The 45,077-nt window shown below is 41.6% G+C and carries 35 protein-coding genes and 2 pseudogenes (1 of these 37 only partly in view); 15 read left to right on the plus strand and 22 right to left on the minus strand.

Annotated features, from left to right (window positions below; genetic code table 11):
- The 6 genes and pseudogenes from A9Z07_RS00260 to A9Z07_RS00280 form a co-directional block, all read left to right on the plus strand.
- Positions 1-532, plus strand: the 3' portion of a protein-coding gene (locus tag A9Z07_RS00260; RefSeq protein WP_069576110.1) for a type VI secretion system Vgr family protein. The gene continues 2,321 nt to the left of window position 1, outside the view; only the last 532 of its 2,853 coding nucleotides appear in the window; its start codon lies beyond the left edge, outside the window; it ends in the stop codon at positions 530-532.
- A gap of 2 nt (positions 533-534) precedes the next feature.
- Entirely contained in the window at positions 535-2,220 is a 1,686-nt protein-coding gene (locus tag A9Z07_RS00265) for a polymorphic toxin type 15 domain-containing protein (RefSeq protein WP_069576112.1), read from the plus strand.
- Complete coding sequence (locus A9Z07_RS00270; RefSeq protein ID WP_069576114.1) at positions 2,217-2,903, plus strand: GAD-like domain-containing protein; 687 nt, start codon at positions 2,217-2,219, stop codon at positions 2,901-2,903. The genes A9Z07_RS00265 and A9Z07_RS00270 overlap by 4 nt, the downstream gene beginning before the upstream one ends.
- A gap of 73 nt (positions 2,904-2,976) precedes the next feature.
- Positions 2,977-3,753 (plus strand): hypothetical protein, encoded by a 777-nt coding sequence (locus tag A9Z07_RS00275; RefSeq protein ID WP_227516921.1) that lies wholly within the window; start codon positions 2,977-2,979, stop codon positions 3,751-3,753.
- Between the two features lie 219 nt (positions 3,754-3,972).
- Positions 3,973-4,116 (plus strand): annotated as a pseudogene (locus tag A9Z07_RS17975) (hypothetical protein); the annotation flags it as partial.
- A gap of 79 nt (positions 4,117-4,195) precedes the next feature.
- A pseudogene (locus tag A9Z07_RS00280) lies at positions 4,196-5,091 on the plus strand (PoNe immunity protein domain-containing protein).
- A gap of 90 nt (positions 5,092-5,181) precedes the next feature.
- Here A9Z07_RS00280 and A9Z07_RS00285 read toward each other — a convergent pair.
- Positions 5,182-6,555, minus strand: a complete 1,374-nt coding sequence (locus tag A9Z07_RS00285) for an NAD(P)/FAD-dependent oxidoreductase (RefSeq protein WP_069576115.1) — start codon at positions 6,553-6,555, stop codon at positions 5,182-5,184.
- A gap of 76 nt (positions 6,556-6,631) precedes the next feature.
- Positions 6,632-7,384 carry a hypothetical protein gene (locus tag A9Z07_RS00290; RefSeq protein WP_069576116.1) on the minus strand — a complete coding sequence of 251 codons (753 nt, stop codon included), beginning with the start codon at positions 7,382-7,384 and terminating at the stop codon, positions 6,632-6,634.
- Between the two features lie 81 nt (positions 7,385-7,465).
- Between A9Z07_RS00290 and A9Z07_RS00295 the strand changes: the two genes are divergently transcribed.
- Positions 7,466-8,062 carry a TetR/AcrR family transcriptional regulator gene (locus tag A9Z07_RS00295; protein ID WP_069576117.1) on the plus strand — a complete coding sequence of 199 codons (597 nt, stop codon included), beginning with the start codon at positions 7,466-7,468 and terminating at the stop codon, positions 8,060-8,062.
- Positions 8,063-8,349: 287 nt separating this feature from the next.
- On the plus strand, positions 8,350-8,757 hold the full coding sequence (locus tag A9Z07_RS00300; protein WP_069576121.1) for a hypothetical protein: 408 nt from the start codon (positions 8,350-8,352) through the stop codon (positions 8,755-8,757).
- A gap of 42 nt (positions 8,758-8,799) precedes the next feature.
- Here A9Z07_RS00300 and A9Z07_RS00305 read toward each other — a convergent pair whose 3' ends face one another.
- The 4 genes from A9Z07_RS00305 to A9Z07_RS00320 form a co-directional block, all read right to left on the minus strand.
- Positions 8,800-10,809: an esterase/lipase family protein gene (locus tag A9Z07_RS00305; RefSeq protein WP_069576123.1), complete on the minus strand. Its 2,010-nt coding sequence runs from the start codon at positions 10,807-10,809 to the stop codon at positions 8,800-8,802.
- 417 nt (positions 10,810-11,226) lie between these two features.
- A complete protein-coding gene (locus A9Z07_RS00310) occupies positions 11,227-12,102 on the minus strand; it encodes a phytanoyl-CoA dioxygenase family protein (protein ID WP_047428928.1) in 876 nt (291 codons plus the stop codon).
- A 205-nt stretch (positions 12,103-12,307) separates the two neighbouring features.
- Entirely contained in the window at positions 12,308-13,228 is a 921-nt protein-coding gene (locus A9Z07_RS00315) for an alpha/beta hydrolase (protein WP_047428926.1), read from the minus strand.
- A gap of 68 nt (positions 13,229-13,296) precedes the next feature.
- Complete coding sequence (locus tag A9Z07_RS00320; protein WP_171258929.1) at positions 13,297-14,832, minus strand: flavin-containing monooxygenase; 1,536 nt, start codon at positions 14,830-14,832, stop codon at positions 13,297-13,299.
- A 414-nt stretch (positions 14,833-15,246) separates the two neighbouring features.
- Between A9Z07_RS00320 and A9Z07_RS00325 the strand changes: the two genes are divergently transcribed.
- Positions 15,247-15,852 carry a TetR/AcrR family transcriptional regulator gene (locus tag A9Z07_RS00325; protein ID WP_004773542.1) on the plus strand — a complete coding sequence of 202 codons (606 nt, stop codon included), beginning with the start codon at positions 15,247-15,249 and terminating at the stop codon, positions 15,850-15,852.
- A 249-nt stretch (positions 15,853-16,101) separates the two neighbouring features.
- Positions 16,102-17,454: a transporter gene (locus tag A9Z07_RS00330; RefSeq protein ID WP_069576126.1), complete on the plus strand. Its 1,353-nt coding sequence runs from the start codon at positions 16,102-16,104 to the stop codon at positions 17,452-17,454.
- 130 nt (positions 17,455-17,584) lie between these two features.
- Here the strand turns inward: A9Z07_RS00330 and A9Z07_RS00335 are convergent, their stop codons facing one another.
- From A9Z07_RS00335 to A9Z07_RS00345, 3 genes are read right to left on the minus strand one after another with little or no spacing between them, the layout of a single operon-like run.
- Positions 17,585-19,036 carry an efflux transporter outer membrane subunit gene (locus tag A9Z07_RS00335; RefSeq protein ID WP_069576128.1) on the minus strand — a complete coding sequence of 484 codons (1,452 nt, stop codon included), beginning with the start codon at positions 19,034-19,036 and terminating at the stop codon, positions 17,585-17,587.
- A gap of 10 nt (positions 19,037-19,046) precedes the next feature.
- Complete coding sequence (adeG, locus tag A9Z07_RS00340) at positions 19,047-22,226, minus strand: multidrug efflux RND transporter permease subunit AdeG (RefSeq protein ID WP_004773538.1); 3,180 nt, start codon at positions 22,224-22,226, stop codon at positions 19,047-19,049.
- A 5-nt stretch (positions 22,227-22,231) separates the two neighbouring features.
- The gene (locus tag A9Z07_RS00345; protein WP_069576130.1) at positions 22,232-23,455 is read right to left on the minus strand and encodes an efflux RND transporter periplasmic adaptor subunit; all 1,224 of its coding nucleotides are present in this window, start codon (positions 23,453-23,455) and stop codon (positions 22,232-22,234) included.
- Positions 23,456-23,651: 196 nt separating this feature from the next.
- Here A9Z07_RS00345 and A9Z07_RS00350 point away from each other — a divergent pair, with 196 nt between their 5' ends.
- Both A9Z07_RS00350 and A9Z07_RS00355 read left to right on the plus strand, forming a co-directional pair.
- Entirely contained in the window at positions 23,652-24,683 is a 1,032-nt protein-coding gene (locus A9Z07_RS00350; protein WP_047428913.1) for a LysR family transcriptional regulator, read from the plus strand.
- A 133-nt stretch (positions 24,684-24,816) separates the two neighbouring features.
- On the plus strand, positions 24,817-27,075 hold the full coding sequence (locus A9Z07_RS00355; RefSeq protein ID WP_069576132.1) for a TonB-dependent siderophore receptor: 2,259 nt from the start codon (positions 24,817-24,819) through the stop codon (positions 27,073-27,075).
- A gap of 104 nt (positions 27,076-27,179) precedes the next feature.
- Here the strand turns inward: A9Z07_RS00355 and A9Z07_RS00360 are convergent, their stop codons facing one another.
- The 11 genes from A9Z07_RS00360 to A9Z07_RS00410 form a co-directional block, all read right to left on the minus strand.
- Positions 27,180-27,605 (minus strand): DUF4377 domain-containing protein, encoded by a 426-nt coding sequence (locus A9Z07_RS00360; RefSeq protein ID WP_069576134.1) that lies wholly within the window; start codon positions 27,603-27,605, stop codon positions 27,180-27,182.
- A gap of 310 nt (positions 27,606-27,915) precedes the next feature.
- Positions 27,916-29,142 carry an acetamidase/formamidase family protein gene (locus A9Z07_RS00365; RefSeq protein WP_069576136.1) on the minus strand — a complete coding sequence of 409 codons (1,227 nt, stop codon included), beginning with the start codon at positions 29,140-29,142 and terminating at the stop codon, positions 27,916-27,918.
- A gap of 145 nt (positions 29,143-29,287) precedes the next feature.
- Positions 29,288-29,986: a DUF1826 domain-containing protein gene (locus tag A9Z07_RS00370; RefSeq protein ID WP_069576138.1), complete on the minus strand. Its 699-nt coding sequence runs from the start codon at positions 29,984-29,986 to the stop codon at positions 29,288-29,290.
- Between the two features lie 209 nt (positions 29,987-30,195).
- Entirely contained in the window at positions 30,196-31,947 is a 1,752-nt protein-coding gene (locus tag A9Z07_RS00375; RefSeq protein ID WP_069576140.1) for a tannase/feruloyl esterase family alpha/beta hydrolase, read from the minus strand.
- A gap of 33 nt (positions 31,948-31,980) precedes the next feature.
- Positions 31,981-32,370: a PaaI family thioesterase gene (locus A9Z07_RS00380; protein ID WP_069576142.1), complete on the minus strand. Its 390-nt coding sequence runs from the start codon at positions 32,368-32,370 to the stop codon at positions 31,981-31,983.
- Positions 32,371-32,410: 40 nt separating this feature from the next.
- Positions 32,411-32,947 carry a DUF3237 domain-containing protein gene (locus A9Z07_RS00385; protein ID WP_069576144.1) on the minus strand — a complete coding sequence of 179 codons (537 nt, stop codon included), beginning with the start codon at positions 32,945-32,947 and terminating at the stop codon, positions 32,411-32,413.
- 57 nt (positions 32,948-33,004) lie between these two features.
- Positions 33,005-34,255 (minus strand): OprD family porin, encoded by a 1,251-nt coding sequence (locus tag A9Z07_RS00390; protein WP_069576145.1) that lies wholly within the window; start codon positions 34,253-34,255, stop codon positions 33,005-33,007.
- Positions 34,256-34,337: 82 nt separating this feature from the next.
- Positions 34,338-35,477, minus strand: coding sequence for an acyl-CoA dehydrogenase family protein (locus A9Z07_RS00395; RefSeq protein ID WP_069576147.1), 1,140 nt, complete (start codon positions 35,475-35,477; stop codon positions 34,338-34,340).
- A gap of 75 nt (positions 35,478-35,552) precedes the next feature.
- Complete coding sequence (locus tag A9Z07_RS00400) at positions 35,553-37,439, minus strand: feruloyl-CoA synthase (RefSeq protein ID WP_171258930.1); 1,887 nt, start codon at positions 37,437-37,439, stop codon at positions 35,553-35,555.
- Positions 37,440-37,520: 81 nt separating this feature from the next.
- Positions 37,521-38,972 carry an aldehyde dehydrogenase gene (locus A9Z07_RS00405; RefSeq protein ID WP_069576151.1) on the minus strand — a complete coding sequence of 484 codons (1,452 nt, stop codon included), beginning with the start codon at positions 38,970-38,972 and terminating at the stop codon, positions 37,521-37,523.
- A gap of 37 nt (positions 38,973-39,009) precedes the next feature.
- On the minus strand, positions 39,010-39,849 hold the full coding sequence (locus A9Z07_RS00410) for a p-hydroxycinnamoyl CoA hydratase/lyase (protein ID WP_171258931.1): 840 nt from the start codon (positions 39,847-39,849) through the stop codon (positions 39,010-39,012).
- A 248-nt stretch (positions 39,850-40,097) separates the two neighbouring features.
- Between A9Z07_RS00410 and mhpT the strand changes: the two genes are divergently transcribed.
- The 3 genes from mhpT (at position 40,098) to A9Z07_RS00425 (ending at position 42,671) form a co-directional block, all read left to right on the plus strand.
- On the plus strand, positions 40,098-41,330 hold the full coding sequence (gene mhpT, locus A9Z07_RS00415) for a 3-(3-hydroxy-phenyl)propionate transporter MhpT (protein ID WP_069576154.1): 1,233 nt from the start codon (positions 40,098-40,100) through the stop codon (positions 41,328-41,330).
- A 70-nt stretch (positions 41,331-41,400) separates the two neighbouring features.
- On the plus strand, positions 41,401-41,856 hold the full coding sequence (locus tag A9Z07_RS00420; RefSeq protein ID WP_069576156.1) for a MarR family winged helix-turn-helix transcriptional regulator: 456 nt from the start codon (positions 41,401-41,403) through the stop codon (positions 41,854-41,856).
- A 122-nt stretch (positions 41,857-41,978) separates the two neighbouring features.
- The gene (locus tag A9Z07_RS00425) at positions 41,979-42,671 is read left to right on the plus strand and encodes a GntR family transcriptional regulator (protein ID WP_086376837.1); all 693 of its coding nucleotides are present in this window, start codon (positions 41,979-41,981) and stop codon (positions 42,669-42,671) included.
- A 44-nt stretch (positions 42,672-42,715) separates the two neighbouring features.
- On the opposite strand, the gene A9Z07_RS00430 is transcribed toward A9Z07_RS00425, so the two are convergent.
- Together A9Z07_RS00430 and A9Z07_RS00435 are read right to left on the minus strand one after the other, a co-directional pair.
- A complete protein-coding gene (locus A9Z07_RS00430) occupies positions 42,716-43,660 on the minus strand; it encodes a PDR/VanB family oxidoreductase (RefSeq protein ID WP_069576160.1) in 945 nt (314 codons plus the stop codon).
- 12 nt (positions 43,661-43,672) lie between these two features.
- Entirely contained in the window at positions 43,673-44,749 is a 1,077-nt protein-coding gene (locus A9Z07_RS00435; protein WP_069576162.1) for an aromatic ring-hydroxylating oxygenase subunit alpha, read from the minus strand.
- Between the last annotated feature and the right edge of the window lie 328 nt (positions 44,750-45,077).

Raw genomic sequence — 45,077 nt, forward strand, 5'->3', positions numbered from 1 at the left:
GCAATCGGATGGGATAGACTTGCTTGCCAAGCAAGGCATTCAAATTATTTCAACCGAAGACCGCATTGAGATTACCAGCCCTAAAGAAATTGTATTTACCGCGCAAGGTTCGCAACTCAAGTTGAATGGCGCTGGGATTTTTCCTGTGACAGGGGGCAAATTTGAGGTGAAGGCGGGGCAGCATTTGTTTATGGGAGGAAGTACAGCAAAACAAAATTTACCAATTTTGCCAGCTCTCTCAATACCTAAAAATCTGCTTGAATTTAGAAAGGTATATGCAGATGGTACGCCTAGTCCTAACATCCCTTATACGATTCATTTGCCTGATGGAACTACGCAACAAGGTAAAACGGATTCAAATGGTATGGCATTTTACTCTGATCAAAAAAATGGACGTGCTGTTATTGAATATGGTGATGACAGAAACCCGTTGGAGTCAGCATTAGAAATGAAATTTGAGCAAGAGTTAGATAACTTATTTAAAACTGAAATTTTTGTACTTCCACTTGTAGACGATCAACCAGAAGAATAATTATGGATATGTTACAGACACTTAGTGGTTACCAAAATCAAATTCAGAGAAGCTTTGATCAATCTATCAGTGGTTTTCAGTCCAATTTTAATCAAACCGCACAATGGGTAGAGAAGGAGCTGAATGAACTTATCGCAGAATATGGTAAGTCATTGGATGGCGCTCAAAGCTGGGTTAAAAGTTTCATTTATGGTGAGTTCAATACAGATGAACGTCCTGTTTCTGTCATTGTAACTGAAATGCTCGCAGGTTTTGTTCCCGGGACGGTTCTTGTATTTAGCGCCCGAGATGCGATCGCTGTTATCATGAGGATGCTAAACGATCCAAAGAAACAAGATGAAGTGCAGGAATGGATGCTTTTAGCTGTTTATTTACTGCCATTTGTTTTAGTTGGTGCGACTGCCGCGACAGGTGCTGCAACAGGGGGGGCTGGAGGTGCATTTTTTGGAGGCGTTGGTGCAGCCCCAGGTGCTGGGGCAGGCGGAATTCTCGGTGGTGCTGTTGGAAGTGAAATTGGAAATGTTGTTAAGTGTGTAGGACTTTTTCTTATTAAAAGAACACCCCATTTAGCAACGATTATTTCTAAACTTAATGGCTTTATGAAGGGCAATGTAGTTCCAACCTTGAAGAAGATAAAGTACTCCGATTACGCTAGTGCTGTTACGAATATTATTACCTCGATACTTAATCAATTACTTGGTTTGGTCAAACGTGTTAAGTCATTGTTGAGTTACGGTGCAAAGATCAATTGGATGGGCTTAGGATGGGCCAAATCTATTTACTTAAGAATGGAGCGATTTGAAGCGGTTTTAATTTCAATGATCCAGAAATCAGCGATCAAAATTAAACAGGGCTTTAAAGAGTTTGACGAACATCTACAGGACTTATTAAAGCAATCGGTCAAGTATGAACCCGCTTATGCCACGGTTGGAACCAAGGTAAAGCCTGTTCCTACACCAACACAAACTGTTAGACCTTCATACCCTCAGACTGCTAAAGCGAATGTGGTACATACAGCAGGCGCATCTAATAAAAGTGCATCAGGCACCAAAACACCTGAAAATGTACATCAGCCAAAAGTTAAAGAGCCGATTACCAAGAAGATGCCTGAGACAAAGGTAAAGTGCTTTAATCCTGTTAATACATCTTCTGCAAGAAAAAATGCGGATAAGATGATTAAAGAAAACTACCCGAAGGACAGTAACAGTCTAGCGGTTGAAGAATACTTAAATAAAGAGACTGATTGGCAGTTGGCAAATCAGCAAAAAGGTCTCAATGAGATGAGTGTAGAAGACTATATTGAAGGACGGAAGGCTTTTAATACAGAGGGGCGTGGTGGTGGTGCACCTGCTGAGCAAGCTAGAAAAAAATATGGGGCTGACCTTGCTGAAAAATATGAGAAAGAATATCAGCAACAAAATATAGGTGCTCGAGAAGCAAAGAAACTTGCTAAAGAAAAGTCAGGGCGAATCATGAATGAAATGGCAGCTCTACATAACCCTGATCAGCTTGTAGGTGGAGCAAATAAAGTTGATACTAAAGCAATTGGTTTAAAGAATGTCAATTCCTCTATTGGTAGTCAGTGGAAAACTAGGGTTCAAGCATTAGATGAAGCGGCAGCAAAAGTTCCTGTTAGTGAAAGAAGTACGACAGGGATGAATGCAAAACTGGAAAGGTGTAAAAAATGAGTGCGTTTATAATGGATGAGAATTTTGAAATTTTTTATCATGATGAAGGTTTTGGACCGCCAGTTTGTGTAGAGCCTGTATCAGAAGAAACTCTGAAAAAGTATCAAGGTAAACTACCAAATCAATTGCTTGAGTATTGGAGAGCTTTTGGTTTTTCAGGTTGGGGGAATGGATTATTCTGGTTGGTTAACCCAGAAGACTACCAAGATGTTTTGGATGCATGGTTAGAAAATATTGATTTACCGCCTCATGAAGAATATTTTGTGATTGCTCGTACAGCTTTTGGGGATTTAAGTGTATGGGGAACAATTCATGGTCGATGCTTTACTATTTCGGCGACGACTTCACAAATTTTTCCAAAAATGGAAAAAATGGAACAAGGTGAGGAAGACTTACTTATCAAGATATTTTTTTCATCAAAAGATAAAGACTCATTAGATATAAATGATTACAAAAACAAACCGTTATTTGATCGGGCTGTTAAAAAATATGGTGAACTGAGCAAAAATGAAATGTTTGGTTTTGAACCTGCGTTAGTCCTGGGGGGGGCAGTTAAACTCGAGAATTTACGTAAATTGCCGATTATTACGCATCTACAATTCTTGGCATCATTGGATACTCCACACATGATGTTGGATATAGGTAAGTTCGTGGATGAGCACGGTTTAGGAAAAGATGAATAAAGCCCGAAAGGGCTTTTTTATGTCATTTTATATTTTTAATAAATGATATGTTTATATTTATTAGATCAAATATATGAAAAATCCTATTACGTTTACTTCTGGATGTGCTATTAGCGCCCATAGATTCTGTTTATCAGCAAATATTGATGAATTGGATACATGGGATTGCTTTAGTAAAAAAATCATTTATAAACATTTAGAACAGCAAAACTGGTCATGTTTGGATTTGGAAGGATGGAAAGTTATTTCAGTTGCTTACCAAAGTAGAGAGAGCGAACCTTCCATTATTTCGCTTGATCAAGAAGGGTATGTAGGGATATTTCAACAAAATAATAATGAGCATCAAGAAATTAGATTTAAATTAGAGGAAAAAATTTATGGGCAATTTAATAAATTGCGTACAGTAAGACAGGAGCTTTATGCTTGTGGTGATGGTGGACAGGTATATTTAAATGCTGGGGACAGTTGGAGCAATATAGGATTTAATCTAGAAGAACAGCCTCTTGAAGTAAAACAAGGAGAGATTTTCTCTCTAAATAGTGATTTTTCATTTGAGCGAAATTTATACGATATCAATGGCTTTGCTCATGATCATCTTTATGTTTGTGGAACAAAAGGGGACGATGGCTTCATTGCTTTTTTCAATGGTAGTAATTGGATAGAAGTCAACCGAATCATACCATCTGCTTTGTATAGTATTACGTTATGTCCAGATGGGAAAAATATTTTAATTACTGGGCAAGATGGTACAATTTTGGTAGGGAATATAGATGTTGGGTTTAAAAGTCTAAAAAATAGAAGTATAAATTCGACTTTTTATAATGCAGCTTTTTATCAAGAGGCTATATAGATAGCGTCAGAACAGGGACTATATGTATATGCAGATTCTGATTATTCTATCGTTCCTGAGTTAAGTGATATACAAGGGGTCATCTCTGTTGAGGAAAAAGATGGAGTTCTTTGGGTACTTAGCTATAAGCACTTAATTCGGTTTGATGGAAAAACATGGGTTAGAATCAGTCATCCTGACAATGATGAAATACAATATAGCCAATTAAAATGTAGAGTTGGAGACGTTTGTCCTAGATCAGGAGATTGGTGGAGTCCAGCAAATAAGATGGAAAAACGCTATTTTGATCAAGGTGAAACAATGCCTGAAATTCCAAATAACCCTTGGGGTGAAACCATTTGGTATTTAGATATAGAGCAATGACTGGATCATTTAAGAAAAAGCCATCCTTATTTGGATGGTTTTTTTACTTTTACCGAATGACATGCTGGAGCGTTAATAAATGTCCATACAAGTAAATGAGCAGACAATAGATTGGCATAAGTGGTTAAGTTTAGAAATAAAAGACCCAGCTTTATTTAGAGATAATTTGCTTGAACAAAAAATGTATAGCAAAAGATTTGATACGTTTGTGAATGGAATATATTCCGTAACGGATGGTTTTAGTAATTATAAAAATGAAAAAAATATGGTGGCTATATTGCGGCAGGTCATCAGCGTTTAAACGATGTCTTAAATTTAATGTCTTTACAGTATTCGGCAGGCGGAAGTCTTGAGTTTTTAAAAGAAATATATCCATATCTACTTCATTGGACAGAAGAGTACGCAGAAGCAAGCCATTTATATAATTTAAGTCCTGATGCTGATGGACGATTTGTTTGGCATATCAGTTTAGGGGCAGAAGACTATTGGTATATTGCTTTACGTCTTATTTGTTTTGGGCTGTTGACTGGTTTTGCGGATCAGATGGATCGGATTATGCCAATCATTGACTATGTAGAAGCAACACCTGAAGGACAGGAAAAAGATGGATTAATTGAACGTTTAGTTGCTCCTTTTGTTGCAGATCGTGGAACTCCACCAGATGAGGCTAGACGACATTTACCTTATCGTAAGCTGATCAAAGTGTTTAATGCTTCACCTGAAAAGCGTCCAGCTTTAATGCTGCAATACCTAGAAGACTGGTATGAGGCGAGCCGTCGAGAACCTTACCATGATCAACATCCTCAACCAGATATAAGATCTGGAGTTAGCTATTATGGCTATTGGTCATGGGAAGCAGCAGCGGTAACGTGGTTGCTGGATATAGATGATACGTCATATTATGAACATCAGTTCTATCCAAAAGATTTGGTTGATTTTGCTCGAACACAGTCAAAAGTAGTTTTAGGTGATTAACTCCAACAAATCTCTATTTCATTTTGATTGTCTTCGCTTTCATCAAATATAAGAAAGAGATTTGTTATAGAGCTTTTATTTAAAGATTTCTTATCTCACTGAATCTGTGGCAATAGAACGTGCTTTACGGTCCGTTAGACGATCATAAAAAGCAGCCGCTGAGAAAGCGGTTTTAAAAGCACACCACTGCAATGGCTCAGGGAGGGTTGAAGGTGTTTTATGATACAGGGCTGTTAAAATAGGACTCTCAACGCCTTTAATTTTCTCGGCAAGTAGCTGCCCCATAAAGGATTGAGTGGCAAGCCCATGTCCAGTGCAGCCAGCAACATAAATGATATTTTGATGCGTTCCTGTGGTGCCTACCACAGGCAGAAAATCATATGCCACGCTAACGTAACCACTCCAGCAATGCTTAATACCAAGACCTTGTAAGGTAGGATGACGTTCACGTAAGGTTTGTACCAATGCGGCATAGGCATCTTGATCTGGTATGTTCGGGGTCTTTGAACCATAAACATAATTTAACTTCTTCACCGTCAACACCATCGTATTGTGTGCTGTGAGACGATGGCTCTCCATCATGAGATGCGGTGTAATAATTCCTTCTCTATTCTGCCAACCTAAAGATGCCAATTGCTTTGGAGACAATTGTTGAGTTTCGATTGCTGATACGCGGATCGGCGCAACCTTATCACGTAGTAACCCCAATTGTGGTGTGAACGCATTTGTCGCCAATACCACGATTGGGGCAGTTGCACGACCCCGTGGAGTCTTGCAGGTTATTTCCGCGCCTTCACTGTAAGACAGCAAGGGCGTTTTTTCATAGAGCTTAACGCCTGCCTGAATTGCCGCACGACGTAAACCGCTGACATATTTACCAGGATTGAGCGTGCCGCCACGTTGCTCACTACCAAATAGAAATGCTGGTGGAATACCGCGAGCGCGCATTTCAGCTTGATCTACAAAACGAGTGATTGAACCCAGTTCACGACCAACCTCCATACTGCGACGTAGCCATTTTTCCTGAGAAGTATCAATCGCAGCACGTATGATGCCAGAAGGGTTGTAATCACATTGAATTTCCAACTCGGCTAGACGCTTTTCGACATAGCACACGGCTTCGTCATAAAAGTTCACAAATTTTCGTGCATGCTCAACGCCGACGCGTTTTGCGAACACTTCAAACTCAATTCCCATACTGCCGAGTAGATAACCCGCATTACGCCCACTGGCACCGAAGCCACCAAACTCCTGTTCAAGCACAATCACTTTTGCACCACGGGCGGTCAGCTCAAGGGCAGTTGAGAGCCCGGCAAATCCAGCCCCAACCACAATGACATCAGCGCTGTCGGAACCTTCCAGTTCGGGTTGAAGATCATCAGGTTGCTCTATCCAGCCTCCCAGAAGACGAAAGGGTAACGATTTAGGGTTGTAGTTCGCCATTTCTTCATTGATATGATTCATTTGCTATCCTTTTTTATCTTCACCGTACTCCTGTACGGTGTTTGATTTTAAAAATAATGATGCGGTGATGTATGGATTAGTGAGCTGGAACCAATGATGCTCTGGAAATTGCCTGAGAACGTGCCAGTGCGTCATAGGCGTAATACAACTGGATGACCGCATAAGCCCAGGTAATGAATGCCCAAGTCATAAAGATCATATGCGTATCATCGCCAGGGATCGGGAAGAAGTCATAGACGATTGCGACGGCGAGGCTGATGATTAAAGTGAATGTTGTCGCCACGGCATGTAGAGTTTCCCTAGCACGTGCCAAGCAAAGAATGAAGTAGCAGAGATAGATCGCAAGAATCACCCACATGACGACGTAAAAATACGGGCGTATCCCGTCAAAGAAATCGGCCAAGAAGATAACAAAAGTGCCCGCAAATGCAGCGGCGAACAGCAGCACTTCCTTCAACGCTGTAGGTTTATAATTATGGGTCAGTGCCATTAAGCCCAGTACGGCAATGACGGGCATACCAAAGCTGCGTGAGAATGAATCCAGAAACATTGTAATTAAATAATGAACATGCCCACCCGTCAGCATATACAACACAAAGTTTGTCGCAGAAAAAGCAACAATCCACCATTCTAGTCCAAGCAGATAATTGTTTTTCTTGATGAATTTCGCGCCATAAATCCAGCCCGAAAGCGCCAGCACAATACAGGCAACTAGCCCACAGATATTGATAATTTCCAGAATAGCGGCATGCAGCATTTCACTATCAGTTAAGATTTGTGCTGTTGTAGCGTCCATTTCGCTACCGACAGCAAGTCCCAGTATTTTCATAATATGACTTCCTTTAATTAATTGACTGTCATGTCAGTAAAATAATATGGTATGATTAATTAGTAAACATTTTTTTTATTTATGACGATGATGGAAAACAAGATAGGAAGACCGAGTAAAGCACATGAACGGTCCTATGAAATTCTTCAAGCTGCTGTTTCAGTCGTTGCGAGGGAAGGACTAGAAGGAATTACTTTTGCCAAAGTAGCGGAAGCATCAGGCATGCAACGCACGCTGGTACATCATTATTTTTCTTCACGTGCAGATTTAATCAATGCTTTTATTGAGCACTATATTGGAGAAATGGGGACAGCAATTATTCATCGGTTTAGTGGAAAACCATTGAGCGAAAGAATCGTCATGTTATTCACGCCCGAAGTTTATCGGAGTCAGGATGATTTGATTGTTTGGTTAGAACTGGTTGCGCAAAGTGCCAGAAATCCGTTGATCAAGCAGATGCTGCATGATCTTTGGACACAGCACTGGCTGCCTGATTTTGAAAATCAATTGGCACAAGAATATCCAAACGCAACTCAAGATGCGATTAGTTCGACTGCTTACGTACTGGCTTGTTTATTTGAAGCATATTGGGGATTCAGTGTTCAAGGCGTTACGGATACACAGAAACAAAAGCAAATGGAACAAACTGTGTTAATGCTGTTGAATCGTTTAATCTGATTTTTAGCAGAATAAATTGAAAAAGATCGCTTAGGAAATGTGACAGTGGATTAAACCAGTTCTACGGACGCTTGATTTAACCTATTCGTGTATAAATGTTGTTTAGAGAGCAAATCATCCTTCAGCTTGTTAAGAATGGATTAGCTTAAATTGAGCGTCTTTGTCCTTGATTGAAAGGATCAAAGAGAGATTTATTCAACTGTTATAAAGGCCCGTTCTTGTGAAAGAGGGTTACTTCTTCCACAACAATTAGTAAAATTAAAGAAAACTAATAATGCACGGTATCTATGAAGAAAAATTCAAAACTCGATCAAGATACATTATTTATTAAATTATTATTCAAATCTTCCTCTAAAGTGACAAAGGAAGAAATCGAGTACTATCGAAAATATCCTGATCAAATTGACCAAGTCACAGCGCCGATCAATATCCATAAAATCTTTTTATGGACTGGAGCATTATTAGGGATTCTGGTTGTAGCAATCGCCAAGTTTCTGAAATTTTCTGGTATGTTAGCATTCTTATCCGAAGGTGTACTTGAGTTCGTTATCGATATCATTTATGAAAGTGGTATTGCTTTGATTGGTGCAGCAGTGACTGCTTATATGCTCGGTGTGTTACTCAATAAACAACAAGAAAATGCACTGAAATGGCGAGAAGAAATTCGCAAAAGAATACAGGAAAGCGAGCAATAAAAAGAAAAAAAGCTAAAGTGCTGTCACTTTAGCTTTGGATGTTTAGTTTTTCACTTTGTCTAAACCATGCTCGGTTAAATGTTGGCTCAAGATACGGCGAAGTTCCAATACCGTTTCAGGCTTTATTTGAATAGAATGCCCGCCTTTAATGATTTTCTCTGAAATCGCACCTTCTAAATGGGCACTTTTATAAGGAACAATGCCATCGGTAATCTTATCCATATCATTACTTTTGGTGATATTGCCCATGATTGAATGAAAAACTAGACCTTCTTTAGGCTGTATACCCGAGGTGAGTTCCATAAATTCAGATTTATTACTCAGATCGCTAGGGCCATTTTGCAGTCTATTGTTGATGGTTCTGACAAAATCTTTCAGATCATCATCATAGCTCGTGAGTGTATCGGTTAATGTTTTTAAAAATACTGAAGGCAGTCCAATAATCTTTCGTGCAGTGACGGTAAACCAGCGGTCGGCGTAGCTAGTTCCTCGATGAGGCGCAGCGAGGAAAATGACGCGATCAAAGTTTGGAATTGGTTCCATCTTTAAGCGTTCACCTATGACAGGATGTTTTCTCATCCGTGCTTGCACGTGGTTACTCATCATCGGTAAGGCTTCTTTTGAAATATCCGCATGACTGACTAAAAGGCGGCTAATAATTCCTCCCATGCTATGACCAATCAAAACAGCATTTTGGGAAGCAGGGTCTTGGGGATTGAGAGAGGCAAATGTTTGTTTTAGTAAAGCAGAAATCTGAAAGCGGCTTTCCAGAATAGGCATATTGGTTGAGTAAAATACCTGCCAGACTTGATAATGCTCACGTAGCGTCTTATCGCCCATAATTTCATTGGTCACCGCAATCCACGCCTCTGGGCTACTAGCGAGTCCATGGATCAATACAATCACTTTTTTATTCGGATTATAAGGTTCAAGCATATATAGATGAGGCATGGTCAAACGTTGATTACGGTCGATCAAGGTTAAATAGGCAGCAGAGCCCAAGTTATTCTCCGCTAACCATAAACCATAGGGTGCAGAGAAGTTCGCAGCAAGGGAATATTCTTTATCTTCAATTTTGATCTTTTCGATATTGTAAGGATCATAGATTTTTATTTTGAAATCAGGCCGGTTGAGTATCTCGCTGAGAGTGGCTTGCTCATTCACTGGTTGGGCAATCAGCGTCGACGCAAGATAATGGGCTTGGTGGATATTGGGATTAACGCCATTTGGGTAAGCATAGTTCAGTGGATCAAGAATATAGGGATTTCCATTTTTGGAATCATTTTCTTTAGTGTGCAAAACCGCGACGAAATCTGCACCGAAACCATCACGACGGTTAATGGTTCTTAAACCAGAGAAGTTCATGTTGTAGCTTGAGGTAAATTTCTCAAGCTTTTTACCTTGTAGTTTGGGATAGGAATCAATATCAATCTTATAAGTACTTTCACCAATTTGAATACTGTCTGGAATCGTTGCTGATGAATTCTTGGCACTGTACACATTTACTAACTGATTAAGTGCCTGATTATAGAAGTCCCGAATTTGCACCTGACGGTTATCAAAAATACGATCTTGAGGCTGACGAGAGGTCTTAAATAGATAAGCATAGCTGTACCGGATACTTTTATCTAAAGCTTGCAGTTGTTGGTCTAAACATTCATTCACCTGTGGGGCAGGTTTAGCGCTGGTTTTAGGGTTTTTATTGATTTTGCAATCGTGTGAGTCTGCAAGTGCCAAAGCTCTAGAGAGATATAACTCGCTCGCGGCGGATAATAATTGCTCTGTCTGTACCTGAGGAATTTTTTCCAGATCGACAATACATGCATCTGGATTTTTCATGCACAGTTTCATGTCCATATCGGACATATAGAGCAGATTCAGGCTGGCGCCACTTAATTTATTTTGAGTGAGAATACTGTTACGTTCATTGGCAATGGTTGTATGCAGCGTCTGTTTTTTTAGGCTAACCACCTGACAGCCACTTGTTATTAGAACGCTAAATACAGTCAGAATACACAGCGGCTGATATAGAGGAAATGTAAGTCTTTTCATAAATTGACCCTTCGGCATTCTGTCCAGATTGGGGGAGTTTTGATACTGGTATTATTTTGAATGTTTGTGTAATGACGATTATTAAAGTGTGGAAACAGTGTGGAGATGAGAGAATTAATCAGCTTCGATTGAGTGTTTTAACCCTATTACCGAAACCACTGACTCGCGTTGACGTGAGGAAGGGTATATATAGAATTACATTGATGGTTATTTAAAATATGCAGAGCACAGTTGCATATAAACTCTTGCAGACCAGTGATTGATTTGATGGTCTAAATGAACTGATAAGGATGTGATGAAAATATTTAAAGCATCCAGAAATTTTTAAATATTAAGACAGTGATTGGCGATAAAATGCGTAAGAAAACGTCGACTTGATCGACGTTTTCTTACTTTCCAATTTCCAGATACTAAGGCTCAGATAATCCCAGTGGTTTTAAACTCCTGAACATTTAACATATCGATTGGACTCATCATCTTGCCTTCATGTTCGACAAATCCGACAAAAGTGGTGCTCATATTCCAGCCGAGCAATCCTCTTAGCTCATCTGGGAAGCTTTTAATTGTTTCGGTGGAGAGAGATAAATAATGGTTTTCTTCCTGTCTGAGAAAGCCTAGATCATAAGACATCGTGAGTCCGATACGAGGTGCATGACTGACATTGGCACCTCCACCATGATAGGTCGAACCAATCCAGATTAAAGCATCTCCAGCTTTCATTTCAGCCGCGACGGTTTCGTCTTCTTTAGGTACTCTTTGATCATCCCACAAATGGCTGGCAGGAATGACGCGAGTCGCGCCATTTTCTTCTGTAAAATCAGTCACAGCAAACATAATCTGGACTCTGGCTTCACGACCATAACCTGGGTGTTGCCACATCCATACCGTATCGTCACGATGTAAGGGTTGTGCTTTTTGACCTGGCCAGATCTGAATCGCTTGAGTCACACCTACCTGAATGTCTGGATAGAGTTCAATTCTATTTTCACCACTCCATGCCTGTAGTGGGGTTTGAAGAATCGATTTTGCGGTATCTAAAAATACTGGATTCATTGCCACCAAGGGCATTTGTGGCAAGCGTGCAAATAAACGGCTCATTCGGCGGGTCTTCGTACCTGCAAAATATTCATCTTCTCCGTCTGGGATCAACTCTAATTGCTGTGATAATGTTTGATAAATATCTTGGGTTATTTCATCATTTAAAAAATTTTCAATGATGACACCACCATCTCTTTTAATAATCGAAACGATTTCATCGATTTGTGTATCTTTGCTTAATTTGACGAGTGACATAAGATTTCCTTATCCATCCTGATTGATATGATTTCAAAGCATTTAAATGAACTGCTTTGTGATGCGATTGGTGTTCATACATAACGCTTCAGTTTTTAGACTTCATCGCGATAGCTGATTAAATTTTTGAGGCTGTCGCAGAATGCTATGCACTTATGTATGTATTTGAATTAAATGTTTTTCTACAATGAAAATTTATAAACTTTCATTTCTCTAGGGAGGGTGGAGCAAGTGTCTTTTTCAAGAAATTGATCTGATCAATTAGCACGGTTTCACCCCATGATTCGGTATAGAAATCAAAATGATCAATTGGATATTCCAGCAATTCAGCTGGGCCTTGAATCAGACGCGCTGTTTTTCGGGCTGGGTTCGGTGGTGCAATTTGGTCATTGGCACCTACTTGGATCAAGGTCGGGCATTTCACATTTTTTGCAAAAGCTACAGGCCGGTTGTATGAAACTTCCAGAGCTGCACGAGCACAGACTTCATTCCGCCAAGTCGGACCTGCCATAGAGGTATAGCTTTCTTCGGCACCGGGTGTGCTGATCATTGCAGCCGTACCGGGTTGTCCAACAATTGGAATGAGATGGGGAGGGCGTTGAGTGATGGCATGCATTAAATCTTTTATGCCATGACCGATTGCAGTCGATATCTGCTTTATTCCACCATATTGGAATACTTGTTTTAGAGCTGCTAAACCATCAGTTGCCGGATTCATGGAGACGACAGCCGATATTTTTGGATCTTGTGCAGCAACGACCACCACATGACCACCCGAATAAGACGTGCCCCACAGTGCAATACGACTTCCATCGACATGGGGTAAATTCCGTGCAGCTTCGATCGCGGCATGATAATCCTCTCGTTGTTGAATATAAGAGACATGCTGTCTTGGTAGTCCAGCAGACTCTCCAAATCCACGATAGTCAAATGCGAAAGTATCAAAACCTGCCTGACTGAAAGGCTCGGCAAAATCAAGTAAACCCGTATCTTTGGTACCACCGAAACCGTTACCCAAAATAATACAAGGTCGTCCTTGAGAAGACTTGTATTCATCTGATTTTGCAGGGATGTACCATGCGGCACAGGTAATTCCTTTACTTGTAAATTTAATATTTTCCATCATATTTTCCTTGATCGATTTATGTCCCTGACTGCTACTGGCAATAAGAGATGTCAATGTAAATCGCTGTGTTAAGCCTGAATTTTGATCTGTTCTGGCATTGTTTCTGTGGTAACAACGCTTGGCTTTTTCTTTGGCTTAATCTGGGTAAAACTTAGTTCTTTATCGAAAACAGGACCTTTACGAAGTCGTTCAACATCGAATTTATAATCTTGTTTTACAATCCATGGGCCTTGTGTACCTGCCATTGGAAATTGTGCGATGCTTCGTTGAATGTAGCCTGAGTTCAGGTCTACAAATGGAATGCGTTTCATGCTTTTATCACTGATGACGGGTGTGAATGTGGCGTACTTATTTTCATCCATGTAATCCAGTAATCTACAGAAGTGTTTCCAGACCAGATCAACTTTTAAGGTCCATGCCAGATTGGTGTAGCCGAATGCGAAAGCAAAATTGGGAATGTCGGATAACATCATTGATTTGAAAATCGTGGTCTCTGGATAAACTATTTTTTTCCCGTCCACAATCAATTGTGTCTTGCTAAATGCGACCGCATTAAGGCCTGTAGCGGTCACAATGATATCGGCTTCCAGCGTTTTTCCTGATTTAAGTAAAATGCCTTCTTTGCTAAAACGCTCAATATGATCGGTGACGACAGATGCTTTACCCGCAGAAATCGCTTTGAACATATCGCCATCGGGGACAACACATAAACGTTCATCCCACGGATTGTATTTCGGTGAAAAATGAGTGGCGACATCAAAGTCTTTTGGTAGATTTCGTTGTACATCCGAGATTAAAAAGCGACGCATCAGCTTTGGAAAGCGACGACTTAAATTGTAGACGCCCCGTGTCAAGGCAATATTTTTGCGGCGGATGAGATCGAAAGCACGTTGTGGTGAGAGAATACCATTGAGAGTATTCGCGATTGCATCTGTACTTGGCGCTGCCATGACATAGCTTGGTGATCTCTGGAGCATGGTAATATGCCCGACCTTGTCAGCCATCGCAGGAATTAAGGTCACGGCTGTCGCACCACTACCAATCACCACAACCTTTTTGCCAGAATAATCAAGGTCTTCTGGCCAGTGTTGAGGGTGAATAATGAGTCCTTGAAATTCCTCCGCTCCCTTAAACTCAGGTGTATAGCCATTATCATAGTCATAATAACCTGTACTCATCAGTAAGAAGCGGGAGCGGAAAGTAGTTAAAGCTTTCTGATCTTTACGCTTCACTTTTACTGTCCAAAGACCTTCAGAAGATGAGAATTCAGCACTAGTCATATAATGGCCAAAGTGAATGTGAGATTCGATGTTGTTCTCAGTGATCGTTTCTTTTAAATAATTACAGATCATTTGAGCACTGCCAAAAACCCTTTTATTGGTCCACGGTTTAAAGCCAAATGCAAAAGACTGCATATCTGAATCTGAACGAATGCCCGGGTAACGGAACAGGCTCCATGTGCCTCCAATTTCGTCGCGGCCTTCGAGCAAAGTGAATGTGGTATTCGGTCTATATTTTTTTAGATGGTATGCTGCGCTAATACCTGAGATCCCTGCGCCGATAATTAAAACATCAGTAATAGCAATTTGGTCTGATGTACTCATATCTTTTTCCTCTTCACACAATTTTAATAAATTGAGCATCAGTTAGATTTCCTAAGATGATGATTTTTATAATCTTCATTTTTCCTGATGAACAAAGTCCTTGATCCAGTCCACTTTCACTTCGATTTAAATCGAGTGAAGTCTAGGCATGTGAATATTATTAAGCCAATAATTACACACTGTCAATGACTGTGTGTAATTATTGCAATATTGTCTTTCGGGTTAAGAGAGAATAAAGAGAAAGGGGAAATTGGATCGAATTAAGCTACTGAATTTTATAATTTATATTTTATTTTTTTAATTAGTCGTTTTTCTGATTTTAAGCGGATAGAGGGAACGCACAATGGTACAAAGACTTGTCGAAAGATTTATTAGTACCTACAATGACACCATGCCAATAGGAAATGGGACCATATGACAACTTCTCGCCGTAGACCTAAACATGATCCAAAAGAATCTGAGCGAGAAATATTAGAGGCTGCTGAACAGTTTTTAAATGAACATCATTTTCGTGACCTCAATATTGATGAGGTCATGCGCCGTACAGGTTTAAAACGCCCAGCTTTTTATGTCCATTTCCGTGATAAACATGATCTTACACTTCGTCTTGTTGAGAATATTGCCAGAGAATTATTTAATATCACGGAACGGTGGTTGGCAGGAAATAATCTCCAAGACGATCTAGAGCGTGCCTTGGTCGACTCTATAAATGTCTATATACAACATGGTCGTTTATTAAGAGCCTTTGTTGAAGCAGCAAGTGGAGATGAACGCGTTGATAGCGTTTATCGAGCAATAATTCAAGACTTTATCAAGGCGGCTGCTCAACACATAAGAGCAGAACAGCAGGCAGGAAATATTAAAAAAAATTTAGATATCGACGAAACAGCGAAAGCGCTGATATGGCTGGAAGAGCGTTATCTTTCCGAAGCATTCGGACGTTCATCTCCTGTAGAACCTGAGGTTGTGATTCGTGTACTTCGAAATATCTGGACTTCAACGCTTTATGAGAATAAATAAAACACCAGCTACAGTTTAAACATTTTTAATTGAAAATATTTTATTTATGAATGGCTTGTATTAAAGATAAAAAGTCAGAGTAGCAATTTTCCTACATAAATTACACATAGTCATTGACACTTTGTAATTTATTTATCAGTATATTCTTTATCCATTTCATCTGGTCTTCATGATGGTAAATGGATAAGGAAATATCTCATCATTTGTGTGATTGAACAAAAAATTATAATTTTCAGGATGAATTTAATAATGGAAAAATCTGTATGCAAGGAGAGTGTGGGCTTCTCTAGATTATTCTCGAAAACTAGAGAAGTAACTCGAAATAATGGTTTGAATGGTTCATTTCCTAAGATCTATCGGTTCGGATTAGCTCCTATTATGTGCGGCATAATCGGTGTGCTGATCAGTGATCATACTCAGGCTTCCGCACTTGATCAGTCTGGTCAGTCGATACTGCCATTTTTAGAAAATGGTCATTATTTTGAAGCGAATGCATTTGCTGTCGATGCTTCAGTTTCTGGTGTCGTGCATGATCGTCCAAATCTTGTGCGTGCGAATCAAAGCCGTGATACAGGTGATATTGGGCAAAATGTGCAATTTTATACAGCTGCATTGAAGTTACAACTAACTGATCAGTTTAGTTTCGGCCTGCTTTATGACCAACCATTTGCGGCAAAAACTGCATATCCACTTCGTCCCAACAATAGCTATTCAGATAATGATTTTAGTCAGGAAGGTACATCCGTAAATGTGGAAAGTCAGGATTTAAGTTTCATTTTTGGATATTCACCTTTTAAGAACTTCCAGATTTATGGTGGGCCTGTTTATCAGGAGGTTAAAGGAAAAGCGTCTTTCCGAGGCATGGCGTATACCGAGGCTTTTAATGGTTACGAGGCGAATTTTAAAGAAAAAGGAGAGCTGGGCTGGCTGGCTGGGGTGAGCTATCAAATTCCAGAGATTGCATTGAAAGCGGCAGTCACTTATCGCTCCAAAATCAAATATAAATTTCAGGTCGATGAAAGTATATTTGGCGAACCTTTGCAGTATGTCAAAGCCGCAAAAACGACAATCGAAACCCCTCAATCCGTCAATATCGATTTTCAAACTGGAGTTGCTGAAAACACAATTGCCTATATGAATTTGAGATGGGTGAATTGGAAAGATTTTAATATCCGCCCGACCCAATACAACGCACTTACCGCGGATTATCTGGATGAGCTTACGGGAGGTGCATACAAGGAAGGCATTGATTTAGATTCGTATCAAAAGGATCAATATAATGTAACCCTAGGAATAGGCCATCAATTTACAGAAAAATGGAGTTTTGCCACCGATGTCGGCTGGGATTCTGGAACAGGTAATCCTGCTTCTACGCTGGGGCCAATGAAGGGATCATGGTCAATGGGACTTGGTGCACAATTCAATCCTGCTCAAAATTATTTTATCGCCGCTGGTGTTAAATATTACTGGTTAGGTGATGCCAAGTCCGAAGATGGTGCCTACTATTTACCTATCGATGGAATTAAAGAAATGGCAGAACAGGCTGAGTTTAAAAACAATCATGCTATCGCTTATGGACTCAAAATTGGCTATCACTTCTAAGTCATTTGATGAAAGTAATTGTGAATGATAGAGACCGATAGCTGACTCAGCTTCACATTTTTATAAAGAGCAGCAAAGTAATGAAATTTCCCCAATACTTTGCTGCTTTCATTCAATCGTTGGGCGATTCCTATTGGCTATGCCAACCCCCACCTAACGCCCGAATCAGATCTACACTGGCAATCATTCGACTACCATGAAGCTGCGCAGCCAATTGTTCCTGTTGCAAGATATTCCGATCAGAATCAATTACATCAAGATAGCTAATGCGGCCTTCACGATAACGCAAATGTGAAAGCTGATTGGCATGTCGGGATGAAGCCAGGGCTTGGCCCTGAGCCTGTATTTGCTGATCCAGAATACGTTGATCAGACAAGCCATTTTCAACTTCACGAAAAGCATTCAGCACCGTTTGCCGATAATTGGCGACACTTTGCTCGTAGCCTGCACGCGCTTGAGCGATACCCGCCTTACGTTGCCCACCGTCAAATAGCGGTAAAGACAAAATTGTGCCTGCAACGGGGCCGAGTAAAAAAGTCCGACTCGACCATTTGCCTAAATCTCCTAAACTTGCAGATTCGTAACCCAACGCACCAGTGAGATCAAGTTTTGGGAAAAAGGCAGCACGTGCAATACCGATTCGGGCGTTATCGGCTGCCATCGCACGTTCTGCGGCAGCAATGTCAGGACGACGTTCAAGCAGCGTCGACGGTAAACCCGCAGGCAGGCGAATCGCAGCCGCAGACAAGGGTTGAATCGCTAAGCTGAAATTAGCAGGGGGTTTACCAAGTAATACCGCCAATGCGTGTTCGGTACTGGCTCGACTCCGTGCAATGCTGAGCGCATTGGTCTGTGCGGTAGAGAGTTCCGTTTGTGCGCGAGAAACGTCCAGATCACTGACCAAGCCATTGCGATAACGTGCTTGGATCAAATTTTGATTCTCAGTCAGTAATTTGATGTTTTGCGCATAAATGGCCTGTTCGGCATCGAATTGACGAATTAGAAAATAAGCTTGGGCAACATCGGCTTGCAGTGCTAACAATGCGGAATGATACAAGGCTTCCTGTTGTTGTACATCAGCCGTGGTTGCATTGACACTACTGGCAATCCGTCCAAACAAATCCAGTTCATAGGAGACATTGGCTTGTGCTCGCCACAGTGTACGTGCTGATGTCGGTGCATCTGCATCGAGTCCTAACGAAGCGGGTGAGGGCTTTTGACGGGTCGGGCCAAAACCTGCGCCGATGCTAGGTAAACGTTCAGCTTGTGCAGCAGATCTCAAGGCGCGTGATGCCTGAATATTGGTTGATGCCGCTTTTAGATTCTGGTTCCCCGCAATTGCCTGTTGTTCCAGATCATTCAGTTGTGGATCATTAAAAATCAGCCACCATTCACCACGAGATTGTGCATCAGCAGGTTGGGCAATGCTCCAGTTAGGATCATCCAGTTTGGCATCCGCTTCTTTAAATTGCAGTGGAATAATCACCTTGGCCGGCTGATATTCAGGTGCCAATGAGCAGCCTGCAAGCAGCAGGCTTCCCATGAGCGAGGAGAATATCCAGTGTGGTTTGAATCCTGTCATATCCTACTCCTTAGTGATCATGTGAACTGTGCAATGGTGCTTCATGCACCGCTGCCGAATGCAGTTTATGTTTGCTGTTCAGGGTACGAATCAACACATAGAAGGCAGGGGTCAGGAATAAACCAAAGAAGGTGACCCCAATCATGCCAAAGAATACGGCAACGCCCATGGCATGGCGCATTTCAGCACCTGCGCCTGTTGATGTGACCAGTGGAACTACACCCATAATGAAGGCGATTGAAGTCATCAGAATCGGACGCAAACGTAAACGGCTAGCTTCTACCGCAGCATTGAATGCAGTCGCGCCTTGCATTTCTAGTTCTCGGGCAAATTCGACAATCAAAATGGCATTCTTACAGGCCAGCCCGACCAGTACCATCAAGCCAATCTGGGTAAAGATGTTGTTATCTCCACCTGTGAGCCAAACGCCTGTCAGTGCAGCCAAGATGCCCATCGGTACAATCAGGATCACAGCCAATGGTAAAGTGAGGCTTTCATATTGTGCCGCTAAGACCAAGAATACCAACAGCACACTGATCGGGAAGACCCACAATCCTGCATTACCTGCCAAGATCTTTTGATAGGTCAGGTCAGTCCATTCAAATTTCACCCCACGCGGTAAGGTTTCAGCTGCTATTCGTTCAACTGCGGCTTCGGCTTGGCTTGATGAGTAACCCGGTGCAGGACCACCGTTAATATCCGCTGCGGTATAGCCGTTGTAGCGCACCACCATTTCTGGGCCATAGGTTTCAGTGACATTGACCAGAGAAGATAGCGGCACCATTTGTCCAGCATTGTTACGGGTTTTGAGCTGTAAAATATCTTCAGGATTGGCACGGAACGGTGCATCGGCTTGGGCACGTACCTGATAGACACGACCAAAGCGGTTAAAGTCATTCACATATTGTGAACCGAGATAAATCTGCATGGTGCTAAATACATCGGTCACCGCAACGCCTTGTTGTTTGGCTTTGACCCGATCCAGATCAACATTCAGTTGTGGCACATTGATTTGATAGCTAGAGAACATCGGCCCCAATTCAGGTGCAGATTGTGCCGCTTTCATAAAGGATTGTGCTGCATTATTCAATTCGGCATAGCCTAAAGCACCACGATCTTCGAGCTGGAGTTTAAAGCCGCCCATGGTGCCGAGACCCATCACGGGTGGTGGTGGGAAGACCGCAATATAAGCATCTTGAATCGCTGAGTATTTCTGATTTAAAGCACCTGCAATGGCATTGGCAGAAAGATCCGCTGCTTTACGTTCAGCGAAAGGTTTTAAGGTGACAAAGACAATCCCTGCACTGGAACTGTTGGTAAAACCATTAATCGATAAACCTGGGAAGGCTACCGCACTTTCTACACCTGGTTGTTTTAGCGCGGCATCACTCATTTTACGGATCACATTTTCGGTTCGATCCAGTGAAGCACCATTGGGTAATTGGGCAAAGCTAATCAGGTACTGCTTATCTTGTGCAGGGACAAAGCCACCCGGAACGATATAAGAAATACCAATGGTCAGGCCAAGCAGGGCTGCATATACGCCCATGGCTGAGGCTTTATGGGAAATGACCCGATTCACCCCTCGACCATATTGATCCGAGGCACGTGAGAACACACGGTTAAACAGTGCGAAGAAGCGTCCGAAGACTCGGTTCATCACGCGGGTCAAAAAGTCAGGTTTAGCATCATGTCCTTTGAGCAACATGGCTGCTAAAGCAGGAGATAGAGTGAGTGAGTTAAATGCCGAAATCACGGTAGAGATGGCAATGGTCATGGCGAATTGCTTATAGAATTGCCCGGTTAAGCCCGTCATAAAGGCGAGGGGGACAAACACGGCAACCAGTGTCAACGCAATCGCGATAATCGGTCCACTGACTTCACGCATGGCACGATAGGTGGCATCCCTTGGACTGAGTCCTGCTTCAATATTCCGCTCGACATTCTCCACCACCACGATGGCATCATCGACCACAATCCCGATGGCGAGTACCATTCCGAACAGTGACAATGCATTGATGGAATAGCCAAAAGCCAGCATTAAGGCGAAGGTACCAATGATTGAAACAGGCACTGCCAGTAACGGAATAATTGAAGCACGCCATGTTTGTAAGAACAGGATCACCACGACAACCACCAGTGCAATCGCTTCAAGCAGAGTATGAATCACCGCTTTGATACTTGAGCGTACAAATTGGGTTGGGTCGTAAACGATGTCGTATTTAATCGAAGATGGAAAATCTTTGGACAGTTCCGCCATGGTGCTACGCACTTGGTCAGAGACCTGTAAGGCATTGGCACCCGGTGCTTGGAAAATTGGAATCGCAACGGCCTGTTTATTGTCCAGCAATGAACGTAAACCATATTGCGAAGCGGCAAGCTCAACACGGGCGACATCACCGAGTCGAGTCACTGCACCATCCGCAGCGGTTTTTAAAACAATATCGGCAAATTCCTGTTCAGTGCTTAAACGGCCTTGTGCATTCACCGAGAGCTGTAAAGGTGAATTGTTTGGCGCAGCACCGATGGTTCCAGCAGCAACCTGAATATTCTGTTCACGAATGGCATTGACAATTTCAGTGGCTGTCAGATTACGTTGTGCCACTTTTTGTGGATCCAACCATACGCGCATGGCGTAATCACCCGAACCAAACAGGCCGACTTCACCCACACCTTGTAAGCGTGCCAGACGGTCTTTGACATTGAGTACGGCATAGTTACGCAAGTAGGTCATGTCATAGCGATTGTCTGGTGAGGTGAGATGCACCACCATGGTCAAGGTTGGTGAACTTTTTATCGTGGTTACACCTAGGCGTTGTACATCCTCGGGTAAACGAGGCAAAGCCTGAGAAACCCGATTCTGGACCAGTTGTTGTGCTTTATCTGGATCAATCCCAAGCTTGAAATTGACGGTAATGGTTAAGTTACCATCGCTGTTGGCTTGAGACTGCATATACAACATGTTCTCTACGCCGTTAATGGATTCTTCCAACGGAGATGCAACAGTTTCAGCGATCACTTTAGGGTTGGCACCCGGATATTGCGCACGCACCACCACAGAGGGCGGCACTACTTCTGGATATTCAGAAATCGGCAACTTGAAAACAGAGAGTAAGCCCGCCAGTAGAATCAGGACGGACAGCACCCCAGCAAAGATCGGACGATCAATAAAAAACTTAGAAATATTCATGAGGATTAACCTTTTGCCGAAGTTGAGGTTTTTTCTGTAGGCTGAGGTTGTTGTGCAGTGTTATTGGCAGTGATTTGAGGATTTGGCATAGCAATGAGGTGAGGTTTGACAGGATCACCCGGTCGGATGCGTTGTAAACCATTCACCACAATGCGGTCACCCACTTGCAGGCCGCTATTGATGATTTGCAAGCCATCTTGTTGAGCACCCAATTTAACTTCGCGATAAGCGGTTTGATTTTTCGCATCGACAATGACCACAAAACGTTTGTCCTGATCAACACCAATCGCCGTTGGGCTAATCAGAATGGCTGCGCGAGGTTGTCCACCACCCAAGCGAATGCGTGCATAGAGTCCTGGTAGCATCACGCCTTTGGGATTATCAAACGTCGCACGTACGCGGATCGTGCCTGAAGTGGTATTTAAATTGTTATCGATCGAACTGATATAACCTTCACGGCTAAAACCAGATTCATTGGCAAGACCGAGATAAACAGGGACTTGGGCTGAATTCCGTTGATTGCTGATATATTTCAGATAGGTTTGTTCATCTACATCAAAAGATGCGTAAAGGCGAGAAACGGAAACCAGACTGGTCAGCACCTGTGCGCCATTACCAGCGGAAACCACATTACCGACCGTGACTTCTGCACGGGAAATGCGACCACTGACAGGTGCGGTAATACGGGTGTATTCCAGATTTAAACGGGCGGTTTCGACTGCGGCTTTGGCAGCTTGCAAGTTGGCATTGGCCGAACGCGCTTCATTTTCCGCTTGATCAAGTTCTTGATGGGCAATCGCATTGCTCTGGATTAAACGCTGGTTTCGGCCCAAGTTTGCGGAGCTATAGGTGACTTGCGCTTGTGCTGAAGCCAATTGTGCTTTGGCCCGATTCAATTCTGCTTCAAAAGGACGTGGGTCAATGGTGAACAGCAAATCGCCTTTATTCACTAAACTGCCATCTTTAAAATGGACTGCAATCAGTTTGCCTGAAACTTGAGGGCGGACATCGACTTGATCAATCGCTTCAAGACGTCCTGAATATTCTTGCCAGTCAGTTATGGTTTGGCTCACGACGCTGGCAACATCTACGGTTGCGGCAGGTGGTGAACTTGCTGTTGGGGTCGCTTTGGCATCTGCATTTTCTTGGAAGAGAATAAAACTGCCACCTGTTGCGAAAATGGCAATAATGACAGCAGACAGCGTCAGCTGTTTGCGGGAAAGTGACATGGGATGCTCCTGGTTATTTGAATCCCTGTTTTCAGACTTTTTGTTTTGGTCTGTATGGGAGAAACAGGTTTATGGAATGAAAGGAGCATAAAAGTTTGTCAATTACGAATAAATATACTAAATTTGATAACACTATTCGTATTTTTATAATAATTGATGTGTAAAAGCCAAAAAATGCATCAATGGGAGTGGGCCAGTGGATCTATTTCATGCAATGAAAGTCTTTAATAAAGTGGTTGAAACCAACAGCTTTAGTCTGGCTGCCGATAGTCTTGGATTACCGCGCGCATCGGTTACCACCACGATTCAGGCTTTAGAAAAACATTTACAAGTTCGCTTACTCAATCGAACCACGCGTAAACTCAGTCTAACCCCCGATGGTGCAGTGTATTATGACCGTACGCTCAGAATTTTGGCAGATGTCGAAGATATTGAGTCTTCTTTCCACGATGAGGAGCGAGGACCGCGAGGAAGATTACGTATTGATGTCCCAGTTTCAATTGGGCGTTTGATTTTAATTCCAAGGTTAAGAGAGTTTCATAACCGCTATCCCGATATTGATTTGGTGATCGGAATGAATGATCGCCCTGTGGATTTGGTCGGTGAGGCGGTGGATTGCGCGATTCGTGTCGGGGAGTTACAAGACTCCAGTTTAATTGCACGCCGTATCGGAACATTCCAGTGTGCAACAGCAGCATCGGCATGCTATTTAGAAAAATATGGTGAACCGAAAACACTTGAGGATTTGCAAAAAAATCATCAAGCCATTCATTTCTTTTCCAGCCGTACAGGGCGTAATTTTGACTGGGATTTTGTGGTCGATGACCTGATTCAAAGTGTCAGTGTCAATGGGCATGTGTCTGTTAATGATGGCGACGCTTATATTGATTTGGCCTTGCAAGGCTTTGGTCTAATTCAGGGCCCACGCTATATGTTGACCAATCATTTTGAGGCGGGAAGTTTAAAAGAAGTTTTGCCAAAATGGACACCTGCGCCGATGCCGATTTCGGTCGTTTATTTGCAAAGTCGACATTTATCGCAAAAGGTTCGGGTCTTTGTCGATTGGGTAGCGGAGCTGTTTGCTGGTTGTCCATTGCTTGGGGGTAGTGCGTTGCCGTTGGATCAAAAATGTGAATTTGCCTGTGACCAAAAAACCAATCATGAATATACGATTCGTACTTTGGTTGAACAGCATAATATTGCTGAGGCAAGGGCGTTAAAGACTTGATTCAATGAATTAAAGACAAAATATGCGATCAAGAGGCTTATATTTCTAATAAATAATAGAAATCAGTTAAATTTGTTTGTTTTTGTTGGTTAAATGATAATAATAATGATTCTTGTTTATTTGTTAAAATATTATGGACAGCCAGATCAGAAAAACTGCTTTAAATATTGCGATAAAGTCAATCTTAGTGTGGGGCGTTTTATCAAACAGTGCGCTTGCACAAGAACAGCTTTTGGCCAAGGAGTCATCTTCAATCTTACCTACAATAAAAGTTACTGCGGAAGAAGATGAAAAAACTGAAGGGAATAAAAGTTTTAAAGCGAACTCATCTCGAAGTTCATCCAAGCTTAAACTTTCTTTAAAAGAAACGCCTCAATCAGTCAGTGTGATTACACGAGAACAAATAGAACAGCGAAATCTAAATATTATCGATGATGTCCTTGCTGCTACACCTGGGGTAACAGTCACTAAAAATGATAGCGAGCGTTCAAATTATTTTGCGAGAGGTTATGCAATTACAAATCGACAAATCGATGGAATGCCAATAGGTGAAAATAGTCCACGTGTAGATAGTTTTTTCTTTGATCGTATTGAGGTTGTGAAGGGTGCGACGGGTTTAACAGGGAGTACAGGAAATCCTTCTGCAACCATTAATATGATTCGTAAGCGACCAGCTAAAGAACTGTCGGGTAATGTAGCAACTTCATTTAGCCGTTGGAATAAAATTCGTAATGAAGTTGACGTTTCGATTCCATTATCCACAGACGGGAGTGTAAGAAGCCGAGTGATGGCAGCCCGAACTGAGGGTGATTCATATATGGATTACTACTCTCTAGAAACTTTGGCTGCAATGGCAATGGTAGAAGCCGATATTACAGAAAAATTAACGGGTAGTGTTGGCTTCCAGTATCAAGATAATCAGCCTCGTGGTTCGACATGGGGAACAGTACCTTACTGGAATCAAGATGGTTCGCTTGCCAATTTACCAAGAAATTTTAGCTTGGCGAATAGCTGGAACACCATTAGTCAACGAGATAAAACAGCATTTGCCGATTTGACCTATAAATTTGATAATAATTGGACGATCAAGGCTGCTGCCGCGTATTCACTATCCAAAAGTTTTTGGTTGATGTCCTATGGCGGTTCTGGTTTCCCGAATCAAAATGATGGGACAGGAGTAGGAGTATGGTCAACAGTCTATCCAACATCAGAATCTAAAAAAACCAGTTTAGAGCTGTATGCGAGCGGTCCTTTTAAGTTATTTAATCGCGAACATGAACTTATTATTGGTGCTAATGGCTTTGACCGTTCTACAGATAGTCCTTCAGGTCAGCTCAATGGTTTGGCGAGTGGTCAATTGACGTGTACTAAAAAAGTGAATGATGTCACTTTACCTTCTAATAATATTGGTGATACATGCGTGATTAATGATTGGCGTACATGGGATGGCAATGCAACCATTAAACCAGATTATACCGTTACGCCAGCAACCCAAGATGCCAAACAACGTAATTATGGGGTATATAGCACTTTAAAACTCAATGTTACCGATGAATTAAAATTAATTGTAGGTGGACGCTATAGTGATTATTCAGCGACGAATGGAACGAAAAGTGATGTAAAAGCTGATGCATTTACGCCTTACTTTGGAGTGACATATGATCTTAATGATTTTATAACGGCCTATACCAGTTATACCGATATGTTTAATCCAAGTAGTCAAAAAGACCGTAATAATAGTTTCTTGGAGCCAGAAGTTGGTAAAAGTTATGAAGCAGGTTTGAAAGCAAGTTTGCTAGACAATCAATTGCTGGCAACAGCTGCTGCTTTTTGGTCTAAAAAATCGAATGTTGCTATACTTGATAGTGAAGCAGTCGCTGCGGGTATTAAAACAGATGATGGTGCTGACCCAATGAAAGCATCAGGTGAGGGGTTAAAAATTGAAGGTTTTGAACTCGAAGCTATTGGGCAGATCACACCTAATTGGAATATTACAGCTGGTTATACCTATGTAAACAGCATAAGTTCAGAACAAGTAAGCGCCTCAACCTCTATTCCCCAAAACTTAGCGAAGGTTTATACCAACTTTAAATTACCAGAAGATTTATGGGATGGTGCAAATAAGGTAAACGTAGGGTTTGGGGTAAATTGGCAAAGTGAAGTAAAGCGCAAATGGGGTGGAGCACCATCGAATACAGATGGTTTTATTCGACAAGAAGCATATTTTCTGGCAAACGCCAATATTGGCTATGAATTAAGTAAAGAACTGAGTGCTAATATTCAAGTTACTAATTTATTTGATAAAAAGTATTATCAGGAAATAGGGTTTTATAATGGTGTGTATTGGGGAGAACCACGTAATGTAACCTTATCTTTGCGAGCAAAATTCTAAATCATATATAAGAAAGGTGTAGGCGGGCCGCCAACTAAACAGTTCAGGTTTTAAAAATAAAAAGCACTCGGTACTAAAACCAAGTGCTTTTTATTTAAAAATTTTTATTTGCTAGGAACCGTTTCAATGACTTCATCTAGGACATAACGGATACTTGAGCCATCAGCTGGTGGATTCGGGATGTCATATTCTTTAACACGAATGAGGACTTGTTCATCGCTCTTATGCGTAAAACCTTCGATTTCTGCATAGAAATTTTCCCAATCTTTGCTCTTATATGTTTTTTGCCCATCTTTATAATCAAGTTGTTTAACTTGTAAGCAATCCATTTGTCCTGCTCCAGCATCACATTTTTGAGTTTTTGGAGAAATCTCAAGATATGAAACTCGGCTAGGCGTTTGCTCTGCTCCCGTTTGTGCAGTGACAGATTTATCTTCAGTTGTGGGTTTGGTCTCAGTCTGTTTATTCGCTTCTTTTGAACAAGCTGTTAGCGCAATTGTTGTTAATGCTATAAATAAGATTTTTTTCATTTGTTTTCTCAATTATTGAAAAGTCTCATCATAAAAGAAATCATAAGAACTGATGTTAATAAAGTGTTAACTAATTATCATTTTTATTGAGCAATCTAGTATCTTTTTTCTAAGATATTGGGTGATATTCCTAACCAACTGAACGTGTTTTATTCCATTTCGACTGGTCATTGTAGAGAATAAATATATAGCGTGAGTAGAAGTATCAATTTCCATACTATCTTCATCCTATCAATTAAATATAAAGCTCAAAGAGCCAAGCCATACACGCTAACTCTCTGAGCAAAATAACAATTAGGGATTGACTGTATTATTTGGCTGTTTGATTAAATTCTTTAAAATCAGCTTTACGTATTTTTGCGTGAATTCCTTTGGTTTTATCCACCACCTGCGAAACCTCAAAATCTGTGGCTGCACTTAGATAAGCATAAGCAAGCGCTTCGTCAATGCCATATTCCTGATTTAAAAAGCGAATTGCTTCACGAGTCGACTTTTTCATAGCTTCATCTAAATCCTCATCCAGTCCTGGCGTAATCCAGAATTCTGCATTCTCTGCCAAAGGCTGCACAATTTCCTTACCAGGGATTTTATCTTTGCCTGCTTTTAATAAGGTAAATTTAAGGGTTGCACGAGCGGATGCTTCTAGCGCTGTCAGCGCAACTTCACCATCACCCTGTGAAAAATGGCTATCGCCTGTATAGAACAGCGCACCGGGAACTTGTACTGGATAATAAATGGTTGATCCAGCGCCTAACTCGTTGATATCAATATTACCGCCATACATTGCAGGCGGGACAGAATGGACAGGCTCAGATGTATTGGCCGCTACTCCCATAATGCCCATAAATGGATAAAGCGCGAAACGAATCGCTTTTCCTGATTCTGTTTTAAGTACGCCTTCATATTCACCTTTGGCGTTCTTTTCTATCGGAGTAAATACTGAAACATTCCCATAACGTTCTGGGTGAGCAGCAGATGCATTTTCTTGTTTAGGTGTTTTAGGAAATTCACCCACCAGTGCTCCTTTACCATGACGATTGGAAATAACGCCGTAAGGAACACGAGGTTCAACTTTAATGACTTCGACTTTTAAAATATCACCGGGTTGTGCACCTTGAATTTCAACAGGTCCAGTGACGATATGCGGGCCATCCTGATGAAAATCATGTTTTAAATTAGATTTCGTAATTGTTTTTGCTTCATCGAGAATATTTTCAGCTTTTACACCTTTCGATTTAAAATATTTTTCTGCATCACGCCCTTGATCCTCCAATAAGCCTTCATGTGAGACCGTATCAAAGGTCACCACACTTCCTGATGGAACAGCAATAACAGGCTTGGCATCTTTATTGGGTAAATAGCCCCAAGTGATGGTCTCTAAAGTCGAAGGAACATAATAATTGCCTTTATAGTCACCATCTTTTAGCTGGACAGGTTTATTTGAGATCTGTTTAAGAATATTAAAACTTTCTGCGTAAACCGTTGACGTCGCAAAACTGCTGAGAATGACAAAAGAGAGGAGCGAGCGCTTAAACATAAAACATATCCTAATGAATTTTAAAAAATAACGGATATGTTTAGAGCAAATTTTATGCCACGCTAAAATTTGATTTTATTGGATAATTTAAATGAAAAATGCACTATATTCACATAATAGCTGTCTAATCTAGTGCATTAGCCTCCTAACAAATCAACAGCAACCTATATTCGCCATCTTTTTCAATAGGTGCTCTATGAATACAAGGCAAGACTTGTTGGGTTGGATGATCGACGGCTAAGCGCCAAAGATGTCCCACACCTAAATTGACTGGTTGTGCATCAGGCTGGGCCTGATAATGCAAATCAAAAAAGTACTCTTGCAAGAAATGCTCAAATTCAGCTTCTGGCCCGTCATGTAATTTTCTGAGCTGTTCTCTGGTTTCTGGAATTAAAATCTTTTGTTGCGCCTGATCATTGGGCAGGATTTCGCTAGCAGCACCATGATAGGTGCATAAAAATGTGTCTGTTTCGATGGGTGAACGATCAACGTGATAGGAATACACATCTGTGGAAATGAAATCCAGTTCATCATCGCGTTCGTAACTTTGAATTAAATTAAGCGCAGGCGAAGCTCCAAGATCAGCTAATAATTGCATATCATTTAAGATCATTTCTCTTGCCAGATGACCTTGTACTGAAAGTTGCAGTGCCAAAAGATCTTCTATTGAAATTTCTGTAATGTTCTCTTTTAACTGAAGTTGAGCCACAATTTCTTTAAAATCGCCAACCAAATTTCTGTACCAGCAAATAGCATTCATCTCTCCTTGAAAATGGGTGCTTATAAGTTCGGAAAAAGTAGAAACCATTCCAACTTGTTTGTTGTTAGAGAGCGTATTGTTCATAACAGAAATAAAAAAGAGACTATATCCAATAATATTACACTTCATTTTAAAGATTTTTTTATTTTGAGCTATAACAGGGAGCTAACTTGAGGCTCTTAGGGGAAAATAAATGATCTATAAAATGATATTTATGAAAATCATCTGCTTGCCTCCACCATTCTTAAAATTAAAAAAGAGCTTAAATAAGCTCTCTTTTAGTTCCAATGGACTTATTTACAGCTAAAGTTTTCAGCTTTTTCGCTATCACCCTGACCATTGTAACGGGCAATCAGGGGGTAAGGACAAAGTGGACGGGTACGGTCTGGTGCCCAATCTTGCGGAAGTTCAGTATTCACTTCACCACTTGGGTTGCCTGTACCGCGCGCAGTCGCAATGATACGGTCTGGTGCCTGTCCATATTCAACCCAGTTGACTAAAGTGGTTAAAGCATCAAATTGGTCGGTTGCAATGCCACCACGGGAATGGTTCATGCCCGGAACTCTAAAGAAACGTGCAAATTCAGGTGCTGTGCCTTTTGCATCATTTTTATAGTGTTGTAGTAGTTGATCGTACCAATTTTGAGTGTCATCTACAGAGAAAACGCCGTCTGCTGTGCCTTGTACCACAATCATTTTGCCACCGTGATTACGGAGTTTATCCAGATTCAATTCATCGGGTGGTATCATGAATGACATGGAGCTTTCAGTGTAAATATCATTAGTTGCCGATAGTTTTGGATAGTCGGTATCGAAGTTAAAATTAAAGGCAAATTGTCTAGAGTTTTGCGTCACGGTTGGGTCTGGTGGAACCTGAAACAGAATGCCGACTGCAACAGGATCACGTGCTGTTCCTACCGAAGATTCGAATTTCCAGCTTGCCCAGTTACTGCCGACTAAACCGGGGTCGAAAGGCTGAGTTGCATAAAGTGCTTGTCCAGCAGAATTTACAGGGCCACGGTAAATGTTGGCTACTACATCAATTTGTTCAGCGCTTAGGCATGTGCCATCTCTTGTGTTTGAGCAAACAAGTACATCTTTGTGAATATCAAAAGCCGTACGGCAAGCCTCAACATCTTGAACTAATCCATCGGCAACACCGTCTAAAGCATCGCATCGATCTAAAATCGCTTTTGCTAATACTTTACGTTCCGAAAGAGTAAGAGCGGTACTTAGGTCATTTTCATCTGTTGCAACACGACGAAGTTGCTGCGCCGTGTAGAGTTGAGCCGCGGCCGCACGAGGTAGGTGAAAACCCGGTGTACTTGCTAAAATTCCATCATATTGGTCGCCCAAACGGGTTGCAGCAATCATGGCATGACGCCCGCCGTTAGATGTACCACCCGCATAGGAGCGATCTGGCAATTTACCATAGGCGGCTTTAATTAGGTTTTTTGCCATAGGTGTGAGTTTGGTAATCGCACCGTAGCCGTAGTTAATTCTGGCTTGAGGATCTAAACCAAACATTGGATTTTGTGAAGCATTATGTCCTGCATCGGAAGAAATAACCGCAAAACCATCATGTAGGGCATTGGTCAGTGGGCCACCGCTGCCGACCTGACCTGTTGCAGGTACTAAATTGCCATCGGTTCCGCCATTGCCTTGATAGAGAAAACGGCCGTTCCAATCAACAGGTAAGCGCATTTCAAAACCAATTTGATAGGTTTGTCCATCGACTGGGCTTACACGTTGGTCCATATAACCTTTGACCAAACAATGAGCGCCAATCGGTTTGTTGGCCACAGTCAATGTGCCTGCTTCTTGAAGAGTAGCTGAGCTAATGACGGTATTATTGTATTGAAATCCAAGTAAGTCGGTACAGCTTCCTGTCATTTTTACGCCCACAGCAGGAGATAACTGTGGTGGTTTGGTTGTTGAAGGAACCGTTATGTCATCATTATCACTTCCACAGCCTCCCAAAGCGCCAAGCATGGCAAGCACTAAAGAGGAGCGGGTCAAAATTCGTTTATTATTGGTGTAATTCATTTATTCATATCCTTATTGAATGAATGGTCGCAATTAATCTAAAACCAGAAAATTAGCTGTGCTTCGTGCAATCATTTTGTTGTTTTGCCAAGCTTCACTTTCGAGATTCAGTACGGTTTTGCCTTGTTTAATGAATCGGCATTTTGTAATGACTTCGCCCACAGCACAGGGTCTTAAAAAATCCATCGTTAAGTTGATGGTGGTGGCTGGTTTACGGCCATTTGCAAGAAATGCAAAAAGCCCCATTACATCGTCAAGCATCGCGCAGATCATGCCGCCTTCAACGGTGCCGCGTGGATTGATAAAGCTTTCTAGCGCCGTGTAATGGATGGTGAGTTCAGTATTTTTTTCATTCCAATGAATATTGTGTCCACCCAAATGGTGATGAATTGGCGGTAAATGTTCTAAAATTTTTGGGTCCATAGTGAAGGGTCCATCCTTTTTGTTGGTGTTATAAAAATTATTATTTCAGGGTATAGGCATCATAAATAACCGCTTTACCCAAGCGCATTGCACTCCCTACTGCAACGGTCTGGTTAAGCCATGCATATTTAGGTGAGCTGGTTTCAAACTGCATGGTGATTTTGAAATAGTAATTTTTCGGGTCGACATCTTTGCCTTGGGCAAGCTGTTTTAGCGTTTCGGCCGAGCCATGTCGGTAACCTTTGGTTTGAAGGTAAATAAGCGCACCATCATCGGTTTCTAACAAATATCGTGTATCAATAATGGCTAATCCTTTACTGTCGACAATTTGCCAATCTGCGCCATTATTTAAAATGCGGCCTTTAAGTGATTTCCCTGCAAATGTCCCACCTGTAATCGGAATAATTCGGCGTTTACCTGCATCACTGGTTGTACCTAATTCCCAAACAGGGGCATTCAGATCAACACTAAATTTTGCTAAAGGCTCAAGTTGAATAGGTGGTGGGCTATATTGCGTTTCGGCATGAGTCAGGGCAATTAGACTCATTCCGCAGAGTAGTGTTACAACTTTCTTCATGATGGATTTCCCGAAATAAAAAGAGGTTCTATGTGCCACAGAACCTCTTGTTTTGAATTATTTAAATTTCCATATGTAGTCGATGTTGATACGGGTTTCATTTACAGGTTTGATGTTGGCCGTAGAGAGCATGTTGTTGTCATAAATGGCATAGCGCGCGCGTAACCCTAGATTTTTTAACCAGCCACTTTGAACGGTGTAACCTAAATCAAAGTCTGTTTCGCGCTCTTTTAGATTGGTACCACCTAAGTTGGGTGCATAAATATTGTGACCTGTGGTGTAACGGGTCATAAAGCGTAAACCTGGTACATAATCTTTAAAGTCATATTCATAACGGAAGCTATAGGCTTTCTCTTTTGGGTTTAAAAACTCACCTGGCCATGTATCAATGAGTAAGCCAGTTTCACCTCCAGTCAAATACGGGAAAGCAGTGTCGCCGTGGTGTTGGAAAGTCCCAAAAATAAATTTATGGTTTTGATGTTTGAGTTCGAAATGCGCATGGTAAAGGTCATTATCGACTAAGCCTGCTTTTGCTTGTCCGTCATCGCGGCTGCGGTAGTAGCGTAATTGTGAACTCAGATTGGTGCTGTCATTAATTTTATATTGATGTAATACACCGACCAGAGTCTGATTATATAGATCATCAACATCCATATAAAAAGCGGTGAGCTTAAATGTGGGATTGAGTTGATAGTTCCCGCCTAAATAATAGAGCCCATCGGTTTCAGCACCTTTGAATCGTCCATTCACGCCTGAAATTTTAATTTTTTCGTAGTCGGTCGAATCACGATGATTCACTTTATCGAGATAGGCTGCCTGTAAGTCGAAGTCTTTAATATCTTTACTGGTCAGTGAAATACCTCGATAGGTCTGAGGAAGCAAACGAGCAGGTGAAGCCACTAGAACAGGATTCATCGGCATGAGCGTACCGATGCGTAGCTCGGTCTGGCTCATTTTGGCTTTTGCGGTAACCCCAATTTCTCCATAAGAATCGGCGGGTTCATTGGTGACCGCATTTCTGAGTAAATTGCCAGTACCAGCATGTTCGGCATCGGCATCCAGTTTAAAACCTGCTGTTGCCAGTACATCCAACCCAAAACCGATTGTCCCTTCGGTATAACCTGAGTTGGCTTTGAGAATAAACCCTTGCGTCCAGTCCTTGGCAGCGGGGTAAGCGGATAGCTCTTTATAGTCACGGTCAAAATAGAAATTTCGTGTGGTGAGTTCTACTGAGCTGTTATCAATAAAACTGCCCGCCCAGACCGAGCCTGAGAGCATAAGGGTAGAGTACATCCATAATTTCGACATCGCATTTCTTCCTGAAATATCATTTTTTTGTTTTCAATAAGGCATGATTGTTGTGTCTGCCTGATTTAGTTTTTAAAGCGAATTATTTTCCGAGCAGTTCTCGGGCCACGATTTCCTTCATAATTTCATTGGTTCCCCCATAAATTTTTTGTACCCGTGCATCCACAAAAAAGCGTGAAATCGGGTATTCCTGCATGTAGCCGTAGCCGCCAAAAAGCTGAAGCAATTGATCAATCACTTCACATTGGACATCGGTGATAAAGCACTTCAAGGCGGCAACTTGAGTGACGCTTAACATGTGTTGTTGATATAGCGCTGCACATTGATCTACAAAGGCTTGAGCAGCCTTTGCTTTGATTTGTGCGTTTGCGAGTACAAAGCGCGTGTTTTGCATTTGACTTAAGGGCTGTCCGAAAGCTTTACGTTCCAATACATAGTCTTTGGTGATTTCAATAGCCCCCAAAATTGATCCCAAAGCCATCATAGAAATGCTCAAACGTTCGCGAGGTAGCTCTTGCATTAAATAGGCGAAACCTTGTCCTTCTTCACCCAAACGCTGAGTTGTAGGCACACAGACATCATCAAAAAACAGTTCAGCTGTATCGTGGGCATGCAGCCCGATTTTTTGTAAAGAGCGGCCTTTTTTGACGCCGTCTAAATCAGCATCAACTAAGAAAATTGAAATACCTTTTGCTTTGGCTTGCGGATCGGTTTTCGCCACCAGAACGATCAGATCGGCATGTAATCCATTTGAGATAAACGTTTTTGAACCATTAATACGGTAGTGGTCATTTTCTAAAATCGCTTGAGTACGGATGGCCTGTAAGTCTGAACCTGCATTGGCCTCTGTCATGGCAATTGCAGTGACGACTTCACCTGTAACCATTTTCGGTAACCAATAACGTTTTTGCTCTTCGGACCCGATATTTTGTAGGTAAGGAGAGACCAACTCATTTTGTCCACCAATCGCGACTGCCAAAGATGCAAAGCCAGCTTGAGCAGTTTCTTGAACCAGCATGAGTGAGTAATGAACAGGAGCGCCGTAACCGCCATATTCCTCGGGCACATCCACACATAAAAAGCCATTTTCCCCAAGACGAAGCCATAGCTCACGTGGGATGAGGCCATCGTGTTCCCACTGTTCATAATCCGGAGCAACCTGTTCTCTTAAGAACCTGCGATAGCTGTCCCGAAATAGTTCAAATTCTGTATCGTGTGGCATGTTGAACCTTTTTTTTGGCAAAAGTGAGGCTAAGGCCCAAACCGAAGTTTGAGCTTCCTTTTTTATTTCAATTGCTTATTGTTTTAAGGTGGGCACCCGAATAATCAGCGGGTTTTCGGTCTGCTTTTGATAAAGCTCATCAATGAAAGCAGCACGACGCCTGGTTATATTACTTTGATTGAGGTTGCCTTTATCGGTCACTTCGCCTGCATCGAGTTGAGGTGGCTCGGTCATTAAATAAAGCATTGAGACTGTATTTGAGCTACCAGTCGCATCTTTATTAAAGGTCGTTAAAAATTGGCGGAACCATTGCTGAACTTTAGGATGCTGTAGTATCTCTGCTGGAGAATGTTCGCCCAGCTTAAGGTCTGCATGTTGAGCACACGCATCTAGTTTTGGAAAAATCAGAAAGCCAACCGCATTCAGGTTTGAACCTGTAATACAAACATCTTGAACCAGTAAATTACCTTGAATGAGCACTTTGTTGCGTAGTGTGCCTACATTCACAAAAGTGCCTGTATTGAGTTTAAAGTCTTCGGCAATTCGTCCGTCGTACATTAGGCCTTTAGTTGGATCATTAACATCGACTAAACGAACAGCATCACCCGTATGGAAAAAGCCTTCATCATCAAACACAGTACTTTGTTGGTCTGCCTTTAAGCGCCAATAGCCTTTCATGACATGTTTGCCGCGAACACAGAACTCAAGTTTGTCACCACATGGAACTAGCTTAATTTCGCATCCTGGAGCAGGGTAGCCAATAAAGCCAGCCATTACGCGTGGGCCAGTTGTAAAAGCACAAGAGGGAGCAGTTTCAGTCATGCCCAATCCGCTCATGATGCGAATTTTTTCTCCGCAATGTTGCTGAGCAATTTTATCGAGTCTGTTCCAGCCTGCTTCTGAAAGCGCCGCACCTGCAAAGAATAAAATTTTAACTTTGGCAAAAAAGCGGTCTCTTAATTCTTCATCTTTTTCTAAAGCTTCGGTGAGTTCTTCCCAGCCTTTTGGCACATTTAAATAAACGGTTGGAGAAATTTCTTTGAGGTTACGAATGGTCTCGTCAAATTTTCCTGCAACGGGTTTGCCATCATCAATGTAAATCGTACCGCCGTTATAGAGTGCGATACCGACATTGTGACTGCCGCCAAATGTGTGGTGCCAAGACAGCCAGTCCAGTAGGACAGGTGGTGTTTCTTCAAACTCAGGGAAAGTCTGCAATAACATTTGCTGATTAACACACAACATTAAATGCGTGGTCGGTACAGCTTTAGGCAATTTGGTTGAACCTGACGTAAATAAAAATTTGGCAATCTGGTTTTCATCAAGGGTTTGATAAAACTCTTGTACATTTGAAACTGGCGTATCTAATAGCGACTGAAAAGATGTGCAGATCTGATCACCCACAATCCCTTTATTAGTCACCACTTCAATGTCGGATGTAATACATGCCTGAATCGCTTTGGCAAAAGCTTGTCCATCGCTGGCATAAACCATACTAGGTGTAAGCACTTCAAACACATGTTTAAGTTTGCCAAAGTCTTGAGAAATCAGAGAGTAGGCAGGGGAAATAGCAGAGAAAGGCACACCTGCCAGCATGGCAGCCATAGACAGTGTTAAATGTTCAAGATCATTACCACTTAAAATGACCAGAGGTCTTTCTTGGCTTAACTTACGTTCATGTAATGCCTGAGCAATGTGCCATGCACGTTGTAAAACTTCTGCATAACTCAGTTTGACCCATTCACCTTGAGCATTGCGTTTTGCTGCAAAAATATGGTCGGGTTTGGTTTGTGCAAAATGAATTAACCGATCTGTCAGTTTTTGTGGATACGGTTTTAATTGCTCTTTTGGGCTGATATAGAGCGTGTCATCTTTATGGTGATAATGAATATCATGTTGCCCTAATTTTACGAACCGTTCGCGGTCTTGTGATTGAGTGGCATTCATTTGCATTTCTTTCACTCCATGGAAAGCGCATCACTGCGCTTTATTCTTTGCATCATGCAATTTTTATTTAATATATTGTTGTCCGCATTACTCTGACTAAATCGGGTAATGACGTGATTGGGTCTGAATGGTGATCCAGCGTAGTTCGGTAAATTCGGCAACAGAGACTTTACTACCAAAACGTCCGTAACCACTCGATTTTGTTCCACCAAATGGCATTTGAGCTTCGTCATGTACGGTCGCGCCGTTAATGTGACAAATACCCGAATCAATTTGTTTAGCCACTTCCAATGCCTGCGAAATATTTTGGCTAAACACTGCCGAAGAAAGACCAAACTCGCTGTCATTTGCCAGTGCTATGCCTTCTTCAACACTTGAAAAACGTTGAATGGTGCACACAGGTCCAAATGATTCTTCACGGTAAAGCAGCATGTCAGGTTTAATATTGAGCACCAGTGTCGGTTGCATGGTGGTGTCTTCAATATGAATGCCTAAAGGTAAGTCAGCACCTTTGTTTTGAGCATCTTCCAGCAAATGCTGAATACGGTTTGCAGCGCGGCGACTTTCTAACACACCAAGTACATTGTCTTTTGAGGTTGGATTACCTGCCCGAATAGCGCGGGTTTTTTCAATCAGTTTTTCAATAAATTGGTCGGCAATATTGTCTTGAACCAAAACACGTTCGGTCGACATACAGATTTGCCCCTGATTAAAGAATGCTCCAAAAGCAACTGCATTTACGGCTTCATTAATGTCAGCTTCATTTAAAACCACAACAGGGGCTTTACCACCCAATTCAAGTAAAACAGGTTTTAAATATTTAGCAGCAGTCTCGGCAATAATTTTTCCGACTTTGGTTGAACCCGTAAAATTAATACGCTTCACGGCTGGGTGAGAGACTAAACGCTCCACGATTTGTGGTGCATCTTCAGCGGCATGCGTAATCACATTCACCACACCTTCACCAAGACCTGCTTCATGTAACACTTCACCAATGAGACGATGTGTTGCTGGACAGGCTTCCGATGCTTTTAACACTACCGTGTTACCACAAGCCAAAGGCATAGCAAGCGCACGTGTTGCCAAAATGACAGGGGCATTCCAAGGTGCAATGCCAACAATCACACCACAAGGAACTCGCACACCCATCGCAAGATTGCCCGGCACATCTGACGGAATGAGGCTTCCGTCAATTTGTGTGGTCATGGCTGCTGCCTCACGTAACATGTTGGCAGCAAGATGAACGTTAAACCCATACCATGTTGCAGTTGAACCTGTTTCTTGCATTCCAATTTCAATGAATTGCTCGGTCTTTTGATCCATTAAATCGGCTGCTTTTAATAAGCGTAAACGGCGTTCGGTAGGCGAGAGTTTCGACCATACTTTGAAAGCTTGTTGTGCCGAATCGATTGCACGATCAACATCTTCCAATGTTGCAGCAGCAGCTTTAGTTGCCACTGATTCATCAATAGGACTAATACGCTCAAAAGTTGCTTTATTTGATGCATCAACAGATTGACCGTGAATAAGTAACTGTACATTTTGCATGGGTTGTGTCCTTACATTGCCATTAGAGAATCAAAAGTTAACCAGTACGTTTATAGCTCTGTAAACCCGGTTTAATTGATTTTTCATCTAAAAATTGTTTCAAACCTTCTTGGCGACCATTTTCTGTATCGCGGTGGATACATTGATCAAGTTTGGCATATAAGTAGTCTTCGTTTTGATCCCAAGTCAGTTCACGACAACGCTTAAAGCCATTTTTAGCGGTACGAAGAACCACAGGGTTTTTCTCAAGTAGACAGTTTGCAAGCTCAGTCACTTCTGCTTTTAGCTGTTCAAGCGGTACGCTTTTATTCACAAGGCCCATAGTTTCGGCTTCTTTACCATTAAAGGTTTTACCCGTCATGATGTAGTACAAAGAGGCACGGTGACCAACAGTGTCTGCCATTGCTTTGCTTACAAGGTTACCTGGCGGGATCCCCCAGTTAATTTCAGATAAACCGAAAGTTGCTTCATCTGCTGCAATTGCGAGGTCACAAGCCACTAAAGGTGAGAAACCGCCTCCAAAGCACCAGCCGTTGACCATAGCAATGGTTGGTTTTGAATACATGCGAAGAAGTTGCCACTGCCAACGGCATGAGTCACGGCGAATACGTTCTTGATAAATTTCTGGTTGAGTATCGACTTCGCGGAAATATTCTTTCAAGTCCATGCCTGCTGTCCAAGAATCACCTGCACCTGTCAACACAAGCACACGTGCATCTTGATCAAGTTCTATCGCTTCAAGTACATCAATCATTTCGCGATTGAGTGTCGGGCTCATGGCATTTTTCTTTTCTGGGCGGTTTAGTGTTACCCATGCAATTCCATCTTCAACTTTAACATCTACTGTTTCCCAGCGGTTTTCATAACTCATCTTCATACTCCTTGAATGATTTTTTGCTGTTCTGGGATTTAATTTAATATCAGTTAAACTTACATTCAAGTCTTTTTTATAAAATTTCATAAATATTTTATAATTTATTGTATTTTAATAAATAATTAAATTTATTAATAATTTAATATAAAAATATGTTGATTTTTTAGTAAGTTTAACTGATATTTTTGGTGTGTTTAAACAATAATACACAAAGGGCTAAATGGAACGACTAGTCAATAAAGGACAACACAATGGAAAAAATATCAGGACAGCCTTCAAGGGCAAAAATAACGTTGCTACTGTGCTTTGCCATAGCAATTTTTGAAGGGTTTGATCTTCAGTCAATGGGGGTAGCCGCTCCACGAATGCGGGCTGAGTTTATGTTAGACAATGCCCAGATGGCGTGGGCATTTAGTGCTGCAATTTTAGGGACGTTACCAGGTGCGATATTAGGCGGTCGGTTTGCTGATATTGTCGGGCGTAAGAAAATTCTAATTTTTAGTATTTTACTTTTTGGAATTATGTCTTTGCTAACGGCTTATGCTGCTAACTTCAGTTTGCTATTACTCATTCGTTTTTGTACAGGTTTAGGAATGGGTGGGGCATTGCCAATGATGATTACACTTGCCTCTGAAGCTGTACCTGACAAGCACAAGGGCACCGCAGTGAGTATTATGTATAGCGGCATTCCTTTTGGCGGATTACTCACTTCTGTGGTTGCGATGTCGTTGGCAGGCGATGCAGAGTGGCGTCATATTTTCTATATTGGTGGGATTGCACCTATTTTACTCATTCCACTGATTATGCGCTTTTTACCTGAGTCAAATGATTACCTGCAACGTAAAGTTCAAGCGCAAAAGACGACACCATTTTTGGAAGTTTTATTTGCGAAAGAGCGTCGTATGTCGACAATTCAACTTTGGGTCAGTTTTTTCTGTACGCTCGTTGTACTGTATTTCTTATTGAATTGGTTGCCGTTGCTGATGGGCGCGCAAGGCTTATCGAAACTTCAGGCAAACTATGTGCAGATGGGCTACAACGTGGGTGGAATTTTAGGTTCAATTCTCATGGGTGTATTGCTTGATAAATTACGCATGAGTTTTGTGATTAAGCTAATTTATCTCGGCATTTTATTTTCGCTTTGTTCTTTAGCAATATCCCCAACCGTTGCTTTACTTGCACTTTCGGCAGTGGGTTGTGGTTTATTTATTGTGGGTGGACAATCGGCATTATACGGTTTGGCTGCCATGTATTATCCAACCGAAATGCGTGGAACTGGAGTAGGTGCGGCAGTTGCGATTGGGCGGATCGGTTCTTTTGCAGGGCCTTTAATGGCTGGTTTTTTACTTTCACTTGGACAAAGCTCGACCATTGTAATTGGTTCAAGCATTCCAGTGATTTTAATTGCAGCGATCTCTGCATTACTTCTTGTCAAAAAACCTAAACAGCCTGTACATTTAGTACAAAGCTCAGGTGCTCGCTAAGTTTTAACGAAAGTATGGGGGTAGTGCTTCATACTTTCACTACAGATTTTCTTATGATGATTGAAAGGTTATGGTACGTTTGAATTCAGTTCAAAAAAAAGTAGAAGATGAGCCTAAGTTAAGTTACATGATTGCTCGTGTTGACCGAATTATTAGTAAACATTTAACAGAGCATTTAAAAGAGCTTGAGATTACCTTGCCGCAATTTACTGCACTTTCTGTTTTAGCTTCAAAAAGTAATGTATCCAATGCTAAGCTCGCTGAGCGCTCTTTCATTAAGCCGCAGTCGGCCAACAAAATTTTGCAAGATTTACTGGTGAATGGCTGGATTGAGAAAAAACCGGACCCAACACATGGTCGCCGTATTTTAATTACACTGACCGAAAGCGGTATTGATAAGCTCAATAAATGTAACGAAGTGGTTTCAAAAGTTGAGGAAAAAATGCTGGAGGGTATTGATATCAATTTGGCTTATTTAATTCGTAATAACCTCGATATTATGGTGAATAATCTTAAAAACCTTTGAACGAATGTCAGTTGTAAATTAATTTTTAAACTTAATAAAAATGCTTAAGCACTGATTCACACAGAAAATTTATTTCATTTTACAAATGAACTTGCTAGCATCGAAGTGACGTTTTTGGTGATGTGTGGCAGCGAATGTCTTCAGGACAACAAGTTTTACTTAAACTAAGAAAAATGATTATTTCAGGGGAACTTGAAGGCGGTGCCAGAATTGCCGAAATTCCGACTGCCGAGTTACTTGGTGTTTCAAGGCAGCCTGTTCGTATTGCCTTTCGGTTGCTCGAGCAAGAAGGGCTCCTCATTAAAAATCCAACTCGTGGTTACACGGTTCGTGAAATTTCAGAACAACTTGTTCATGATGCACTTGAAGTACGCGGTGTTCTGGAAGGTTTGGCTGCGAAAACTTTGGCAGAACAAGGCCTAAGCGAAGAACAAAAAAATACACTGCAACATTGCATTCAAGAAACTGAAAAACTATTTAATGATAAAGACGAGTTTGGCGACGCTGAATTAGAACGTTATCACCATTTTAATGTCATCTTTCATGACACCATTATTGAAGGTGCACAAAACGTTGCGCTCATCCAAGCCTTAGCGAAAAACAATCAATTGCCGATGGCTTCTGCCCAAGCCATTACCTATGACCAGAATCAGGCTTTGTCAGAATATCGCCGTTTGCACTATGCACATTTGCAGCATTGTTCGATTTTCGATGCATTGGTACATCGTCAAGCAGGGCGTGCTGAAACTTTAATGCGTGAGCACAGCAGTGTGGTGATTTTAGGTGAAACTTTAAGAAATGTTCTCAGCGCTTAAGATGAAAATAAGTTCCTTTATGTTTGAATAAAGGAACTCAAGAATTAAAGTTCAATCACAAGGTTTTTAGTTTTTGCACGAGAACAGCAGGGCGTAAACTGGTCGTTTAAAGCATGTTCCTCATCGGTCATAAATAGATCCCGATGATCTGGCGTGCCTTCTACCACGCGGGTAATACATGTGCCACAAATGCCTTGTTCACATGAAACAGGAATATCAAAACCATTTGCAATTAATGCTTCAGTGGCAGTTTGCTCTGGTAATACTTCAATTCGGCGACCCGTACCTTTCACTTCAATAGTGAAAGCTTCATCGTTAGTCGTATCTACTGTTTGCGCAACAAAATGCTCTTGATGTAACTGTTCATTGTGCCAACCCGCCTGTTCGGCTGAGCTCATGACAAACTGCATAAACCCTGTCGGACCGCATACATATAAGTGTCTATCTGGTGAACTCTGATCCAAAACCTCTGCTATATTACATTCGGTATCTGGTTGGTCTTGAATATGCAAATGGACTTGGTCACCAAAGTGCTCGGTTAAGTTGCCATAGAAGGCAATCATTTCATGACTACGAACAAAGTAGTGTAATTCGAAAGGAATATTGGCGGCTTTAAGCCGATATGCCATCGATAAAATAGGGGTAATACCAATACCACCCGCAAATAAAACTGCCTGTTTGGTTTGAGGATGAATCTCAAATAAATTGCGTGGTTCACCAATCTTTAAATGGTCGCCTTCACGATATTCGGTGTGGATGCAACGTGAACCACCGCGTGAATTGGCATCATGTAAAACACCAATCACATAACGATGCTTTTCAGTGCAGCAGTTTGAAAGTGAATATTGGCGGGTGAGACCGTTTTTCAGATGCACATCAATATGTGCACCTGCTCCAAAACTCGGCAGCTCCGTACCATTTGCTGCAACCAATTCAAATGCACGAATAGTCGGGGTGAGCTGGTGAATTTTTTGAATAATAACGTCCATGTTCATACTCCTTTAAATAATCCGAATGTTTGGAAACTTCTGTATGGACGTTTCAGGAGGTGTTTTATTTTCTTCGGCAAGCAGTCGCTCAATCACCTTACGAGACTGTACACCACCTGCGTCGATGTTGAGCATCAGTAACTTGCGATGTGGATTATTTAAAATATTTTGTTGTTGTTGCTCCAGCATTTCTAAATCTTCAGTAAAGATTTTACCTTGGCCTTCACGAATTTGATCTGTGAGTTCAGCATTGTCTGGCTGGAAGTTGCGTGCCATTCCCCAGAAATACCAATGTGAAGTTTCAGTCTCTGGCGTAATAAAATCGACCACAATTGAGGAAACTTTTTTGTCATTTGGTGCGTGATAACTACCATGTCCAGCATGTGCGACACCCACTTCAATATGCACATTACTTGGCGCAAAGAAGTGACAACGTTGCCAGCGGTCAACAGGTACATCATCTGCCAAGTGATTGCCGCGAAGGGCCATTTGCCAAAATGGAGGTGCAATCACATTTTCCATATAGCGTTCGGTAATCACATGGTCGCCGTCAACTTTAGTGACAGGTAATGATTCATCAATCTCTTTTTGTCCGATGCTGCTTGAGTGAACATAGGTCTCGTGGGTTAAATCCATCAGGTTATCGACCATCAGGCGATAGTCACACTGAATATGAAACAGGCCTCCGCCATAGCTCCATTCAGGATGATCTGCCCATTCTAAAGTTGGCAGTTTTGCTTCATCAGCTAAGGCTTTCTCACCTGGCCATATCCAAATAAAACCGAACTTTTCGACAACTGCATATGCTTTGTTGCAAGGGAAACCATTGACACGTTGGGCTGGCATTGCAACAGTTTTTCCGTCACAACCCATCACTAGCCCATGATATCCACAAACAAGGTTTCCATCTTCTACATAGCCCAGTGAAAGTGGGGCGCCGCGATGGGGACAAAAATCTTCAACGGCTGCAACTTGGTTTTCTTTACCGCGATAAAAAACAATTTTTTCACCACAAATAGTGCGACCTAGTGGTTTGTCTTGGATTTCTTCTGGACGGCAGGCAACATACCAAGCATTTTTAATAAACATTGTGACGACTCCTTATCACTTATTGGATCCAATCTATAATAAATAAAAATAATGGTCAATTGATAAGCAGTCTTTTTTTTGAAAAATATTGATCTTTAAATTTGGTTGTTTTGTGGATTTTTAATTGCTATTAAAGACTTTTGTATTCCTTTTGAGTTTTTGGGAGAAAATTTTATTGGTTTTTATTTGGATCCATTTTTGTATGATTGAAAGCTGAATTGGATCTCATATTTGGAATTGTGGTAAGGAAAATAGGCAATGCTTTATGGATCCATATTTTTTGTTTCCATAGTTATAAATAAATTATAATTATGTTTTTCAGTTGCTT

The organism is Acinetobacter sp. YK3, from assembly GCF_001729365.1.
Classification (GTDB): Bacteria; Pseudomonadota; Gammaproteobacteria; order Pseudomonadales; family Moraxellaceae; genus Acinetobacter; species Acinetobacter vivianii.

Coding starts and splice junctions, on each gene's coding strand:
- A9Z07_RS00375 (WP_069576140.1), bottom strand. CDS start 31,947: ATGAATTACACCAATAATAAACGAATTTTGACCCGCTCCTCTTTAGTG.
- A9Z07_RS00365 (WP_069576136.1), bottom strand. CDS start 29,142: ATGTTTAAGCGCTCGCTCCTCTCTTTTGTCATTCTCAGCAGTTTTGCG.
- A9Z07_RS00360 (WP_069576134.1), bottom strand. CDS start 27,605: ATGAAAAAAATCTTATTTATAGCATTAACAACAATTGCGCTAACAGCT.
- A9Z07_RS00275 (WP_227516921.1), top strand. CDS start 2,977: ATGAAAAATCCTATTACGTTTACTTCTGGATGTGCTATTAGCGCCCAT.
- A9Z07_RS00385 (WP_069576144.1), bottom strand. CDS start 32,947: ATGAAGAAAGTTGTAACACTACTCTGCGGAATGAGTCTAATTGCCCTG.
- A9Z07_RS00370 (WP_069576138.1), bottom strand. CDS start 29,986: ATGAACAATACGCTCTCTAACAACAAACAAGTTGGAATGGTTTCTACT.
- A9Z07_RS00305 (WP_069576123.1), bottom strand. CDS start 10,809: ATGAAAAGACTTACATTTCCTCTATATCAGCCGCTGTGTATTCTGACT.
- A9Z07_RS00435 (WP_069576162.1), bottom strand. CDS start 44,749: ATGTTTATTAAAAATGCTTGGTATGTTGCCTGCCGTCCAGAAGAAATC.
- A9Z07_RS00290 (WP_069576116.1), bottom strand. CDS start 7,384: ATGAAAATACTGGGACTTGCTGTCGGTAGCGAAATGGACGCTACAACA.
- A9Z07_RS00335 (WP_069576128.1), bottom strand. CDS start 19,036: ATGACAGGATTCAAACCACACTGGATATTCTCCTCGCTCATGGGAAGC.
- A9Z07_RS00380 (WP_069576142.1), bottom strand. CDS start 32,370: ATGGACCCAAAAATTTTAGAACATTTACCGCCAATTCATCACCATTTG.
- A9Z07_RS00390 (WP_069576145.1), bottom strand. CDS start 34,255: ATGTCGAAATTATGGATGTACTCTACCCTTATGCTCTCAGGCTCGGTC.
- A9Z07_RS00420 (WP_069576156.1), top strand. CDS start 41,401: ATGGTACGTTTGAATTCAGTTCAAAAAAAAGTAGAAGATGAGCCTAAG.
- adeG (WP_004773538.1), bottom strand. CDS start 22,226: ATGAATATTTCTAAGTTTTTTATTGATCGTCCGATCTTTGCTGGGGTG.
- A9Z07_RS00265 (WP_069576112.1), top strand. CDS start 535: ATGGATATGTTACAGACACTTAGTGGTTACCAAAATCAAATTCAGAGA.
- A9Z07_RS00345 (WP_069576130.1), bottom strand. CDS start 23,455: ATGTCACTTTCCCGCAAACAGCTGACGCTGTCTGCTGTCATTATTGCC.
- A9Z07_RS00405 (WP_069576151.1), bottom strand. CDS start 38,972: ATGCAAAATGTACAGTTACTTATTCACGGTCAATCTGTTGATGCATCA.
- A9Z07_RS00430 (WP_069576160.1), bottom strand. CDS start 43,660: ATGGACGTTATTATTCAAAAAATTCACCAGCTCACCCCGACTATTCGT.
- A9Z07_RS00300 (WP_069576121.1), top strand. CDS start 8,350: ATGAAGAAAAATTCAAAACTCGATCAAGATACATTATTTATTAAATTA.
- A9Z07_RS00410 (WP_171258931.1), bottom strand. CDS start 39,849: ATGAAGATGAGTTATGAAAACCGCTGGGAAACAGTAGATGTTAAAGTT.
- A9Z07_RS00295 (WP_069576117.1), top strand. CDS start 7,466: ATGACGATGATGGAAAACAAGATAGGAAGACCGAGTAAAGCACATGAA.
- A9Z07_RS00285 (WP_069576115.1), bottom strand. CDS start 6,555: ATGAATCATATCAATGAAGAAATGGCGAACTACAACCCTAAATCGTTA.
- A9Z07_RS00270 (WP_069576114.1), top strand. CDS start 2,217: ATGAGTGCGTTTATAATGGATGAGAATTTTGAAATTTTTTATCATGAT.
- A9Z07_RS00330 (WP_069576126.1), top strand. CDS start 16,102: ATGGAAAAATCTGTATGCAAGGAGAGTGTGGGCTTCTCTAGATTATTC.
- A9Z07_RS00310 (WP_047428928.1), bottom strand. CDS start 12,102: ATGTCACTCGTCAAATTAAGCAAAGATACACAAATCGATGAAATCGTT.
- A9Z07_RS00315 (WP_047428926.1), bottom strand. CDS start 13,228: ATGATGGAAAATATTAAATTTACAAGTAAAGGAATTACCTGTGCCGCA.
- A9Z07_RS00325 (WP_004773542.1), top strand. CDS start 15,247: ATGACAACTTCTCGCCGTAGACCTAAACATGATCCAAAAGAATCTGAG.
- A9Z07_RS00395 (WP_069576147.1), bottom strand. CDS start 35,477: ATGCCACACGATACAGAATTTGAACTATTTCGGGACAGCTATCGCAGG.
- mhpT (WP_069576154.1), top strand. CDS start 40,098: ATGGAAAAAATATCAGGACAGCCTTCAAGGGCAAAAATAACGTTGCTA.
- A9Z07_RS00355 (WP_069576132.1), top strand. CDS start 24,817: ATGGACAGCCAGATCAGAAAAACTGCTTTAAATATTGCGATAAAGTCA.
- A9Z07_RS00320 (WP_171258929.1), bottom strand. CDS start 14,832: ATGAGTACATCAGACCAAATTGCTATTACTGATGTTTTAATTATCGGC.